Below are 42,297 nucleotides of genomic sequence, written 5' to 3'. Positions count from 1 at the left end.
CCAGCCGGTGGCCGCGGCGGCCCGCCCCCAGCCGGAGGCCGCAGCCGCCGCGGGCCGGCCCGCGGCTGAAGCGGCGCCCGTGCTCGCGGTCGCCGCCGAGGTCCAGGGCGCCGCGGCCTCGCCCGCGCGTTGCGGCCCGGTGCCCCAGGCCGGCCTGACCCGGTTCACGCCGCCCGGCGCGATCCGCCCGGCCAACTACGTGCACCTGGAAGCCGCCCGCGAGGTGCCGGTGTGCGTGGTCGACGCCACCGGCAAGCCCACCGCCGCGGTGGTGCAGCCGGGCGAAGGCCTGAGCGTCTACGGCGAGCCGCCCTTCGTGGTCCAGGCATCGCAGTGGAACGAGCTGCGCGTGTTCTTCCAGGGCATGCGCGTGCACCTGGACCCGGCCGCGCCGCCCGTGGCGCTGGCCCTCGACCCGCGCTGAGCCGGAACCGGGCCCGCGCGGACCGGGCAGGCAGTCGCCCGCGCATGACGCGCAGGCCCCGGCTTACCCGGGCAGGAACAGCGACTGCAGGTCGCTGAGGAAGTCGAAGCCCCGCTCCGTGGGCTGCACATGGTCCCCGGCCGGGCCCATGCGCCGCTCCACCAGGCCCTTGGCCTGGGCCTCCTCGAGCGCGCGGCCGATCGCGCTGGGCGGCAGGCCGGTGCGCTCGCTGAAATCGCGCAGCGAGAAACCCTCGCGCAGGCGCAGCGCGTTGAGCATGTACTCGAACGGCAGGTCGGCGCGGGCGACCTCCTCCTCCTGCGCCACGGCATTGCCGGCACGGGCGTTCTCCATGTACAGCTTCGGGTCGCGATAGCGCACCTGCCGCACCACCCGGTGCGCGAACGACAGCTTGCCGTGCGCGCCCGCCCCGATGCCCAGGTAGTCGCCGAACTGCCAGTAGTTCAGGTTGTGCCAGCAGCGGTGGCCGGGCCGCGCATAGGCCGAGACCTCGTACCGCTGCAGGCCGGCGGCCTGGGTCATCTCGGTGATGCGATCGAGCATGGCGTAGGCCGTGTCCTCGGGCGGCAGCGCGGGCGGGAACTTGGCGAAGTAGGTATTCGGCTCGAGCGTGAGGTGGTAGATCGACAGGTGCGGCGGCATCAGCGCCAGGGCCTGGCTCACGTCGGCCTCGAGCTGGGCCAGGGTCTGCCCGGGCAGGGCGTACATCAGGTCCAGGTTGAAGGTGTCGAAGGCGGCCTGGGCCTCCTCGCAGGCGGCGATGGCCTGGGCCCGGTCATGCACCCGGCCCACGGCCTTCAGGTGCGCGTCGTTGAAGCTCTGCACCCCCACCGACAGGCGCGTGACGCCGGCGGCGCGGAAGGCCCGGAAGCGGTCCTTCTCGAAGGTGCCGGGGTTGGCCTCCAGGGTGATCTCGCAGTCGGCCTCCAGCTTCACCCGGGCGCGGATGTCACTGAGCAGCCGGTCGATGCCCGCGGGCGAGAACAGGCTGGGCGTGCCGCCGCCAATGAAGATGCTGTGGACGCCGCGGCCCCACACCAGGGGCAGGGACTGCTCCAGGTCGGCCACCAGGGCGTCGAGGTATTGCTGCTCGGGGAGCTCGCCCGGCTTCATCTCGTGCGAGTTGAAGTCGCAGTAGGGGCACTTGCGCAGGCACCAGGGCAGGTGCACGTACAGCGACAGCGGGGGCAGCGCCCCCAGCTGCAGGGTACCGGGGCGCATGTAGTGCGGCAGGTCCTTCATGGCGTCCTCAGAACCAGCGCTCGCGCATCAGCGCCAGCATCTGGCGCGCGGCCTGGCCGCGGTGGCTGTGCGCGTTCTTCACCTCGGGCGGCAGCTGCGCGAAGGTTTTGCCGAAGGCGGGAATGAACATCACCGGGTCGAAGCCGAAGCCGTGCTCGCCCACCGGCTCGCGGGTGATCTCGCCGGGGGCGCGGCCCACCGCGATCAGGGGCTCGGGGTCGTCGGCGCTGCGCAGGGCCACCAGGGTGGAGACCAGGGCGGCGCGGCGGTCGGCCACGTCGGCCATCTGCTCGAGCAGGGCCGTCACGTTGTGGTCGTCGCCCTTGGGGTAGCCGAACCGGGTCGCGTAGAAGGCGGTGTCCACGCCGGGCAGGCCGCCGAAGGCCTCGACGCACAGGCCGGCGTCATCGGCCAGCGCCGGCAGGCCGCTCTCGCGGGCGGCGTGGCGGGCCTTGGACAGCGCGTTCTCCACGAAGGTGCGGTGCGGCTCCGGCGCCTCGCCGATGCCCAGGTCGGCCTGCAGGACCAGCTCCACGCCCAGGGGCGCGAACAGGGCCTGCAACTCGGCCAGCTTGCCGCGGTTGTTGGAGGCCAGCACCAATTTCCGGATCACGTCACGCCCCCAGGGGTTGGGCCAGGGCCTGCGCCTGCAGCTGCACCAGCTCGCCGATGCCCTTTTCCGCGAGCTGCAGCAGGCGGTCCATCTCGGCGCGGGTGAAGGCCGCGCCTTCGGCCGTGCCCTGCACCTCGACGAAGTGTCCGGCGCCGGTCATGACCACGTTCATGTCGGTGTCGCAGGCGACGTCCTCCACGTACTCCAGGTCCAGCACCGGCGTGCCCTCGACGATGCCCACCGAGATCGCGGCCACCGGGCCGGTGATGGGCGAGCGCTCGATACGGCCCTGCGCCAGCAGCTTGTTCACCGCGTCCTGCGCGGCGACGAAGGCGCCGGTGATGGCGGCGGTGCGGGTGCCGCCGTCGGCCTGCAGCACGTCGCAGTCGAGGGCGATGGTGCGCTCGCCCAGGGCCTTGAGGTCGAACACCGCGCGCAGCGAGCGGCCGATCAGGCGCTGGATCTCCTGGGTGCGGCCGCTCTGCTTGCCACGCGCCGCCTCACGGTCACCGCGGGTGTGGGTGGCGCGGGGCAGCATGCCGTATTCGGCGGTGACCCAGCCCTCGCCGGAGCCGCGCTTGTGCGGCGGCACCTTCTCCTCGACGGAGGCGGTGCACAGCACGCGGGTCTGGCCGAACTCGATCAGGACCGAGCCCTCGGCATGGATGGTGAAGCCGCGGGTGATGCGCACCGGACGCAGCTGGTCGGCGGCGCGGCCGCCGGGACGTTGGAAATTGCTCATGGGGCGGAATGCTAAGGCCTTGCGGCCACGCCCCGGCGCGCGTCAGGTCTTGCGCGCCGAGGAGCGCTTGATCGCCTCGTTGATCTCGGCGATGGAGCGCTCGATCGCGGCGTCGTCCAGGTCGGGCTCCTCCACCGGGCCGCCCCCCTGCAGGCCGGACTGGATGGTGGAGGCGAACACGCCCTCGCTGATGCCGTCGGTGGACACGCCATGGGTGGACTCGACCGCGTCGGGCGTCTCCCACTCGACGGCGATGACGGTGACGTTGTCCGACTGCGGGCCGTTGGCCCGCAGCGCGCACTCCACCAGGTCGGGCACGGCGTCGTGCACCGCCTTCCCGGACAGCTGCCGCACGATCTCGGCGTCCGGCAGGCTGCCCCACAGGCCGTCCGAGCACAGGAGGAGCTTGTCGCCCTGCTGCAGGGTCACCGGGCCGGTGACGTCATAGACCGGCTTGGTCGGCGAGCCCAGGCAGGTGAAGAGGATGTTGCGATTGACCAGGGCCTGCATGCGCACCACGCCGGCCTGGTGCTGCTCGAGGTAGGAGTGGTCCCGGGTGCGGGTGACGAGGTGGCCGCCGCGCGCCAGGTACAGGCGCGAGTCGCCGCAGTGGACCCAGGTGGCCGCGCCGCCCTGCACCAGGGCCGCGACCAGGGTGGTGCGCGGGGTGTCGAGCATGCCGCGCTCGCCGGCATACCGCACGATCTGGTGGTGCGCCGCCATCAGCGCCGACGCCAGGAACTCGCCGGGGTGGCGCACCTGCGGCCGCGCCTCCTTCTGGAAGAACGCGGAGACGGTCTGCAGCGCCAGCTGCGCGGCGACCTCGCCCTCGGGGTGGCCTCCCATGCCGTCGGCCAGCACGAACAGGCCGGACTGCCGGGTGTAGCAGTACCCCATGCGGTCCTCGTTCTTCTCGCGACCGCCCTTGCGACTGACCTGGAACACGGAGAATTTCATCGTCCCCTCACCGCAGGCGCGCGCCGAAATTGGTCGCGGCCTTCATTGTCTTCTTGGTATCGGACAGCATGGTGTCGAACTGCAGGCGCATCTTCTCGCCCACCGTAAGCCGGGTATAGCGCCGCTCGCCCTCGCGCCCCAGCTCCTTCTGCAGGGCGAAGACCGACTGCGGCCGCGACAGCGCGTCCAGCGACATGCACCACTCCACCACCTCGATCAGGTTGTCCGAGTAGACCCCGCGCAGGCGCGACAGCGCCAGCGAGAGGCGGTCCTTCTCGAGGCGCTGCGGCGCGTCGTTGGGCGGATAGCCCTGCATGCAGGCGTACATGCAGGCGCCGATGGCGTAGATGTCCGTCCACGGGCCCATCGACGAATCGCGCCGGTACATCTCGGGGGCGGCGAAGCCGGGGGTGTACATGGGGCGGATGAAGTTGCCCTCCTTGGAGAGCACCTCGCGCGCGGCGCCGAAGTCGATCATGACCGCACGGTTGTCGTCGGTGATGAAGATGTTGGCGGGCTTGATGTCCAGGTGCAGCATCTTGTGCTGGTGCACGATGCGCAGGCCGCGCAGGATCTCGTCGAACAGGCTGCGGATGGTGGACTCGCGGAAGACCTTCTGCCGGCGCTGCTCGCGCGCGGTGATGATGAAGTCCTGCAGGGTCGCGCCCTCCAGGTAGTTCATCACCATGTAGACGGTCTCGTTCTCGCGGAAGAAGTTGAGGACGCTGACCACCGAGGCGTGGGAGATCTGGGCCAGCGAGCGCCCCTCCTCGAAGAAGCTCTTGAGACCCAGCCGGTACAGCGAGAGCTTCTCGGGCGCCACCTGGGGCAGCAGCTCGCCGGGCAGGCGGGTGGCCAGGGAGGCCGGCATGTACTCCTTGATCGCGACCTGCTGGCCCTCGGCGTCCACCGCGAGGTAGACCATGCCGAAGCCGCCGGACGAGATCTTGCGCACCACGCGGTAGCCGCCGATCACGGTGTCGGGAGGCAGGGGCGCGGGTTTGACCTTTGACATAATTTCGAAGCGGCGGGCTCGCGTATGAGTCCATTATTCCTGCCTTCGGGCGCAACCCACAACCAAAGTCCTCCATGCCCGTCTACAGCATGACCGGTTACGCCAGCGCCCAATCCCACGGCGCAGCCCCCGCGGGCGAAGACCGGGCCAGCCCCGGCGCCCGCCTGGGCGTGGAGATCCGCAGCGTCAACAGCCGTTTCCTGGACCTGGGCTTCCGCCTTTCCGAGGACCTGCGCCAGCACGAACCGGCCCTGCGCGAACTGTTGCAATCTCGCCTCAAGCGGGGCAAGGTCGAAGTCCGCGCCGGCACCGACAGCGGCGCCGCCGGGGGCCTGCGCGAGCCCAGCCCGCGCCTGCTGCAGCGCCTGTCCGCGGTGCAGGACCAGGTCCGCGGCTGGCTGCCCGAGGCCCGCCCGCTGGCCGTGGCCGACGTGCTGCGCATCGCCGGGGCCGACGAATCCGGCGCCGGCGAGGCCGCCGCCGCCCTGCCCGAGCTGGCCCGCCAGGCCCTGGAGTCCCTGCTCGAGGCCCGCGCCCGCGAGGGCGAGCGCCTGGTGGCGATGCTGCGCGGCCACCTGGGGCAGCTGCGCGCCCTGGCCGACCAGGCCCGCCCGCTGGTGCCACAGCTGGTCGAACAGCAACGCACCCGCTTCCTGGAGCGCTGGCAGGAGGCCATGGGCCTGGGCGGCCAGGCCGGCGCCGCCGCTCCCTCCGAGGCCGCCAGCGACCGCGCCCTGGCCGAGGCCACCGCCTTCGCGATCCGCATCGACGTGGCCGAGGAGCTGACGCGCCTGTCCGCCCACCTCGAGGAGATCGAGCGCCTGCTCAAAAAGGGCGGCGAGGTCGGCAAGCGCCTGGACTTCCTGATCCAGGAGCTGCACCGCGAGGCCAACACCCTGGGCTCCAAGTCCGCGGCCCTGGAGCTCACGCGCATCTCGGTGGACATGAAGGTCCTGATCGAGCAGATGCGCGAGCAGGTGCAGAACATCGAGTGATCACGGTGCGTGCGGGGGCCGGAGCCCCCGCCTGGATCGACTAAAGTGTCGGGTTGCCGCGAACCTGCCTCGCGCGCCAGAACCCCAGACAGGAGATGACCCGATGTCCCGCCCCGTTCTCGCTGCGGCACTGCGCCGTACTGCGCTTGCCGCCGCCCTGACCGCCGCCGCCGGCGCCAGCCTCGCCGCCGACACCGTGAAGGTCGGCCTGCTGTCCACCCTCTCCGGCCCCGGCGCCGCCCTGGGCGTGGACATCCGCGACGCCTTCCAGCTGGCCGTGAAGCTCAATGGCGGCAAGCTCGGCGGCCTGCCGGCGGAAGTGATCGTGGCCGACGACCAGGCCAGCCCCGATGTCGGCCGCCAGACCGCCGACCGCCTGGTCAAGCGCGACAAGGTCGACTTCATGACCGGCATCGTCTTCTCCAACGTGATGCTGGCCGTGGGCGCGCCCACCTTCGCCTCCAAGACCTTCTACATCAGCGCCAACGCCGGCCCCTCGCAGCTCGCCGGCGAGCAGTGCAACCCGTACTTCTTCAGCGCCTCCTACCAGAACGACAACCAGCACGAGGCGGTGGGCAAGACGGTGGCCGACAAGGGCTTCAAGCGCGTGGCGCTGATCGCTCCCAACTACCCCGCCGGCAAGGACGCCCTCACCGGCTTCAAGCGCTACTACAAGGGCGGCGAGGTGGTGATGGAAAGCTACACCCCGCTGAACATGCTCGATTACGGCGCCGAGCTGTCCAAGCTGCGCGCCGCCAAGCCCGACGCCGTCTACATCTTCCTGCCCGGGGGCCTGGGCATCAACTTCATCAAGCAGTTCGTGGGCGCCGGCCTGTCCAAGGACATCACCCTGTTCGGCCCCGGCTTCTCCGGCGACGAGGACGTGATCCGCGCCGTGGGCGAGCCGATGCTGGGCATGTTCAACACCTCCCAGTGGGCCCACGACATGAACAACCCGGCGAACAAGCAGTTCGTCGCGGAGTTCGAGAAGGCCTACGGCCGCCTGCCCACCGTCTACGCCTCGCAGGCCTACGACGCCGCCCGCCTGATCGACGCCGCGGTGCGCGACGCCAAGGGCAAGCTCGAGGACAAGGCCGCCGTGCGCAAGGCCCTGGCCGATGCGAAGTTCGAGTCCGTGCGCGGCAGCTTCAAGTTCGGCCCCAACCAGTTCCCGGTGCAGGACTACCACCTGCGCGTGATCACCAAGGACGCCAAGGGCCGCGTGACCAACCGCACCCTGGGCACGGTGTTCAAGGCCCACGGCGACGCCTACGCCGCCCAGTGCAAGATGCCCGCGCTCTGACCTGAAGTGGACGGGATCCTGCTGCTCGAGCAGTCCCTCAACGGGCTGCAGTTCGGGCTGATGCTGTTCCTGCTGGCCGCCGGCCTGACGCTGGTGTTCGGCATCATGGACATGATCAACCTGGCCCACGGCTCGCTGTACATGGTGGGGGCCTACCTCGCCGCCAGCGCCGCCGCGGCCTCGGGCTCGTTCGCCCTGGGCCTGCTGGCGGGCGTGGCGGGCGCGGCCGCCTTCGGCGCGCTGCTGGAGGTGGCGGTCCTGCGCCGCCTCTACGCCCGCGACCACCTGTCGCAGGTGCTGGGCACCTTCGCCATCCTCCTCATGTGCAACGAGGCGGTGCGCTTCGTGTGGGGCTCGCAGCCGATCGCGCTGAGCCCGCCCGAGGCGCTGGCCGGCCCGGTCGAACTGCTCCCCGGTTTCAGCTACCCCGCCTACCGCCTCCTGATCATCGGCGTGGGCCTGGCGGTGGGCGTCGCCCTGTGGTTCCTGATCACCCGCACCCGCGTGGGCATGCAGGTGCGTGCCGGCGCCTCCAACCGCGAGATGGCCCTGGCCATGGGCACCAACGTGCCGCGCCTGTTCACCGCGCTGTTCGCCCTCGGCGCCGCCCTGTGCGGCGTGGCGGGCGGCCTGCTCGGGCCGCTGCTGGCGGTGCAGGTGGGCATGGGCGAGAGCATCCTGATCCTGGCCTTCGTGGTCATCGTGATCGGCGGCATCGGCTCGGTGCGCGGCGCCCTGCTCGGCGCGCTGCTGGTGGGCGTGGTCGACACCGCCGGCCGCACCCTGATCCCCATGGCCTTCCAGCGGCTGATGCCCGGCGACCTGGCCGACAACGCCGGCCCCGCGGTGGCCTCGATCCTGATCTACCTGCTGATGGCCGCGGTCCTGTTCTGGAAGCCGCGCGGCCTCTTCCCCTCGCATGGCTGATCCCGCTCCCGAGCCCTTCGACCGCGCCGCCTTCACCAGCGGCCTGGACCACCCGCTGCGCGCGGGCTGGGCCCTGGCCGTGCTCGCCGCGCTCGTGGCCCTGCCCCCGCTGGCGGCGGCCGCCGGCGGCGAGTTCTACATCGGCCTGGCCAGCCGCATCCTGGTGTTCGCGCTGGCGGCCACCAGCCTGAACCTGATCCTGGGTTTCGGCGGCATGGTCAGCTTCGGCCATGCGGCCTTCATCGGCGTGGGCGCGTACACCGTGGGCATCCTGATGCAGCACGGCGTGGCCTCGGCCTGGGTGGCCTGGCCGGCGGCGATGGCGACGGCGGCCTTCGCGGCGCTGCTGGTGGGCGCGGTGAGCCTGCGCACGCAGGGCGTGTACTTCATCATGATCACGCTGGCCTTCGCGCAGATGCTGTACTACCTGATGGTCTCGCTCAAGACCTACGGCGGCGACGACGGCCTGTCCCTGGCCGGCCGCTCGCGCGTGGCCGCGGGCTGGGACCTGGCCGACGACACCCGCTTCTACTACACGGTGCTGGCCTGCGCGGTGCTGGGCTTCCTCGCCATCTGGCGCCTGCTGAACGCGCGCTTCGGCCACACCCTGCAGGCGATCCGCGAGAACGAGACCCGCATGGCCGCCATCGGCTTCGCCACCACCCGCTTCAAGCTCGCGGCCTTCGTGATCGCCGGCGCGCTGGCCGGCCTGGCGGGCGCGCTGCTCGCCAACCAGGGCAGCTTCGTCAGCCCCTCGATGATGCAGTGGCACCAGTCGGGCGTGCTGATGATGATGGTCATCCTGGGTGGCGTCGGCCACCTGTGGGGCGGCGTGGTCGGCGCGGTGGCCTTCCTGCTGCTCGAGGAGTTCCTGAGCCACTACACCATCCACTGGCAGTTCGCGCTGGGCGCGGTCCTGCTGGCCGTGGTGCTGGCCGCGCCCAACGGGCTGACCAGCCTGGGAAGGAAGAAGGCGTGAGCGCGCTGCTGGAGGTGCGGGACCTGGTCAAGCGCTTCGGCGGCCTGGCCGCGACCGACCACGCCTCGCTCAGCGTGCGCGAGGGCGAGGTGCATGCCCTGATCGGCCCCAACGGCGCCGGCAAGACCACCCTGATCCACCAGCTCTCGGGCGCGCTGGCGCCGGATGCCGGGCACATCGTGTTCGGCGGCGAGGACATCACCCGCCTGCCGATCCACCGGCGCGTGCGCCGGGGGCTGGCCCGCTCCTACCAGATCACCAGCGTCTTCGGCCGGCTGGCCGTCCTCGACAACCTGGCCCTGGCGGTGCAGGCGCGCGAGGGCGCCAGCCTGCGCTTCTGGTCCCGCGCCAGCCGCGAGGCCGCCCGCTACGACGAGGCGGCCCGCGTCGGCGAGCGCGTCGGCCTCGGCGCCCTGCTCGATCGCCCCGCCCACGCGCTCTCGCACGGCGAGCAGCGCCAGCTGGAGGTGGGCCTGGCCCTGGCCACCCGCCCGCGCCTGCTGCTGCTGGACGAGCCCATGGCCGGCATGGGCCCCGAGGAGTCCGGCCGCATGGTGGACCTGCTGCTGTCCCTGCGCGGTGAGGCCACGATCCTGCTGGTGGAGCACGACATGGACGCCGTCTTCCGCCTCGCCGACACCATCTCCACCCTGGTCTCCGGCCAGGTGGTGGCCAGCGGCACGCCCGACTGGATCCGCGCCCACCCCGAGGTCCGCAAGGCCTACCTGGGCGACGAGCTGGAGGACCTGGCATGACCGCCCCGCTGCTCGAAGTGCGCGGCCTCGAGACCGCCTACGGCCCCAGCCAGGTGCTGTTCGGGATCGACCTGGACATCGCCGCCGGCCAGGCCGCGACCCTGCTGGGGCGCAACGGCATGGGCAAGACCACCACGGTGCGCTCCATCCTGGGCCTGACCCGGCCGGCCGCCGGCAGCGTGCGCTTCCTCGGCGAGCGGGTCGACGGCATGCCGGCCGACCGCATCGCCCGCATGGGCCTGGCCGTGGTGCCCGAGGGCCGCCAGGTCTTTCCCAACCTCTCGGTGGAGGAGAACCTGCGCGCCTTCGCCGCCCGCCGCAACGGCAGCCCCGAGCCCTGGACGCTGGAGGGCGTGTACCACCTGTTCCCGCGCCTGCGGGAGCGGCGCACGAACATGGGCCGGCAGCTCTCGGGCGGCGAGCAGCAGATGCTGGCCATCGGCCGTGCGCTCATGACGAACCCGCACCTGCTGGTGCTGGACGAGGCCACCGAGGGCCTGGCGCCCCTGGTGCGCGAGACCATCTGGGAGTGCCTGGCCACCCTGCGCGCGCGCGGCCAGGCGATCCTGGTGATCGACAAGTACGTGCGCCGCCTGGTGCGGCTGGCCGACCGCCACACCCTGATCGAGCGCGGGCGCGTGGTCTGGTCCGGCGACTCCGCCGCCCTCGCCGCGGACCCGGCGCTCTGGCACCGCTACATCGGCGTCTGACCCCGCGCGCGGGCGGGGGCGGGCCTCGCCGGTAAAATCGGTCGATGGATTACCCGGGCAATCTCTTCGTCGTCGCCGCCCCCAGCGGGGCGGGCAAGTCCAGCCTCGTGAAGGCGCTCATGGAACTGGACGCCCAGATCCAGCCCTCCGTCTCGCACACCACCCGGCCCCCACGCGGCCAGGAAAAGCACGGGCGCGAGTACTTCTTCGTCTCGGCGCAGGAGTTCGACGCCATGGTGCTGGCCGGCGCCTTCGTCGAGTGGGCCCACGTGCACGGCAACCGCTACGGCACCTCCAAGAAGGCGATCGAGGACCGCATGGCCACCGGCGCCGACGTGGTGCTGGAGATCGATTTCCAGGGCGCGCTGCAGATCAAGCGCACCTTCCCCAATGCCGTCCTGGTGTTCATCCTGCCCCCCAGCTGGGAGGAGCTGCGCTCGCGCCTGGAGCGCCGCGGCGAGGACGCGGCCGACGTCATCGAGCTGCGCCTGGCGAACGCGGCGGAGGAGATGGCCCAGGCCAAGGAATTCGACTTCGTTATAATCAACGAACTTTTCGAGCGTGCCTTGTTCGACCTCAAGGCCATCGTCCACGCGCAGCGCCTGAAGTACACGGCCCAGCGGCGCGCCCGGGCCGACACTTTCAAGGCCCTCAACATCACCTGATTCCCGGAGTCGATTCATGGCCCGCATTACCGTCGAAGACTGCCTGCAGAAGATCCCGAACCGCTTCCAGCTGGTGCTGGCCGCGACCTACCGCGCCCGCATGTTGAGCCAGGGCCATGCCGCCAAGATCGAGAGCAAGAACAAGCCGGGCGTCACCGCCCTGCGCGAGATCGCCGAAGGCAAGGTCGGCCTCGAGATGCTGAAGAAGGTCCCGGGCTGAAGCGCGCTTCACCGCCCCCGAACGAAGCACCGCGCCGCGGTGCTTTTTTCTTGGCCGTTCCAGGCCGCCAGCGGGCTCGCGGTACATTTGAGGGATGAGCGCGGTGCTTGAACCGACCCCCGGCAAGCGCGGACGCACGCCCTCCGCCCTGCCCAGCCCCGCCGAGGCCAACGCCGCGGCGGCGAGCTTTGCCGCCCTCACGGCCAAGCTCGACTACCTGGACGCCGCCGACATCGAGCAGGTGCGCCGGGCCTACCGCTTCGCCGACGAGGTCCACCTGGGCCAGCTGCGTGCCAGCGGCGAGCCCTACATCACCCACCCCATCGCCGTGGCCTCGCAGTGCGCCGAGTGGAAGCTCGACGCCCAGGCCCTGATGGCGGCCCTGCTCCATGACGCGATGGAGGACTGCGGCATCACCAAGCCGGACCTGATCGAGCGCTTCGGCGCCCCGGTGGCCGAACTGGTGGACGGCCTGACCAAGCTGGACAAGCTGCACTTCAACACCCGCGAGGAGAACCAGGCCGAGTCCTTCCGCAAGATGCTGCTGGCGATGGCGCGCGACGTGCGCGTGATCCTGGTCAAGCTGGCCGACCGCTCCCACAACATGCGCACCATGGGCGACATGCCGCGCGCCAAGTGGGGCCGCATCTCCTCGGAGACGCTGGAGATCTACGCGCCGATCGCGCACCGCCTGGGCCTGAACCAGACCTACCGCGAGCTGCAGGAGCTGGCCTTCCGCCACCTGCGGCCCTGGCGCCACGCGATCCTGGGCAAGGCCGTGGCCAAGGCCCGCGGCCGCCGCCGCGACCTGATCCAGAAGGTGCAGGCCGAGGTCGAACAGGCCTTCGCCAGCGCCGGCATCGAGGTGCGCATCGCCGGGCGCGAGAAGACCCTCTACTCCATCTACAAGAAGATGGACGAGAAGCACCTGAGCTTCGCCCAGGTGACCGACATCTACGGCTTCCGCCTGATCGTGCCCTCGGTGATCGACTGCTACACCGCGCTGGGCATCCTGCACCAGCTGTACAAGCCGGTGCCGGGCAAGTTCAAGGACCACATCGCCATTCCCAAGGTGAACGGCTACCAGTCGCTGCACACCACGCTGGTGGGCCCCTCGGGCGTGAACGTGGAGTTCCAGATGCGCACCGAGGCCATGCACCTGGTGGCCGAATCGGGCGTGGCGGCGCACTGGCTGTACAAGGCCAACCCCACCGACGCCGAGAACGCCGACCGCCTCGGCACGAAGTGGCTGCAGTCGCTGCTGGACATCCAGCACGAGACGCGCGACGCCGCGGAGTTCTGGGACCACGTCAAGATCGACCTGTTCCCCGACGCGGTCTACGTCTTCACCCCCAAGAGCCAGATCATGGCGCTGCCGCGCGGCGCCACGGTGGTGGACTTCGCCTACGCGATCCACAGCCGGGTGGGCGAGCATGCGGTGGCCGCGCGCATCAACGGCGCCCAGGTGCCGCTGCGCACCGAGCTGAAGAACGGCGACGTGGTGGAGGTCGAGACCGCGGAGGCCTCGATGCCGGACCCGGCGTGGCTGTCCTTCGCGCGCACGGGCCGGGCGCGCTCCAAGATTCGCCACCACCTCAAGACCCGGGCGCAGACCGAGTCGCGCGACCTGGGCGAGAAGCTGCTGCAGCAGGCGCTGCGCAGCGAGGGCATCGAGCACATCCCGCCGGAGGACGAGGCCCACCAGGCCGTATGGGAGCGGCTGCTGCGGTTCACCGCCAGCCGCCACCGCGAGGAGCTGCTGATGGACATCGGCCTGGGCAAGCGCATCGCCACCATCGTGGCCAAGCGCATGGCGGCCCTGCTCGCCGAGCAGGGCGAGAAGCCCGACGCGCTGCTGATCTCCCGCCAGATGTTCGCCTCGGGCGAGCAGGTGGCGCAGGGCGCGGTGGTGCTCGATGGCAGCGAGAACGCCTCGGTGCAGTACGCCACCTGCTGCCGCCCGGTGCCGGGCGACCCCATCGTCGGCTACCTGGGCCGCGGCGAGGGCCTGGTGGTGCACATGGAGGACTGCGGCGTGGCCCGCCGCCTGCAGCACAAGGACAGCGAGCGCTTCATCGGCGTGGAGTGGTCCGACGAGCCGGTGCGGCCCTTCGAGGCCCACCTGCTGGTGACGGTGGCCAACGGCAAGGGCGTGCTGGCGCGCGTGGCCTCGGCCCTGGCCAGCGCCGAGGCCGACATCGTTCACGTGGACATGGACGACGAGCGCGCCCAGGACGCGGCCGACCTGCGCTTCCTGATCTCGGTGCGCGACCGCCAGCACCTGGAAGCCGCCATGCGCATCCTCAAGCGCACGCCGGCGGTGCTGCGCGCGCAGCGGGTGCGCCCGCGCGCCGGGCGCACCGGGCACTGAGGCGTTCCGCCCCCCGCACTCCCTGCGCCGCCTCAGGCGGGTGCCGGGTAGCGCACCTCCACCACCTCGATCTCCTGCAGGCCCGCCGGCGTCTGCAGCTTGACCAGGTCGCCCTCGCGGGACTTCAGCAGGGCCCGGGCGATGGGCGAGATCCAGCTCACCTGGCCGTGCAGGCTGTCGGCTTCGTCGATGCCGACGATGGTGACCTCGCGCTCCTGCCCGTCCTCCTGCGCGTAGCGCACGGTGGCGCCGAAGAAGACCTGGTCGCGCCCGTGGTGCAGGCTGGGGTCGGCGACCTCGGCGATCTCCAGGCGCTTGGTGAGGAAGCGGATGCGCCGGTCGATCTCGCGCAGGCGCTTCTTGCCGTAGAGGTAGTCGCCGTTCTCGGAGCGGTCGCCGTTGCTGGCGGCCCAGTGCACGACCTCGACCACCTTCGGGCGCTCGTCGTCGATCAGGTGCAGCAGCTCGGCGCGCAGCCGCGCGTAGCCCTGCGGGGTGATGTAGTTGCGCGTGCCGGCGGGCAGGGGCGGCAGGCCGCCGCCTTCGTCGTCCTCGTCGCCGCCGTCGCTCTCGCGGGTGAAAGCCTTGCTCATGATCACGCGAGGATAGCGCCGCCTTCCGCCCGCCTACATCCGCCGCGGCCGGCGCCTGACAGCCCGCTGGGCCGGCCCCCCCGCAGAATCAGCCGATGGATGCCCTGGCCGACGACACCACCGCCGCCGAGGCTGCGCGCTACGCCCTGCTGCGCCGCCTCGGCCCCGCCCTCAAGCACGACCTGGTGGTCAACCTGCAGGCCGTGGCCATGATGACCGAGGTCCTGGGCGCGCGGCTGGAGCGCGCCGGCAGCGGCGGCCCGGCCGTCCTGGCCGAGCTGCAGCAGCAGGTCGCGCGCATCCACCGGGTGACCCGCGAGGCGGTGGCCAGTTCGCTCAAGGTGGCGGCCTGGCTGACCCCGGCCGACGAGGACGAGGGCATCGCCCTGCAGGACGGCATCGAGGACGGCCTGGCCCTGGTGCGCAGCCACTTCGGCTTCCGCGGGATCGCGCTGCACGCCCAGGCCGAGGGGGCGCGGCTGGAGGTGTCGCGGCCCCAGCTGCGGCTGCTGCTGCTGGCCGCCCTGGTCCTGCTCGGCGACGAGGCCGGCGGCCCCTGCGCCCTGAACGTGCGCGGCGCCGCCGAGGCCGGCGAGGGCCTGCTGGTGCTGGAGCGCGGCCCCGTGCCGGCGCCGGTGCCGGTCCCGGCGGACGACCCCGGCTACCGCGCCCTGTCGCCGGCCGACCTGCGCGCCCTGGCCGCCGAGGCCGGCGTGCCCCTGCAGGCCGCCCCCGGCCGCATCGCGCTGCGGCTGCCGCGCCTGGTGGCCACCTCGCCGCTGAAGATCGCGCCGATGTGAGCGGTGGCCTGAGGCGCCATGCCTGCGGCGGCCTCAGGCCGCCAGGCCGGCGTGGCGGGCGTCGATCCACGCCTCCAGCGGCCCGGGCGCCAGCGCCGGCGCGAACAGGAAGCCCTGGAAGGCGCCGCACCCCTGCTGCAGCAGGAAGTCGCGCTGCGCGGGCGTTTCCACGCCCTCGGCCAGCACGTCCAGGCCCAGGCTCTGCGCCAGCCCGATGATGGTGCGGGCGATGGCGGCATCGTGCGGGTCGGACAGCACATCGCGCACGAAGCTGCGGTCGATCTTCAGCTGGTCCAGCGGCAGGCGCTTGAGGTAGGCCAACGAGGAGTAGCCCATGCCGAAGTCGTCCAGCGACAGCGCCACGCCACGGGAGCGCAGCTCACCCATGCGGGCGACGGTGACCTCGAAGCCATCGGCCAGCAGGGTCTCGGTGAGCTCGAGCTTGAGGCGGTGCGGCGCGATGCCGGCGCGCGCGATCGCGTCCATCACCCCGTCGACGAACTCGGGGTGGCGGAACTGGCGCGCGCTGACGTTGACGGCCACCGTGAGGTGCTCGCGGTCCGGCCGCCGCGCCCAGCGCGCCAGCTGGGCGCAGGCGGCGTCGAGCACCTGGCGGCCGATGTCCAGGATCAGCGAGGTCTCCTCGGCCACCGGGATGAACCGTTCCGGCGGCACGCAGCCGCGCTGCGGGTGGTCCCACCGCAGCAGCGCCTCCACGCCACGCAGGTAGCCGCGGGCATCGACCTGGGGCTGGTAGTCCAGGTGGAACCGGCCCTCCCGGCAGGCCTGGCGCAGGTCGGCCGCGAGGGCGGCGTGGGCGCTGGCCACCGCCTGCATCTGCGGGTCGAAGAAGCAGGCGGTATTGCGGCCGGCGCGCTTGGCCTGGTACATGGCCAGGTCGGCCTGCTTCAGCAACTCGCTCACCGGCCCGGGCTGGGGGCCGAAGACGGTCACGCCGATGCTGCAGGTGCTGTGGTGCAGGTAGCCCGGCAAGGGATACGGCTCCCCCAGGGCCGCGAGGATGCGCTCCGCCAGTGCCCGCGCCGCCCCGGCGGCCACCGCGGCCGCCGCCTGCGGGTCGCCGGCGGGCGGCTGCAGCAGCACCACGAACTCGTCGCCGCCCAGGCGGGCCACCAGCCCGTCGTCGCCCACGCAGTCGCCCAGGCGGCGCGCCACCTCCTTGAGCAGCAGGTCGCCCTGCGCATGGCCCAGGGTGTCGTTGAGGACCTTGAAGTTGTCCAGGTCGATGAACATCAGCGCGCCGCCGCGCGCCCGCCCCGCCGGGCCGGCGGCATCCTGGAGCCGGTCCATCAGCTGCTGGCGGTTCGGCAGGCCGGTGAGGGGGTCGAAGAAGGCGAGGTAGCGGATCTTCTGCTCGGCGGCCTTGCGCTCGCTCACGTCGCGGCCCACCGCGACCCAGTGCGTGAGCTTGCGCGCCGCGTCCCACACCGGGGAGATGTCCAGGTCCACCCAGAACGGCTCGCCGTCCTTGCGGTAGTTGACCAGGTCCACCCGCACCGGCTGCCACTGCTCCAGCGCGCGGCGTACCTGGTCCAGCCGGTCTCGCTGCGTGCGCGGCCCCTGCAGGAAGCGCGGCGACCGGCCCAGCGCCTCCTCGCGGCTGTAGCCGGTGCGGCGCTCGAAGGCCTCGTTGACGAAGACGATGCGCGGGCCCGGCTCGTTGAACGGGCTGGCCTCGGTGATGACGACGATGTCGTTCAGGCGCGAGATGCTGCCCTCCAGCAGGCGCAGCTGCTCCTGCGAGCGCCGGCGCGTGGTGACATCGCGCAGATGCAGCGCCAGCCCCGCGCCGAAGGGCTGGCCGCGCAGCTCCAGCCAGCGGCTCTGGCGCTCGTCCGGCTCCTCGAGCTCCAGGGGCTTGCGCTGCGCCAGCGCGGCCTGCACCTGCGCCTCGATGCGCGGGCGGGCGGTGCGGGCGAACAGGCGCCACAGGCCGCGCCCGAGCAGCTCGCCGGCCTGCCGCCCCAGCACGCGCTCGGCCTCCTCGTTGAGGTAGCTGAAGCGGCCCTGCGCGTCGAGCGTGGCCAGGGCCCACAGGCCGGCGTCGCCGGCCCACCCGAGCAGCGCAGGTGCCGTGCCGCGCGTCCCGGCCGGCACGGCGGCGGGAAGCGGCGCATCAGGGGCGGGCTGGGGCGGCATGGGCGCGCGGCGTGGGGCGTGGGGCGGGGGACGGCGATCGTACGCGGGGCTGCCCAGGTCCCGGGGGCGGTCGGCCACGTCCTACGACAAGTGAGGGAGACGTCTTAAGAAGCGCACTGGCCCAGCCGATAGAGTCGGTAACCACTTGCTACCCTGTCCAGCGCCCTCCCTGCCATGCCCTCCGCCGCCTTGCGCGCCTTCGTCGTCGAAGACAACCCCACGATCTGCGAGAACCTGGTCGGCACGCTCGAGGAGCTGACCTGCGTGCAGGTGGTCGGCACCAGCGCCACCGAGGGCGACACGCGCGAATGGCTGGCCCGCCACCCCGGCGCCTGGGACCTGCTGATCGTGGACCTGTTCCTGCGCCAGGGCTCCGGCCTGAACCTCGTGCAGCAGCTGGCGCCGCGCACCGGGGCGCAGAAGGTCGTGATCTTCAGCAACTACGTGAACGCCAATGTGCGCAAGCGCTGCGCGCAGCTCGGCGTGGATGCGGTCTTCGACAAGTCCACCGAGATCGACGCGCTGGTGGACTACTGCTCCCACCTGTGCTTTCGCCAGGCCAGCGGCTTGCACGAGGCGCCCGCGGCCGCGCGCGGCGCGGCCTGAAGGCCAGGGCCTGGACACCGTGCAGCCCCTGCGGTTGCCGGTGCTAGCGCCTCGGCGACCTCAGCGACCTCAGCGACCGCCCTTGCGGCGGCGCGGCAGGGCCGCGATGCCGGCCAGCCCGAGGGCACCCGCCGCGAGCACGGCCAGCGTGCGCGTGCGCCGGCCGGCCTCGGCGGCCTCGGCCCGTGCCTGCAGCCGGTCCATCTGCGCCCGCTGCTGCTCGGCGTACCGCTGCAGGATGGCCAGTTCGGCCTGGAGCTCGTCGATCCGCCAGTCGAGCCGCTGCGCCAGCGGGGGCCGCGGCGCCGCCTGGGCCCACGCCGGCAGGGAACTGGCCGCGACGCCGGTCGCCAGCCCCCAGGCAAGCGCAGCCGCAGCCCGCGCCGCGCGCAGGCGCAGGCCCAGGCGCAGGCGCTGGCGGTGCGGGAACAGGCGAACGGGGGTCATGGGCCGGGCACTGTAGAGGCCTGTCGCGCGCGGCCTGTCGTCCAGGCCCGGCGCCGCGCGTAGGACGCTGGCGGGATGCGAGGCCCTAGCGCCCCGCCTCCGAGCTGTCGCCACCGGGCAGGTTCTGCCCGGGAGGCACGGGCCGCAGGACGGCGCGCCCGCCGACCGGCTGGTCCGGCGGGTTGGCGGTGGCCGGGCCGCCCATCCTGCCGGTGTCGGTCTGGGCACAGCCGCCCGCCACCAGCGCGACCACGGAGACTGCGGCCAGCAGGGCCGGCCGCGCGAGTCGGGAGAAAGTGCGCATGGAAATACCTCCTTGGGTTGTCGCGTCGACACACGGGACGACGCCCAGGAAGGCGGCAACCGGCGTGCCCGCGGCGCAGGAGGGGCCCGCCGGGCGGGGCCAGGGGGCCCGGGGGCCTGACCTCAGCCGGTCAATCGGTCCAGCGGGTGTGGAACCTGCCCGGCCGGTCGGTGCGCTCGTAGGTGTGCGCGCCGAAGTAATCGCGCTGGGCCTGCAGCAGGTTGGCCGGCAGGCGCGCGGAGCGGTAGGCGTCGTACCAGGCCAGCGCGCTCATGAAGGCGGGCACGGCGACGCCGTGCATCGCGGCGGTGGCGACGACCTCGCGCAGGTCCTGCTGGCAGCGGGCCATGACCTCGGCGAAGTGCGGGTCGAGCAGCAGGTTGGCCAGCTGCGGCTCGCGCGCGAAGGCGCGGCGGATGTCTTCCAGCAGCCGGGCGCGGATGATGCAGCCGGCGCGCCAGCCCGAGGCGATGCCGCCGAAGGACAGGCCCCAGCCGTGCTCCTGGTCGGCGGCGCGCAGCAGCGCGAAGCCCTGGGCATAGGCGCAGACCTTGGCGGCCAGCAGGGCGCGGCGGACCTGCTCGACGAAGGCGCCCTGCTCGCCCGCAAAGGCGCGCGGCGCGGCCCCGGCCAGCACCTGCGAGGCGGCGACGCGCTCGGACTTGACCGCGCTGATGGCGCGGGCGAACACGGCATCGGCGATGGTCGGCGCGGGCACGCCCAGGTCCAGCGCGACCTGGCTGGTCCACTTGCCGGTGCCCTTCTGCTGGGCGGTATCCAGGATCAGGTCCACGAGCGGCTGGCCGGTGTCCTCGTCCTGGCGCTTGAGGATGTCGGCGGTGATGCCGACCAGGTAGCTGGCCAGCTCGCCCTCGTTCCACTGCCCGAACACGCCGGCCATGTCACCGGCGGACAGGCCGGCCAGCTCGCGCATCAGCCAGTAGGCCTCGCACAGGGTCTGCATGTCGGCGTACTCGATGCCGTTGTGGACCATCTTGACGAAGTGGCCCGAGCCACCGGCGCCGATCCAGTCGCAGCAGGGCTCGCCGTCCTCGGCGCGCGCGGCAATGGCCTGCAGCAGCGGGCGCACCACCGGCCAGGCCCGGGCGTCGCCGCCGGGCATGAGGGCGGGACCGCGCAGCGCGCCCTCCTCGCCGCCGCTGACGCCGGCGCCCACGTAGAGGATGCCGCTGCCTTCGAGCTCGGCGAGGCGGCGGGCGGTGTCGGTGAAGCGGGTGTTGCCGCCGTCGATGACCACGTCGCCGGCGGACAGCAGCGGGCGCAGCTGCGCGAGGACTTCATCCACCGCGGCGCCGGCCGGCACCATCAGCAGCAGCTTGCGCGGCAGGGACAGTCCCGCGACGAGGTCGGCCAGGCTGCCGGCGGCGCGGCCGCGGCGGCCGGCCACGCGCTGCGCGAAGCTGGCGCGCCTGGCGTCGTCGAGGTCGAAGCCGCTGACGTGAAAGCCCTTGCTTTCGAGGTTGAGGGCGAGGTTTTCGCCCATGACGCCCAGGCCCACGAGGCCGATATCAGAGGGATGCATGAGGGAAGCAGGAAACGGACAGGCAAAAGAAAAGGGCCAGTCCCTTGTGGGGAACTGGCCCGTTCTTGTTTTGGCGCGGCTGGCAGGATTCGAACCCACGACCCCTTGGTTCGTAGCCAAGTACTCTATCCAACTGAGCTACAGCCGCCAAGCCTTGAAGTATAGCAGCCTTTTTCGGGTTTTCGCGAGTCATCAAAAGTTTTGCGGGGCAGGCGGGCGGCGACGGGGCCCCGAATCCACGACGAAGGAATTCACAGGAACATTCCGATCACCCCTTGGATTTATTGATCGAATCATCTTTTAGAACGTGCGTTTTCATATTTTTCTTTTCGCGCTCGAGTGGCGCCCTGCGCCTTGAACGAGGCGCTCGCGGCCTCTGGTTAATTGGCAGAAAATTGCACGAACCCACCCCCGGTGCAACGGTGTTTTCTCTGCCAGAATCCGCCGGTAGTCCCCGCCTGACATGACGCTCGACGAACCGCTGCCGCACTACATCGACCTCGCCACGCGCGACGCGTCGATCGTTCGCGCCTACGTCGTCCAGCCGGCCGAGGCGCCGCGCGGCGCCGTCGTGGTGCTGCAGCAGATGGACCAGCGCACGCCCAGCTGGAATGGCGCGTCCCGCCGCACCCCGGCGGTGGCCAATGCCCGGCCCGGCGTGGGCGCCCATGCCCGCCAGATGGCCGAGAAATTCGCGGCCGCGGGTTACCTGGCCGTGGCGCCGTCCACCTTCAGCCGCGGCCGCACCGGCCAGGACTATGGTTACCGCTTCGAGCAGAGCCGCTGGGACCTGCGCCTCGTGCGTCCCCTGCAGCCCCTGCCCTCCGACGGCGTGATGCTGGATATCGAGGCGGCCATCGCCCACGCGCGCCGGCTCGCGCCGTTCCTGCGGCTCGCGGTGGTGGGCTATTGCTGGGGCGGCCTGCTGGCCTGGCGCACGGCCTGCCAGATCGAGGGCATCGACGCGGCGGTGTGCCACTACGGCGGCGGCATGGACACGCCCGAGGAGATCGCGCGCGAGCCGCGCTGCCCGGTGCTGGCGCACTTCCCCACCGATGGCAAGTGGATGTCGCGCACCGGCATCCGCCGCTTCATCGAGCACCATGGCAAGGAGCACGACGGCGCCCGCGGCCCGGTGCCGCAGTTCCAGGTCTACGACGCCACCTACGGCTTCATGCACCCGGGCCGCAGCGCCTACGACGAGGCGGCCTCCGTGGCGGCGCACCAGCACACCCTGGATTTCCTCGCGCGCCACCTGCAGCAGCGCCAGGAAGTGCCGCTGGCAGCCTGAGGCCACCTCGGGCCCGGCGCGCTTACAGCGCCTCGACCGCCGCAGCCTCCAGCGGCGTCATCATCAGCATCACCTCGGACATCGGCAGGGCCGGCGCGAACAGCCAGCCCTGGCCGCGGTGGCAGCCCATGCCCAGGAGGGCCTCACGCTGCGCCGGCTCCTCCAGGCCCTCGGCCGTGACCTCGAGCGACAGCCCCTGGGCCATGTTGACGATCAGGCGCGCGATGCGGTCCTGGCGGGCCTGGTTCAGGCCGGCGACAAAGGAGCGGTCGATCTTCAGGCGGCTGATCGGCATCTGCGTCAGGCGCGCCAGCGAAGAGTAGCCGGTGCCGAAGTCGTCGATCACCAGGCGCACGCCCAGGGCGGTGAGCATCTGCAGCTGCGGCATGAGGCTGGCCTCGTCGCGCGCGACCTGGGTCTCGGTCAGCTCGATCTCCAGGCCGTCCAGGGCCTGCGGGTCCTCGTTGGCCTGGTCCGACAGGTACTTGAGCAGGTCGGCGTTGCGGAACACCTGGGGCGCGGCGTTGAAAGCCACTTTGACGCCCGGGAAGCGGGCCTGCAGTTCCTTCTTGTCACGCAGCACGCGGCTGGCCACCAGCATGGTGAGCTGGTCGGACAGGTGCGCGTCCTCGGAGATCGGGATGAACTCGGAGGGCTGGATCACGCCCAGCTCCGGGTCGGTCCAGCGCGCCAGCGCCTCGAAGCCGACGATGGAGCCATCCCGCAGGTCGACCTCGGGCTGGTAGTAGACCTGCAGCACGCCCTGCTCGATCGCCTGGGCCAGCTTGGTCTGGATCAGGCGGTGGCGGTAGCGCTTGGCGCCCAGCACCGCGTCGTACCACATGACCGAGCCGCGGCGGGTCTGCTTGGCCTCGTTCATGGCCACGTCGGCGCAGATCTGCAGCTCGTGCCAGCTGCGGCCGTCCTCGGGCAGGCGGGCGATGCCCACCGTGGCGGTGGCCGGGATCTGGTCATGGCCGAACTGCACCATCACCGGGTTGACGGCCTCCAGCGCGGCGCGCAGGGCGTGCAGCGCGCCGTCGGGCGTGAGGTCCACCACGGCCAGGAATTCGTCGCCCGAGCGGCGGCACAGCAGGTGGCCGGCCGGCAGCACCTCGGACAGGTGCGCGGCCATCGCCTTGATCATCGCGTCGCCCGCCTCGTGGCCGTGGTTGTCGTTGACGAACTTGAGCTTGTCCAGGTCGAAGAACAGCACCGCCAGCCGGCCGCCTTCCAGCGGCAGCGAGTTCAGCAGGTCGCGGGCCTGGCGCGTCAGCAGGCGGAAGTTCGGCAGGCCGGTGAGCGCGTCGCGGTAGGCGAGGTTGCGCAGCTGGTTCTCGGCCTCCTTGAGGCGGCTGACGTCGGTGATCACGGCCACGTGGCCGCTGGTGTTGCCGGTCTCGTCGCGGATGGCGGAGATCGCCACCGACGTCGGGATGACATTGCCGTGCCGGTCGACGAAGTTGGTCTCGCCGGTCCAGCGCCCGTGCTCCTTGAGCGCGCGGGTCATTTCGCGGCTCTGGTCGCCGCGCCCGACCTGGCGGTACAGGCTGCCCGAGCGCCGCCCCAGCAGCTCGCTGCGGCTGTAGGCCGTCATCCGGCAGAAGGCGGGGTTGGCGTCGAGGATGTGGCCCTGCGGGTCGGTCACCAGGATGCCTTCCGCCGCGGTCGAGAAGACCAGCGCGGTGGTGCGCATCTCGTCAGCCGCCTTGCGCTGGTTGCGCAGCATGGCGGCCAGGGCGCGGGTGACCTCGGAGAGTTCGTCCTGCACCGACTCGTCCAGGCTGTTCACCGGCTCGCCGGCGAGCAGCTTCTGGCAGTCGACCAGCAGCTGGTCGAGGCGGCGGGTGGTGCTGGCGGAGAAACGGTCCGACCAGGTGACGATGCGGCGGATGTTCCACAGCCCCAGCGCGAAGGCGACCAGCACCACGACAACGATGATCAGCACCGCGTTGTAGACCGGCACGAATACCCAGGCGCGCAGCGCCAGGTTGAAGTCGCCGGCGCGCACCTGCTCCACGCCGTCGGACGACAGCCGCAGGCCCTCCTGCAGCGGCGGCATCGGCGGCTGGTTCCCCAGGGCGAACGAAACCTCGGTACCGGCGGCCAGGTCCAGCTGGCGGGCCAGGCGGACGGTATCGATGCGCGCGACGATGAAACCGGCCGGCGCATCGCTCATGGGCGAGAGCACGCGCTGGACCAGCACCAGGTCGGGCGAGCCGGCGGCGTTGGGCAGCAGGCCGGCGCCGTTGTGGCCGCGGCGCACCGCGTCCACCACCGCCTGGCTCGAGGCCAACTCCTGGGCGGTCGCCGGGTCGGGCGAGAGGAACACGCGACCGCGGTAGTCCAGCACCGTGAACTGCCGCAGGCTGGCCCGGTTGAACTGGGCCAGCAGGGGCGCCAGGTAGGCCTCGCGGCCCATGCTGTCGGTCAGGCCCGTCCACAGCAGCGGCGAGGTGCCCAGCGACTCCAGCTCGTGGGCCACGTTGGTGACCTCGGTGCCGAGCTTGGTCAGCACCAGCTGACGGTAATGGGTGATTTCATTGCGCTCGTAGGCCACGCCGGCGAGGACGGTGACGACGGCCACGAGCACCGAGGCGAAGATCACGTAGCTGCGCACGATGCGCACCAGCTCCGTGCGGATGCGAAGGCGCAGGTTGCTGGAAGGCGTGGATGACATTCGGTCCTTACTTCACCGGCACCAGGGCGCCATCGGATTCGACCCGCACGAACAGCACGTCCTGCGGGCCCAGGGCATCGTGCCGCTCGGGGGTGAACGCCGGGGCGTAGCGGCGCACCGCGCCATCGAACGGCGGCAGGCTCTCCAGGGCGCGGCGCACGTCGTCGCCGCGGGTGGAGCCGGCCTTGTCGACGGCCATCGCCAGCAGGTGCGTGATGTCGTAGGCATGGGCCGAGCCCACCGGGCTGGGGATGTCGCGCACACCGGCGAGCTTGGCGTCCTTCTGGATCCAGGCCGCCAGGCGGCGCGCGGCCGGCCGGCTGTTGTTGATGAAGGTGAAGGTCTGGATCACCTGCATGTCCACCTTGTCCAGGGCATTCAGCGCCAGCTCGTGGATCACGCCCCCGGTCAGGCCCCAGTGGGCCACCACCGGCACGCGCCGGGCCGGCGGCAGCTGGGCAAGCTGGTTGAGGAAGGGCGCGCCCTCGCGCTCGTTGGCCACCAGCAGGATGGCCTGGGACCGGGCGGCGAGGCAGGCCTGCAGCGGGTCATGGAAGTTCTGCTCGCCCCAGTTGTACCAGCGGGTGGCGACCACCTGCAGGCCATTGGCCGCGGCCCGCGCCGCCATCACCTGGTGGCCCGAGCGGCCCCAGGAGGTGTTGGGCAGGATCGCGCACACGCGCTGCGCGCGGTAGGCCGAGCGGGCGCGCGCCATCATCGCCTCCACGCCCCAGCTGTCCTTGAGCGAGAGCCGGAACACGAACGAGGGCGAGGGCGCGTCATCGGTGATCGGGTCGGCCGAGCCCCACACGCTGATGAGGGGCACCTTGAGGCGGTTGGCCTCGGGCATGGTCTCGACGGTCACCGGGCTGTACTTGCCGCCCAGGACACCGACCACGTCGGGCCGCGAGGCCATCTCGATGAAGTTGTCGCGCCCGCGGGCCGAGACGCCCTGGTTGTCGGTGGTGAGCAGCTTGAGCGGCCGGCCGCCGAGCACGCCGCCCCGGGCATTGATCTCCTCCATGGCGGCGCGGACCCCGCGCTCGATCGCCTTGGGCGAGGTGCTGGTCTTGACCCCGAAAGCCTCGTCGATGCCGATGTACACCGGCTCGGCGGCGCGGGCCGGGCCGGCCAGCGCCAGCCAGGCGGCCAGGCCGAGCGCCAGGCCGAGCGCCAGGAGGGGGTGTCGGGCGGGGTGGGCGGGCTTCACGCAAGCATTCTCCCAAATTCCGGGGCCACTGAAGAGCTCGGCAGCCCGGACGTCCCGCCAGCCCCGGGATCAGGTCACCGGCGCCGGGTTGAAAAGCACGAGGGCGTTGTGCAGCTTCCACTGCTCGGCCCAGGTCTTCTTGCGGCCGCTGGCCACGTCGAGCAGGAAACGGAACATCTCCCAGCCCACCTCCTCGATGCTGGCCTCGCCGTCGGCGATGCGCCCGGCGTTGATGTCCATCAGGTCGTGCCAGCGGCGCGCCAGGTCGCTGCGGGTGGCCACCTTGACCACCGGGCAGGCGGCCAGGCCGTAGGGCGTGCCGCGGCCGGTGGTGAAGATGTGCATGTTCATGCCGGCGGCCAGCTGCAGGGTGCCGCAGATGAAGTCGCTGGCCGGGGTGGCGGCATAGACCAGGCCCCGCGTAGCGGGCTTCTCGCCGGGCGCGATCACGCCGGCGATCGGCGCGGTGCCGGACTTGATGATGGAGCCCATCGCCTTCTCGACGATGTTGGACAGCCCGCCCTTCTTGTTGCCCGGGCTGGTGTTGGCGCTGCGGTCCACGCTGCCGCGCTGCAGGTAGGCGTCGTACCAGGCCATCTCGCGCACCACGGCCTCGGCCACCTCGGGGGTGGCGGCGCGCGAGGTGAGCTGGGCCACGCCGTCGCGCACCTCGGTGGTTTCCGAGAACATGATGGTGGCGCCGGCGCGCACCAGCAGGTCGGCGCAGAAGCCGACCGCGGGGTTGGCGGTGACGCCGGAGAAGGCGTCGGAGCCGCCGCACTGCACGCCCACCACCAGCTCGCTGGCGGGCACGGTCTCGCGGCGGCGGGCGTCCAGGCGCTTCAGGTGCGTTTCGGCCTGGCGCATGATGGACGCCACCATGTCCATGAAGCCCACGTGCGCCTCGTCCTGCAGGCAGACCACGTCGAGCTTGTCCTCGCGCTGGTCGGCGATGGGGATGCTGCCCGGGGGCAGCAGGCGCTCGGGCTGCAGCTTCTCGCAGCCCAGGCTCACCACCATCACCTCGCCGCCGAAGTTCGGGTTCAGGCTCAGGTTGCGCAGCGTGCGGATCGGGATGATGGCGTCGGGCGCGTCGATCGCCACGCCGCAGCCGTAGCCGTGCTCCAGGGCCACCACGTCGTCGACGTTCGGGTACCTGGGCAGCAGCTCCTGCTTGATCCGCTGCACCGCGAACTCGGTGACGCCGGCGACGCACTGCACCGTCTGCGTGATCGCCAGGATGTTGCGGGTGCCCACGCTGCCGTCGGCATTGCGGAAGCCCTCGAAGGTGAAGCCTTCCAGCGGCGGCAGGGCGCGGCCGGCGCCGGTGGCCATGGGCAGGCCCTCGAGCTCGCGCGCCGGCGGCATCTCCAGCAGGCGCTCGTGCACCCAGCGGCCGGCGGCCACGTCCTGCGTGGTCCGGCCGATGGTCACGTCGTAGCGGCGCACCTCGGTGCCGGCGGGCAGGTCCACCAGGGCCACCTTGTGGCCCTGCGGCACCTTGTCCTTCAGCGTGAGGCCGTCGGCGAACGCGGTGCCCGCGGGCAGGCCGCCGTCGTTGGCCACGATGGCCACGTTGTCGGCCTCGTGCATCTTGATGTACAGGGGGGGACGGGGGTTCATGGGGTCCTGGGTCCTTCAGTGGGGGGCCGGCCCGCCGGTGGATTCGCGCTCGACGATGCGGAACCCGAGGTCGACGACCGGGTGGGGAACGTCCTTGCCCGCGCAGCGGTCAAGAATCATGCGGGCCGCGACGCGGCCGATCTCGGCGCCGTCGACCTGCACGGTCGTCAGCGAGGGCCACAGGTGCGCGGCGAAGTCGGCATCGCCGAAGCCGCAGAGGGCCAGGTCCTGCGGAATGCGCAGGCCGCGGGCCATGGCCTCGACCATCACGCCCTGGGCCAGGCCGTCGGAGCTGCAGTAGACCGCGCGGACCTTCGGGTCGCGTTCGAGCAGTTCGGCCAGGGCGCGGCGGCCGGCCGCCAGGTTGCTGGGGGCGGGCACGACGGCCGTGGGCACCTCGCGGCCCACCGTGGCCTCGAAGCCGGCCCGGCGCTGCGCGGCGCGCTCGTCATCCCCGGTGGCGATGGCCAGGCGGCGCCAGCCCTTGGCGAGGAAGTAGCCGGCGACCGCGCCGCCCACCTTCACGTGCGAGAAGCCCACCGCCATGTCCACCGGCCGCTCGCTCAGGTCCCAGGTCTCCACCACCGGAAGGCCCAGGGCGCGCAGCTGCTCGCGGGCCTGCGCGCTGTGCACCAGGCCGGTGACCACCAGCCCGTCGGGCCGGCGGCCCATCATGGTGGCGATCAGCTTGTCCTCGCGGGCGTGGTCGTAGCCGGCCTGGCCGATGATCAGCTGGTAGCCCTGTTCGTCCAGCGCCTCGGTGAGCGCGCGCACGGTGGGCAGGAACTGCGGCACCGAGATGATGGGGACCAGCGCCGCCACGGTCATGCTGCGGCGGGACTTCAGGCCGCCCGCCAGCAGGTTGGGGATGTAGCCGGTGGCGGCCACCGCCTGCTTGACCTTCTCGATGGTGGCGGGCGAGACCAGCCCCGGGTTGCCCAGGGCGCGCGAGGCCGTCATGAGCGAGACGCCAGCCTCGCGGGCGACATCGTGCAGGGTCACGGTCCGGGCGGCGGGGGGGCGGGGGGGCATGGGTTTATCCGGATGGCATCAAGATTTTTGTTAACGATAACATACCGGCCTGCGTGCTTCAAAGCCGCTTGTTTTTCGACCCAGATGTTAACGTTCACAAGACCGATCGACGCCATGACCGCCAGCTCCCGGATCGCCCGCCTGCATGTCTCCTCCTGCTACCTGCCCCTGGCCACCCCGATCAGCGACGCCAAGGTGCTGACCGGCCGCCAGAAGCCCATGACCGAGGTGGCGATGCTGTTCGTGGAGGTGGAGACCGAGGACGGCCAGAAGGGCCTGGGCCTGAGCTACTCCAAGCGCGCCGGCGGTCCGGGTCAATTTGCCCATGCCCGGGAAATCGCGCCGGCCCTGCTCGGCGAGGACGCCAGCGACACCGGCCGGCTGTGGGACAAGCTGTGCTGGGCCGGCGCCTCGGTGGGCCGCAGCGGCCTGTCGACCCAGGCCATCGGCGCCTTCGACGTGGCGCTGTGGGACCTCAAGGCCCGCCGCGCCGGCCTGCCCCTGGCCAAGCTGCTCGGCGCTTACCGCGATTCCGTGCCTTGCTACAACACCTCGGGCGGCTTCCTGCACACGCCGACCGAGCAGCTGCTGGTGAACGCGCAGGCCTCGATCGAGCGCGGCATCGGCGGCATCAAGCTCAAGGTGGGCCAGCCCGATCGCATGCTGGACGTGCGCCGGCTGGAAGCCGTGCGCAAGCACCTGGGCGATGGCGTGGCCATCATGGTCGATGCCAACCAGCAGTGGGACCGGCCGACGGCGCAGCGCATGTGCCGCATCTTCGAGCAATTCAACCTGGTGTGGATCGAGGAGCCGCTGGACGCCTACGACCACGAGGGCCACGCCGCCCTGGCCGCTGCCTTCGACACGCCGATCGCCACCGGCGAGATGCTCACGAGCGCGGCCGAGCACGGCGAGCTGATTCGCCACCGCGCCGCCGACTACCTGATGCCCGACGCGCCGCGCGTGGGCGGCATCACGCCCTACCTGAAGGTGGCCGCGCAGGCCGACCAGGCCGGCCTGCTGGTCGCCCCGCACTTCGCGATGGAGCTGCACATCCACCTGGCAGCGGCCTACCCGCGCGAGGGCTGGGTGGAGCACTTCGACTGGCTGGAGCCGCTGTTCAACGAGCGCATCGAGATCGCCGGCGGCCGGATGCGGGTGCCCACCCGCCCGGGCCTGGGGCTGAGCCTGAGCGAGCAGGCCCGCCAGTGGACCCGCGAGCAGGCCACGTTCGAGGCCAGGGCCTGAGCCGCGTTGCCGGCCTGTCCCAGTCCCGCCCTTCCCCCGCCCTTCCCCCGCCTATCGACAGACAGGAGACCTGCGATGAAAACCCTGAACACGCTGATCGCCGCCCTCGCCTTGGGTGGCGCCGCCCTCGCCGCCCAGGCCCAGGCCTGGCCGGCGGCCAAGCCGGTGACCCTGCTGGTGCCCTTCCCGCCCGGGGGCTCCACCGACCAGATCGCCCGCACCCTGGCCAACCGCCTGCCGGCGAAGCTGGGCGGCACCTGGGTCGTGCAGAACACCGCGGGCGCCGGCGGCACGCTGGGCGCGACGGCGGCGAGGCGCGCGGCGCCGGACGGCTACACCGTTTTCGTCTCCTCGCTCGGCCCCTTCGTGATCGGGCCGCACCTGATCAAGGGCGTGGCCTATGACCCGCTCAAGGACTTCGACTACGTCACCGTCGCCGTGCAGGCACCCAACGTGCTGGCCGTGCCTGCCGCCTCGCCGCACAAGTCGGTGCAGTCGGTGCTGGACTTCCACCGCGCCAGCCCCGGCAAGATGACCTTCGCCTCGGCCGGCAACGGCACCAGCGACCACCTCACGGCCGAACTGTTCTGGCAGGAGACCAAGACCACCGGCACGCACATTCCCTACAAGGGCGGCGCGCCGGCGATGCAGGACCTGCTCGGGGGCCAGGTGGACGCCACCTTCATGAACGTGAACACCGGCCTGCCGAACATCAAGGCCGGCAAGCTGCGCGCCCTGGCCATCACCAGCGCGAAGCGCTCGCCGCTGCTGCCCGAGGTGCCGACGATGGAGGAACTGGGCTTCAAGGACGTGACCGTCTACTCCTGGCAGGCGGTGGCCCTGCCCAAGGGCGTGCCCGAGGACATCAGACGCAAGCTGCACGAGGCCATCGTCGGCGTCCTCGCCGAGGGGCCGGTGCGCCAGCCGCTGCTGGACCTGGGCTTCGAGGTGGTCGGCAACACGCCCGAGCAGTTCACCGCCTTCCAGGCCCGCGAGTTCGCGCGCTGGAAGCAGGTCATCGAGACGGGAAAGATCACGGCGGACTGAGAGGGGGCGGGGTCAGGTCTTGCATCAACGCGACGGTCTATCTCGGCCTCCGCCGGCTCCCTCCGGCCAAGTGAGAGGGGGCGGGGTCAGGTCTTGCATCAACGCGACGGTCTATCTCGGCCTCCGCCGGCTCCCTCCGGCCAAGCGCACTGCGCGGGCGGGGGCAGCAGGCACCCGGGAGGAGCTCACCTGCCAGCCCCGCGACATGAACCTCGCCGGAGGAGAACGCGAAGCACCCCCGCGCGAACCGACCCGGAGCGGGAACAGTCGCGTTAATGCAAGACCTGACCCCATGCCCCCCTGCGAAGCACCCCCGCGCGAACCGACCCGGAGCGGGAACAGTCGCGTTAATGCAAGACCTGACCCCATGCCCCCTGACCCCATGCCCCCCGGAGAAGGCGGAGGTGATCTCGCCGGCGCGAAGCCTTCACCATGGCAGCGTGAGCGGCGCGGGGCTGGCGGGTGGGCGGAGGGACCCGTGGGCCCGTGCACGGGAGTGCACCAGGCCCCCGGGAGGAGCCCACCTGCCAGCCCCGCGACGTGAACTTCGCCGGAGGGAAAGGGGAAGCACCGCCGCGTGAACCTCACCGGAGGAAAAGAGGAAGCACCGCCACGTGAACCTCACCGGAGGAAAACGCGAAGCACCGCCGCGCGAACCGACCTACAGGGCAAACAGTCGCGTGAATGCAAGACCGGCCCCCATGCCGCCCTCCCCCTGCCCCCCGGCGCTCACTCGAACGGCCCGGTACACACGAACGCACCGCCCTGGTAGATGTTGGCGGGGTCGTTCAGGTCCAGCACCGGCTCGGCCGCCTCGACCCGGTGGCGGAACGGCTCCGAGCTGTCCTGCGGGCGGTAGCCGATGTGGCGGGCCTTGGCGTTGTCGTAGAACGCGGTGGCGTTGTCGGAGATGCCGTAGATCACGCTCCAGCCCACCACCGGCGCGGTGAGGCCGGCCACCACCAGGCGCTCCAGGTCGTCGTAGGACATCCAGGTGGCCAGCATGCGGCGGTTCTTCGGCTCGGGGAAGGAGGAGCCGATGCGCACCACCAGGGTCTCGATGCCGTAGCGGTCGAAGTACAGGCGGGCCACGTCCTCGCCGAAGGCCTTGGACAGGCCATAGAGGCCGTCGGGACGCGGGGGCGTGTCGGCATCGATCACCTGGTCCTGCCGCCAGAAGCCGGTGACATGGTTGGAGCTGGCGAAGATGATCCGCTTCACGCCCTGCTTGCGGGCCGCCTCGTAGAGGTTGTAGACGCCCACGATGTTGGCCGCCAGGATCGGCGCCCAGGGCTGCTCGGTGGAGACGCCGCCGAGGTGGACCACCGCGTCCACGCCCTCGAGCAGCTCCAGCACGCCGGGCGCGTCGGCCAGGTCCAGCGGAACGCACTCCTCGCCGGGGGCGGCGGCGCCCAGGTCGGCGATGTCGGACAGGCGCAGCGACTCGCAATACCGCGGCAGGCGCGCACGCAGCTCGCGGCCCAGCCCCCCCGCCGCCCCCGTGAGGAGCAGGCGCTTGAACTTCAGGGCGGAGGCGGGTTGGGCGAGCATGGGCAGGAAGGAACGAAAGGGCAAAGCGGGGAAGGCCATGTTGTCGGTTGTCGTACAACACGGGAGCGGTTCAATGTCGTCGCTCGAAGGGGCCCTGTCAATCCGATAAACCTCGGGTTTCCCCTGAGACTCGAGGCCGGCTGCGAGCGGCCCAGCCGGTACAGTCTCCCCCAGCTGATCGCCCCCGTCGTACGATGACCACAGACTCCCCAGCCCTGCTGGACCCCTCCCGTTTCGAAGGCGAGGTCGCGGGCCGCCGCGTCGGCCTGTTCCTGCTTCGCAGCCCCGGCGGCCTGCGGGCCGCCGTCTCCAACCACGGCGCGCGGCTGCTGCAGCTGGTGGTGCCGGGGCGCGGCGGGCGCTGGCATGACGTGGTCCTGGGCTACGACCACCTGCAGCAGATGCTCGAGGGCATGGCCTCCATGGGCGCGGTGATCGGCCGCTACGCCAACCGCATCGGCCACGCCCGCTTCACCCTCGACGGCGTCACCACCGCCCTGCCCGCCAACGACGGCCCGCACTGCCTGCATGGCGGCCCGGCCGGCTGCCGCTTCCAGCCATTCGAGCTGCTGGCGCACGAGGCCGACCGCCTCGCGCTGGCCTGGACCTTCCGAGAGGCGGACGACGGCTTCCCCGGCGAGGTGCGGCTGGAGGTGACCTACACCTTGCGCGATCCTGGCGTACTCGCCATCGACTGGCGCGCCACCGCCGCAGGCCGGCCGACCGTGGTCAACGTGACCGCCCACCCCTTCTTCAACCTCGAGGGCCAGGCCAGCGAGACCATCCACGGCCAGCGCCTCGTGGTGGATGCCGCGCATTACCTGCCGGTGGACGGCAAGCGCATTCCCACCGGCGAGGTGGCACCGGTCGCGGGCACGCCCTTCGACCTGCGCGCAGGCCGCAGCTTCAGCGAGGCGCTGGCGGCGCTGCCGGACCACGCCTTCGACCACTGCTACGTGGCCGCCGGGGCGCGGGAGGGCGTCCTGCGCCGGCTGGCCCGCGCCGAGGCGCCGGGCTCGGGCGTGGCGATGGAGGCCTGGTCGGATGCGCCTGGGCTGCAGGTGTTCTCCTCCAGCGGCTTCGACGGCAGCCTGCCGCGCCATGCCGGCAAGGGCGGGCGCACCTACCGGCGCGAGGCCGCCTTCTGCCTGGAGCCGCAAGGCCTGCCGGACGCGCCCAACCACCCGCACTTCCCGGACACGAGCCTGCGCCCGGGGCAGTCACGCACCGGGCGCATCGAGTACCGGTTCTCCGCGCTGGGCTGACGCCCAGGCCGCGGGCCGTCAGGCCTCGACGGGGGCCGCCGACAGCAGCGGCTTGCCGGCGAAGAAGCAGGCGAGGTTGTCCAGCACCCGCTGGCCCATGGCCTGGCGGGTCTGCGCCGTGGCGCTGGCGATGTGGGGGACCATCACCACGTTGTCCAGGGTGAACAGCTCGGAGGGCACCTCGGGCTCGAACTCGAACACGTCGAGCGCGGCGCCGGCGATGCGTTTGCCCTGCAGCGCCTTCACCAGGGCGGCCTCGTCGATCACCGTGCCGCGGGCCACGTTCACCAGGAAGCCCTTGGTGCCCAGCGCATCGAGCACCGAGGCGTCGACCAGGTGGCGCGTGCCCGCGCCGCCGGCGGTGATCACCACCAGGAAGTCGCTCCAGCGGGCGAGGTCGTGCAGGCTGGCCTCGTAGCCCCAGGGCACGCCCGCCACCGGGCGGCGCGAGTGGTAGCGGACCTCCATGTCGAAGCCCTGCGAGCGCTTGGCGATGGTCTGGCCGATGCGGCCCAGGCCCACGATGCCCAGCTTCGCGCCGCTGACGCGGCGGCCCAGGGGGAAGGCCACCGGCGGCTTGGCCACCCACTGGCCGGCGCGCACGTAGCGGTCGCCCTCGCTGAGGCGGCGGGCGATGTCCAGCAGCAGGCCGAAGGCGAGGTCGGCCACGCAGTCGTTCAGCACGTCGGGCGTGTAGCCCACCGGGATGCCGCGGCGCGCGGCATGGGCCGGGTCGATCTGGTCGAGGCCGACGCCGAAGCTGGAGACCACGCGCAGGTTGGGCAGCGCGTCGAGCAGCGCATGGCTGGCGCCGGCGGCGGCGGAGGTCACCAGGGCCTCGAACTCGCCGCCGCGCGCGGCCAGGAAGGCCTCGCGCTCGGGGCCGGCGGGCGGCAGGCGGGTGACGTCGTAGGCCTCGTTCAGTTGCTTCTCGAGCCAGGGCAGCAGGCCCAGGGCCTGGAGGATGCGGGGACGTTGGGTCGTCATGTCGTCGTGGGTGGGTTGGAAGAAGGGCCGGGCGTCATTCTGGCTGGATGCCGGCGTCCTTGGCGACCTTGGCCCACTTGGCCATTTCCTTCTCGATGAACTGGGCGAACTGGTCGGCCGAGCCCTGCGCGGGCTCGATGCCGGCGTCCAGCAGCTTCTGGCGGACATCGGGCATGGCGAGGATGCGGTTGACTTCGCTGTTCAACTTGGCGACGACCGCCTTGGGCGTTCCGGCCGGTGCGAGCAGGCCGCCCCAGGTGCTGGTCTCGTAGCCGGGCAGGCCGGCCTCGGCCATCGTCGGCAGCTGCGGCTCGGAGGCGATGCGCTTGCCGGTGGTCACCGCCAGCGCCCGCACCGTGCCGGCCTTCACCTGGGTCTTGATCGCGGCCACCGTGTCGAACATCAGCGAGACGCGGCCGGAGATCAGGTCCGGGTGGGCCAGGGTGCTGCCCTTGTACGGGATGTGGACGATGTCCAGGCCGGCCATGCTCTTGAACAGCTCGCCGCTGAAGTGCGGCGCGCCGCCCGAGCCGCTGGAGGCGAACGAGAGCTTGCCGGGGTTGGCCTTGCCATGCGCGACCAGCTCGCCCACGGTCTTCGCGGGCACGGCGTTGTTCACCACCAGCATCAGCGGCACCACGTGGGTGAGGGCCACCGGCTCGAAGCCCTTGACGGTGTCGAACGGCAGCTTCTTGACCATGCTGGGGTTGATCGCATGGCTGCTGGCCACCAGGGCCAGGGTGTGGCCATCGGGCGCGGCGCGGGCCACGAAGTCGGTGCCGATGATGCCGGTGGCGCCGGCCTTGTTGTCGATGGTGACCGGCTGGCCCCAGGCATCGGTGAGCTTCTGGCCGATCAGGCGCGCGGCCATGTCGATCGCACCACCCGGCGAGGCGGGCACGACGATGGTCAGGGGCTTGGTCGGGAAGTTCTGCGCGCTCGCCAGCGAGCTGCCCAGGGCGATCAGGGCCGCGACGGGCCAGGACTTGAATGGCATGGAGTCTCCTTCGAGGGGGCGCGGTCAGTCCAGCGCGATCTTGTTGTCGGTGATGATGCGGGCGTAGCGCTTGCGGTCGTTGGCGATCAGGCGCTCGAAGTCGGCCGGCGTGCCGCCCCTGGCGACCGCGCCCTGCGCCAGCAGCTGCTGCTGCACGTCGGGCATGGCCAGCACCTGCTGCAGGCCCTGCGAGACCTTGGCCACCACCTCCGGCGGCGTGCCGGCCGGGGCCAGCAGGCCGAGCCAGGAGCCGGACTCGGCGCCCTGCACGCCGGCTTCCTCCAGCGTGGGCACGTCGGGCAGCGCGGCCACCCGCTGCTTGCTGGTGATGGCCAGCGCCTTGAGCTTGCCGGACTTGATGAAGCCGGAGGTCTCCAGCACCGAGGCGAACAGCAGGTGCACGTTGCCCGAGACCAGGTCGGTCAGCGCGGCGCCGCCGCCCTTGTACGGCACGTGCAGCAGCTGCGTGCCGGTGGCGATGCTGAAGGTCTCGCCCGAGAGGTGGGGCGAACCGCCGTTGCCGGAGCTGGCGTAGGTGAACTTGCCCGGGGCGGCCTTGGCCTGGGCGACGAACTCCTTCACGGTGTTCGCGGGCAGCGACATCGTGGCCGCCATCACGAACGGCAGCTCGGCGAACTGCCCGATCGGCACGAAGGCGGTATCCGGGTTGTAGTTCAGTTTCTTGTACAGCGTGGGGTTGATCGACTGCGTGCCGACGTTGCCCGTGAGCAGGGTGTAGCCGTCGGGCCTGGCGCGCGAGACCACCTCGAGGCCGACGTTGCCACCGGCGCCGCCCTTGTTGTCCACCACCACCGACTGGCCCCACAGCTGCGAGAGCTTCTGGGCCACGATGCGGGTGCCGATGTCGGTGCCGCCGCCGGCCACGAAGGGCACGACGATGGTGACGGGCTTGGTGGGCCAGGCGGCGGCCTGGGCCAGGGCCTGCGGCGCGAAGGCGGCAGCCAGGGTGGCGGCGGTGGCGGCCAGCGCGAAGCGGCGGGTGGAGGGAGCTCGGGTCATGGGGGCGGATCCTCGTGCGTTCAATGCGTTCAATGCGTCCAGTGCGTCCGGGACGTTCAGTTGGCGGTGGCGCCGGACTTCTTCACCAGCGCGGCCCAGCGCGGGATCTCGCGGGCCATCAGCGAGGCCAGGTCGGCCGGCGAGCCGCCCACCACCTCCATGCCCAGGCCGGAGAGCTTGTCGCGCACGTCGGGCTGGCGCAGGGCCTTGGCGATCTCGGCGCTGAGGGTGTCGACGATGGCCCTGGGCGTGCCCTTGGGGGCGTAGACCGCCTGCCAGGAGAACATCTCGAAGTTGGGCACGCCCGCCTCCATCATGGTCGGCGTGTTCGGCGAGATCGGGATGCGCTTGGCGGTGGTCACGGCCAGCACCTTGAGCTTGCCGGCCTGGATCAGAGGCACGGCCGCCGTCATCTGGTCGAACATGAAGGTGACCTGGCCGGTGGAGACATCCAGCATCGCCGGCGGCGTGCCCTTGTACGGCACGTGCGTGAGCGGCACCTCGATGATGTCCGCGAGCAGCTCGCCGGCGAGGTGGGTGGAGGTGCCGGCGCCGGAGGAGGCGAAGGTGCGGCGGGTCGGGTCCTTCTTCAGCAGGGCCACCAGGTCGGCCACGCTGTTGATGCCCGACTGCGCGCCGACCAGCAGCACGTTGGGCAGGAAGGCCACCAGCGACACCGGCTCGAAGTCCTTCACCGGGTCGTAGGGCAGGTTCTTGTACAGGCCGGCGTTGATCGCGTGCGTGCTGATCGTGCCCCCCATCAGGGTGTAGCCGTCGGGCGCGGCCTTGGCCACGTAGGTGGCGCCGATGCCGCCGCCGGTGCCCGGCTTGTTCTCCACCACCACCGACTGCTTGAGGGCCGTGCCCAGCTTGTCGGCGAGGGTGCGGCCGATCACGTCGGTGGAGCCGCCGGGCGTGAAGGGCACGACATAGGTAATGGGCTTGGCCTGGGGCCAGGCGCCCTGCGCATGGCCCAGGGCGGGCAGCGCGGCGGCGACGGCGCTCAGGCCGAGGCGGCCCAGGGCGTTGCGGCGGGTGATGGACATGGGTGTCTCCTCGTGTCTCTGGGGGTGTCGGGGGGGTCGAAGGCGGTGGCGGTGCCGCCCGGGTCTCAGCGCCCGTTCGCCTGGCGCCAGGCCGCGAAGCGGGCCGGGGTCTCGGGATTCGTCGGGGGGTACAGGCCGATGATGGTGCGGCCGTCCATGACCTCGCTCTGGACGAAGTCCTCGAAGGCGGTCATCTCGGTGGCCTCGGCGGCGATCTCCTCGGCCAGGTGGGCCGGGATCACGACGACGCCCTCGCCGTCGCCCACGATCACGTCGCCGGGGAACACCGGGGCGTCGCCGCAGCCGATCGGCACGTTGATGTCGATGGCCTGGTGCAGGGTGAGGTTGGTCGGCGCGCTCGGCTTCGAGTGGTAGGCCGGAATGTCCATCTTCGCGATGTCTGGCGAGTCGCGGAAGCCGCCGTCGGTGACCACGCCTGCCACGCCGCGCTTCATCAGGCGCGAGACCAGGATGCCGCCGGCCGAGGCGGCGCGGGCGTCCTTGCGGCTGTCGATCACCATCACCGCGCCCGGCGGGCACTGCTCCACGGCGGCGCGCTGCGGGTGCTTGGGGTCGAGGAAGACGCTGATCGGGTTCAGGTCCTCGCGGGCCGGGATGTAGCGCAGCGTGAAGGCCTCGCCCACCATGTTCGGTCCGTGGGGGTTCAGGGGCCGCACGTCCTGGATGTACTGGTGGTGCAGGCCGCGCTTGAACAGGGCGGTGCACAGGGTGGCGGTGCTGACGCGGCGCAGCTGCTCGCGGGCGGTGTCGGAAAGGGCCATCGGGGTGTCCGGGAGATCGTGGGAGGTCAGTAGATGTCCGGCTCGCCGATGGGCGCGCCGAAGGAGGTCTCGAGGTAATCGAAGTCGCAGCCCTGGTCGGCCTGCAGGATGTGGCGGCTGAACATCCAGCCATAGCCGCGCTCGAAGCGCGGGGGCGGCGGCGTCCAGGCGGCGCGGCGGGCGGCGAGCTCCTCGTCGCTCACGTTCAGGTGGATGGTGCGGGCCGGCACGTCCACCGTGATCAGGTCGCCGGTCTTCACCAGGGCCAGCGGGCCGCCGATGTAGGCCTCGGGCGAGGCGTGCAGGATGCAGGCGCCGTAGCTGGTGCCGCTCATTCGCGCGTCGGACAGGCGCAGCATGTCGCGCACGCCCTGCTTCACCAGCTTGGTGGGGATCGGCAGCATGCCCCACTCGGGCATGCCGGGGCCGCCCTTGGGGCCGGCGTTGCGCAGCACCAGGATGTGGTCGGCGGTGACGTCGAGGTCCTCGTCCTCCACCGCGGCCTTCATCTCGGGGTAGCTGTCGAACACCAGCGCGGGGCCGGTATGCCGCAGGTACTGCGGGGCGCAGGCGCTGGGCTTCATCACCGCGCCGCCGGGCGCGATGTTGCCCCGCAGCACCGCCAGCGCGCCCTCGGCGTAGAGGGGGTTGTCCAGCGGGCGGATCACGTCGTCGTCGAAGACCTTCGCGCCCTCGATGTTCCGGCCGATCGTGGCGCCAGTGACCGTCATCGCGTCCAGCTGCAGGTGCGAGGCCATGCGGGCCATGAGCCCGCGCATGCCGCCGGCGTAGTAGAAGTCCTCCATCAGGTACTTGTCGCCGCTGGGCCGGATGTTGGCGATCACGGGCACCTTGCGGCTGGCGGCGTCGAAGTCGTCCAGCGTGACGGTGCAGTGGGCGCCGGCGCGGCGCGACATGGCCACCAGGTGGATGATGGCGTTGGTGCTGCAGCCCATGGCCATGGCCACGGCGATCGCGTTCTCGAAGCTGGCGCGGGTGAGGATGCGGTCGGGCGTGAGGTCCTCCCACACCATGTCCACGATGCGGCGGCCGCAGGCCGCGGCCATGCGCGGGTGGTTGGCGTCGGGCGCCGGGATGCTGGAGGCCCCGGGCAGGGTCAGGCCCAGGGCCTCGGCGATCCCCATCATGGTGGCGGCCGTGCCCATGGTCATGCAGGTGCCGTGGCTGCGGGCGATGCCGGCCTCCACCTCCAGCCACTGCGGCTGCGAGAGCTTGCCGGCGCGGCGCTCGTCCCAGAACTTCCAGGCGTCGGCGCCGGAGCCCAGGGTCTTGCCTTCCCAGTTGCCGCGAAGCATGGGGCCGGCGGGCAGGTAGACGAAGGGCACGCCAGCGGACAGCGCGCCCATCACCAAGCCGGGCGTGGTCTTGTCGCAGCCGCCCATGAGGACCGCGCCGTCGATGGGGTGGGAGCGGATCAATTCCTCCGTCTCCATCGCCAGCATGTTGCGATAGAGCATGGTGGTGGGCCGCACGAAGGCCTCGGCCAGCGAGATCGCGGGCAGCTCCAGCGGGAAGCCGCCGGCCTGCAGGATGCCGCGCTTGACGTCATCGACCCGCTGCTTGAAGTGGGTGTGGCAGGGGTTGATGTCCGACCAGGTGTTGATCAGGGCGATGACGGGCTTGCCGGTCCAGTCCTCGGGGCCGTACCCCATCTGCAGGGTGCGGGAGCGGTGGCCGAAGCTGCGCAGGTCATCGGGGGCAAACCAGCGCGCGCTGCGCAGGGTCTCGGGGGTCTTGCGGCGGGGCGCTGCGCCCGGGCCGTCGGGGGTGTCGGAAGCCATGGGCCCGGATTGGAGCACTGATATATTAGAGCATCAATGCTCCGAAACCCGGGGCTGGCCGCCCCCCTTCCCTGCCTAGAATCGCGCCCCATGACCGAACTCGCGCAACTGCCTCCGCTGCGTCTGGACCGCTCCCGCCAGGTGGCGCCCCAGGTGTTCGAGGCCCTGCGCGACCTGATCATCTCGGTGACCCTGGAGCCCGGCACGGTGCTGGCGCGGGCCGAGCTGGCCGAGCACTACGGCGTGAGCCAGACGCCGATCCGCGACGCGCTGATGCGACTGGGCGACGAAGGCCTGGTGGACATCTTCCCGCAGCACGCCACGGTGGTGAGCCGCATCGACGTGGACGCGGCGCTGCAGGCGCACTTCCTGCGCCGCGCGATCGAGCTGGAGATCCTGGTCGCCGTGTGCGGCCTGCCCGGGGCCACGCACGAGGCGCTGATGGACCGCCTGCGCAGCCACCTGGCCACGCAGAAGGCGGCCCTGCGCCGCACCGACTACGACGGCTTCGCCGCCGCCGACCTCGCCTTCCACCAGGCCCTCTACCAGGCGGCGGCCGTGCCCTCGCTGTGGGACCTGGTGCGCCAGCGCAGCGGCCATGTGGACCGCCTGCGCCGCCTGAACCTGCCGGCCCGCGGCAAGGCCCAGGCCGTGGTGGCCGACCACGAGGGCATCCTCGAGGCGCTGGCCGCCCGCGACCTGAAAGGCGCCACCGAGGCGCTGCGCAAGCACCTCGCGGGCACGCTGTCCTTCATCGACAAGGTGCGCGAGACCTACCCCGACTGGCTGGACTGACCCGCCCCGGGCTCAGTCCTTCGGCGAGCGCCGGTCCGGCGTGAGGAACAGGCCGGCGCAGACCCCGCGCAGCCAGCGGTTCGCCGCGTCGTGGTGGAAGCGCGCATGCCAGTGCTGCTTGACCAGGAAGCGCGGGATCGGCAGCGGGCAGGCCAGCACCTGCAGCGCCCCGCCGGCGCCGCCGGCCGACCGCACCAGCGTCTCGCCAATGTGCCGCGGCAGCGTGGCCACCAGCTCGGTGGTGGACAGGATCGCGGGCAGGCCCAGGAAGGCGGGCAGCCGCAGCACCACCTCGCGCCGCAGGCCCAGGCGCAGCAGCGTCTCCTCCAGCAGCTGCTGGCCGGTGCCCGAGACGATGCCCACATGCGCCTCGCGCGCATAGGCGGCCCGGGTGAAGGGCTTGCCCGGCTTCAGGCGCGGGTGGCGGCGGTTCGCCAGGCAGATCCAGTCCTGCTCGAACAGGGTCTGCTGGTAGAAGCCCACCTCCAGCTTGGGGATCAGCCCCAGGGCGAGGTCGGCCTCGCCGTCGCGCAATTCCTCGGCCATGCCGTCATGCAGGCCGCCCGCCTCCAGCCGCACGCCCGGCGCCAGCGCGTGCACATGCGAGAACAGCCGCGGCAGCAGGGTGACGTGGCTGGCGTCCGTCATGAGGATGCGGAAAGACCGGGTCGAGGTGGCGGGATCGAATTCCAGCGCCGAATCGGCCAGCCGGCGCACCGCGTCCAGCACCTCGCGCACGGTGCCGATCATGGCCTCGGCGCGGGGCGTGGGCTGCATGCCCTGGGCGGTGCGCACGAACAGCGGGTCGCCGAAGCGCTCGCGCAGGCGCTTGAGCCACAGGCTCACCGTGGGCTGGCTCTGGCCCAGGGCTTCGGCGCTGCGGGTGACGTTGCCGGTGCGATAGAGTGAGTCGAGCAGCCGCAGCAGCTTCAGGTCCAGGGAGTCGAGGTCGGCGTCCATGCGGTCCATCATGTCGAAATCTGATGGTAATTATGTTTGACATCACCTTAACAAAGTACCGACCCCTGCCCAGAATCACCCCGATTCATCGAGGAGACAGGTCGTGAGGATTGCGGTTCTAGGCGCCGGGGCATTGGGTTGCGCCATCGGCGCGACGCTGGCCGAGGCCGGGCACGAGGTGGCCCTGATCAACCGCAACCGCCCGCATGTGGACGCCATCAACGCCGGCGGCCTGCAGGTGCGCAGCGCGGACGGCGAGCGCACGGTGCGCGCGCGCGCCGCCACCAGCGCCGCCGGGCTGGGCCCGCAGGACCTGGTGATCGTGCTGGTCAAGTCCTTCCACACGCGCGAGGCCATGGCGGCGGCGCGCGAGCTGGTCGGCGCGGACACGGTGGTGATGTCGCTGCAGAACGGCCTGGGCCACGAGGACATCCTGTCCGAGGTGGTGGGCCGCGACCACGTGGTGGCCGGCAAGACCTATGTGGGCGGCGTGATGCGCGGCCCCGGCTCCATCATCGCCGGCGTCCAGGGCAAGAGAACCCTGATCGGCGAGCTCGACGGCCGCCTCA

At 71.6% G+C, this 42,297-nt stretch carries 39 protein-coding genes, 1 tRNA gene and 1 pseudogene (1 of these 41 running past the window's edge); 18 read left to right on the top strand and 23 right to left on the bottom strand.

Going from position 1 to position 42,297, the window contains the following annotated elements:
• Nucleotides 1-424, top strand: a pseudogene (locus ACT80S_RS16600) (hypothetical protein); the annotation flags it as partial.
• A gap of 63 nt (nt 425-487) precedes the next feature.
• Here ACT80S_RS16600 and hemW read toward each other — a convergent pair.
• The 5 genes from hemW to ACT80S_RS16575 are packed head-to-tail and all read right to left on the bottom strand — an operon-like array spanning nt 488 to nt 5,014.
• A complete protein-coding gene (hemW, locus tag ACT80S_RS16595; RefSeq protein WP_377417850.1) occupies nt 488-1,687 on the bottom strand; it encodes a radical SAM family heme chaperone HemW in 1,200 nt (399 codons plus the stop codon).
• Between the two features lie 7 nt (nt 1,688-1,694).
• Nucleotides 1,695-2,300 carry an RdgB/HAM1 family non-canonical purine NTP pyrophosphatase gene (rdgB, locus tag ACT80S_RS16590; protein WP_377417848.1) on the bottom strand — a complete coding sequence of 202 codons (606 nt, stop codon included), beginning with the start codon at nt 2,298-2,300 and terminating at the stop codon, nt 1,695-1,697.
• Between the two features lies 1 nt (nt 2,301).
• A complete protein-coding gene (gene rph / locus ACT80S_RS16585) occupies nt 2,302-3,042 on the bottom strand; it encodes a ribonuclease PH (RefSeq protein ID WP_377417846.1) in 741 nt (246 codons plus the stop codon).
• Nucleotides 3,043-3,084: 42 nt separating this feature from the next.
• On the bottom strand, nt 3,085-3,999 hold the full coding sequence (locus ACT80S_RS16580; RefSeq protein WP_377417844.1) for a PP2C family protein-serine/threonine phosphatase: 915 nt from the start codon (nt 3,997-3,999) through the stop codon (nt 3,085-3,087).
• A 7-nt stretch (nt 4,000-4,006) separates the two neighbouring features.
• Nucleotides 4,007-5,014: a serine/threonine protein kinase gene (locus ACT80S_RS16575; protein ID WP_377417842.1), complete on the bottom strand. Its 1,008-nt coding sequence runs from the start codon at nt 5,012-5,014 to the stop codon at nt 4,007-4,009.
• Nucleotides 5,015-5,088: 74 nt separating this feature from the next.
• Here ACT80S_RS16575 and ACT80S_RS16570 point away from each other — a divergent pair, with 74 nt between their 5' ends.
• From ACT80S_RS16570 to ACT80S_RS16530, 9 genes are all read left to right on the top strand, one after another.
• On the top strand, nt 5,089-6,009 hold the full coding sequence (locus ACT80S_RS16570; protein WP_377417840.1) for a YicC/YloC family endoribonuclease: 921 nt from the start codon (nt 5,089-5,091) through the stop codon (nt 6,007-6,009).
• 103 nt (nt 6,010-6,112) lie between these two features.
• Nucleotides 6,113-7,312 carry an ABC transporter substrate-binding protein gene (locus ACT80S_RS16565; RefSeq protein WP_377417838.1) on the top strand — a complete coding sequence of 400 codons (1,200 nt, stop codon included), beginning with the start codon at nt 6,113-6,115 and terminating at the stop codon, nt 7,310-7,312.
• 6 nt (nt 7,313-7,318) lie between these two features.
• Entirely contained in the window at nt 7,319-8,239 is a 921-nt protein-coding gene (locus ACT80S_RS16560; RefSeq protein WP_377417836.1) for a branched-chain amino acid ABC transporter permease, read from the top strand.
• Nucleotides 8,232-9,218: a branched-chain amino acid ABC transporter permease gene (locus tag ACT80S_RS16555; RefSeq protein WP_377417834.1), complete on the top strand. Its 987-nt coding sequence runs from the start codon at nt 8,232-8,234 to the stop codon at nt 9,216-9,218. Before ACT80S_RS16560 ends, ACT80S_RS16555 begins: the two co-directional genes overlap by 8 nt.
• Nucleotides 9,215-9,973 (top strand): ABC transporter ATP-binding protein, encoded by a 759-nt coding sequence (locus ACT80S_RS16550; RefSeq protein ID WP_377417832.1) that lies wholly within the window; start codon nt 9,215-9,217, stop codon nt 9,971-9,973. Before ACT80S_RS16555 ends, ACT80S_RS16550 begins: the two co-directional genes overlap by 4 nt.
• The gene (locus tag ACT80S_RS16545; protein WP_377417830.1) at nt 9,970-10,683 is read left to right on the top strand and encodes an ABC transporter ATP-binding protein; all 714 of its coding nucleotides are present in this window, start codon (nt 9,970-9,972) and stop codon (nt 10,681-10,683) included. Before ACT80S_RS16550 ends, ACT80S_RS16545 begins: the two co-directional genes overlap by 4 nt.
• A gap of 44 nt (nt 10,684-10,727) precedes the next feature.
• Entirely contained in the window at nt 10,728-11,348 is a 621-nt protein-coding gene (gene gmk, locus ACT80S_RS16540) for a guanylate kinase (protein WP_377417828.1), read from the top strand.
• Between the two features lie 16 nt (nt 11,349-11,364).
• On the top strand, nt 11,365-11,568 hold the full coding sequence (rpoZ, locus tag ACT80S_RS16535; RefSeq protein WP_377417826.1) for a DNA-directed RNA polymerase subunit omega: 204 nt from the start codon (nt 11,365-11,367) through the stop codon (nt 11,566-11,568).
• Between the two features lie 94 nt (nt 11,569-11,662).
• Nucleotides 11,663-13,939, top strand: a complete 2,277-nt coding sequence (locus ACT80S_RS16530; RefSeq protein ID WP_377417824.1) for a RelA/SpoT family protein — start codon at nt 11,663-11,665, stop codon at nt 13,937-13,939.
• A 32-nt stretch (nt 13,940-13,971) separates the two neighbouring features.
• Here the strand turns inward: ACT80S_RS16530 and greB are convergent, their stop codons facing one another.
• Entirely contained in the window at nt 13,972-14,532 is a 561-nt protein-coding gene (gene greB / locus ACT80S_RS16525) for a transcription elongation factor GreB (protein ID WP_377417821.1), read from the bottom strand.
• A gap of 95 nt (nt 14,533-14,627) precedes the next feature.
• Between greB and ACT80S_RS16520 the strand changes: the two genes are divergently transcribed.
• A complete protein-coding gene (locus ACT80S_RS16520) occupies nt 14,628-15,332 on the top strand; it encodes a hypothetical protein (protein WP_377417819.1) in 705 nt (234 codons plus the stop codon).
• Between the two features lie 33 nt (nt 15,333-15,365).
• On the opposite strand, the gene ACT80S_RS16515 is transcribed toward ACT80S_RS16520, so the two are convergent.
• Nucleotides 15,366-17,492: a putative bifunctional diguanylate cyclase/phosphodiesterase gene (locus ACT80S_RS16515; protein WP_377417817.1), complete on the bottom strand. Its 2,127-nt coding sequence runs from the start codon at nt 17,490-17,492 to the stop codon at nt 15,366-15,368.
• 174 nt (nt 17,493-17,666) lie between these two features.
• Between ACT80S_RS16515 and ACT80S_RS16510 the strand changes: the two genes are divergently transcribed.
• Nucleotides 17,667-18,098, top strand: coding sequence for a response regulator (locus tag ACT80S_RS16510; RefSeq protein ID WP_377417815.1), 432 nt, complete (start codon nt 17,667-17,669; stop codon nt 18,096-18,098).
• A 69-nt stretch (nt 18,099-18,167) separates the two neighbouring features.
• On the opposite strand, the gene ACT80S_RS16505 is transcribed toward ACT80S_RS16510, so the two are convergent.
• The 4 genes from ACT80S_RS16505 to ACT80S_RS16490 form a co-directional block, all read right to left on the bottom strand.
• Nucleotides 18,168-18,545: a hypothetical protein gene (locus tag ACT80S_RS16505; protein WP_377417813.1), complete on the bottom strand. Its 378-nt coding sequence runs from the start codon at nt 18,543-18,545 to the stop codon at nt 18,168-18,170.
• 85 nt (nt 18,546-18,630) lie between these two features.
• A complete protein-coding gene (locus ACT80S_RS16500) occupies nt 18,631-18,849 on the bottom strand; it encodes a hypothetical protein (RefSeq protein ID WP_377417811.1) in 219 nt (72 codons plus the stop codon).
• A 130-nt stretch (nt 18,850-18,979) separates the two neighbouring features.
• The gene (gene gndA, locus ACT80S_RS16495) at nt 18,980-20,392 is read right to left on the bottom strand and encodes an NADP-dependent phosphogluconate dehydrogenase (protein ID WP_377417809.1); all 1,413 of its coding nucleotides are present in this window, start codon (nt 20,390-20,392) and stop codon (nt 18,980-18,982) included.
• A 71-nt stretch (nt 20,393-20,463) separates the two neighbouring features.
• Nucleotides 20,464-20,540, bottom strand: a tRNA-Arg gene (locus ACT80S_RS16490).
• Nucleotides 20,541-20,855: 315 nt separating this feature from the next.
• Between ACT80S_RS16490 and ACT80S_RS16485 the strand changes: the two genes are divergently transcribed.
• On the top strand, nt 20,856-21,683 hold the full coding sequence (locus ACT80S_RS16485; protein ID WP_377417807.1) for a dienelactone hydrolase family protein: 828 nt from the start codon (nt 20,856-20,858) through the stop codon (nt 21,681-21,683).
• 22 nt (nt 21,684-21,705) lie between these two features.
• Here the strand turns inward: ACT80S_RS16485 and ACT80S_RS16480 are convergent, their stop codons facing one another.
• From ACT80S_RS16480 to ACT80S_RS16465, 4 genes are all read right to left on the bottom strand, one after another.
• The gene (locus ACT80S_RS16480) at nt 21,706-24,363 is read right to left on the bottom strand and encodes a putative bifunctional diguanylate cyclase/phosphodiesterase (RefSeq protein WP_377417805.1); all 2,658 of its coding nucleotides are present in this window, start codon (nt 24,361-24,363) and stop codon (nt 21,706-21,708) included.
• A gap of 7 nt (nt 24,364-24,370) precedes the next feature.
• Nucleotides 24,371-25,573: an ABC transporter substrate-binding protein gene (locus ACT80S_RS16475; protein ID WP_377417803.1), complete on the bottom strand. Its 1,203-nt coding sequence runs from the start codon at nt 25,571-25,573 to the stop codon at nt 24,371-24,373.
• A gap of 69 nt (nt 25,574-25,642) precedes the next feature.
• The gene (garD, locus tag ACT80S_RS16470; RefSeq protein ID WP_377417801.1) at nt 25,643-27,196 is read right to left on the bottom strand and encodes a galactarate dehydratase; all 1,554 of its coding nucleotides are present in this window, start codon (nt 27,194-27,196) and stop codon (nt 25,643-25,645) included.
• A 15-nt stretch (nt 27,197-27,211) separates the two neighbouring features.
• Entirely contained in the window at nt 27,212-28,228 is a 1,017-nt protein-coding gene (locus tag ACT80S_RS16465; RefSeq protein ID WP_377417799.1) for a LacI family DNA-binding transcriptional regulator, read from the bottom strand.
• Nucleotides 28,229-28,342: 114 nt separating this feature from the next.
• On the opposite strand from ACT80S_RS16465, the gene ACT80S_RS16460 reads away from it, so the two are divergent.
• Together ACT80S_RS16460 and ACT80S_RS16455 are read left to right on the top strand one after the other, a co-directional pair.
• Nucleotides 28,343-29,476 (top strand): L-talarate/galactarate dehydratase, encoded by a 1,134-nt coding sequence (locus ACT80S_RS16460; RefSeq protein WP_377417797.1) that lies wholly within the window; start codon nt 28,343-28,345, stop codon nt 29,474-29,476.
• Between the two features lie 75 nt (nt 29,477-29,551).
• Nucleotides 29,552-30,523 carry a Bug family tripartite tricarboxylate transporter substrate binding protein gene (locus ACT80S_RS16455; RefSeq protein WP_377417795.1) on the top strand — a complete coding sequence of 324 codons (972 nt, stop codon included), beginning with the start codon at nt 29,552-29,554 and terminating at the stop codon, nt 30,521-30,523.
• A gap of 729 nt (nt 30,524-31,252) precedes the next feature.
• Here the strand turns inward: ACT80S_RS16455 and ACT80S_RS16450 are convergent.
• Complete coding sequence (locus tag ACT80S_RS16450) at nt 31,253-32,074, bottom strand: NAD-dependent epimerase/dehydratase family protein (RefSeq protein ID WP_377417793.1); 822 nt, start codon at nt 32,072-32,074, stop codon at nt 31,253-31,255.
• A gap of 194 nt (nt 32,075-32,268) precedes the next feature.
• Between ACT80S_RS16450 and ACT80S_RS16445 the strand changes: the two genes are divergently transcribed.
• Nucleotides 32,269-33,339, top strand: coding sequence for an aldose epimerase family protein (locus ACT80S_RS16445; protein WP_377417791.1), 1,071 nt, complete (start codon nt 32,269-32,271; stop codon nt 33,337-33,339).
• An 18-nt stretch (nt 33,340-33,357) separates the two neighbouring features.
• Here the strand turns inward: ACT80S_RS16445 and ACT80S_RS16440 are convergent, their stop codons facing one another.
• The 6 genes from ACT80S_RS16440 to araD all read right to left on the bottom strand — a co-directional run bounded on the left by ACT80S_RS16440 (nt 33,358) and on the right by araD (nt 39,973).
• Nucleotides 33,358-34,326 carry a 2-hydroxyacid dehydrogenase gene (locus ACT80S_RS16440; RefSeq protein ID WP_377417789.1) on the bottom strand — a complete coding sequence of 323 codons (969 nt, stop codon included), beginning with the start codon at nt 34,324-34,326 and terminating at the stop codon, nt 33,358-33,360.
• A gap of 34 nt (nt 34,327-34,360) precedes the next feature.
• On the bottom strand, nt 34,361-35,323 hold the full coding sequence (locus ACT80S_RS16435) for a tripartite tricarboxylate transporter substrate binding protein (RefSeq protein WP_377417787.1): 963 nt from the start codon (nt 35,321-35,323) through the stop codon (nt 34,361-34,363).
• A 24-nt stretch (nt 35,324-35,347) separates the two neighbouring features.
• Entirely contained in the window at nt 35,348-36,343 is a 996-nt protein-coding gene (locus tag ACT80S_RS16430; RefSeq protein WP_377417785.1) for a Bug family tripartite tricarboxylate transporter substrate binding protein, read from the bottom strand.
• 56 nt (nt 36,344-36,399) lie between these two features.
• Nucleotides 36,400-37,389: a Bug family tripartite tricarboxylate transporter substrate binding protein gene (locus tag ACT80S_RS16425; RefSeq protein WP_377417783.1), complete on the bottom strand. Its 990-nt coding sequence runs from the start codon at nt 37,387-37,389 to the stop codon at nt 36,400-36,402.
• A gap of 65 nt (nt 37,390-37,454) precedes the next feature.
• Nucleotides 37,455-38,171, bottom strand: a complete 717-nt coding sequence (locus ACT80S_RS16420; protein ID WP_377417781.1) for a ribonuclease activity regulator RraA — start codon at nt 38,169-38,171, stop codon at nt 37,455-37,457.
• Nucleotides 38,172-38,197: 26 nt separating this feature from the next.
• On the bottom strand, nt 38,198-39,973 hold the full coding sequence (gene araD, locus ACT80S_RS16415) for an L-arabinonate dehydratase (RefSeq protein WP_377417779.1): 1,776 nt from the start codon (nt 39,971-39,973) through the stop codon (nt 38,198-38,200).
• A gap of 90 nt (nt 39,974-40,063) precedes the next feature.
• Here araD and ACT80S_RS16410 point away from each other — a divergent pair, with 90 nt between their 5' ends.
• The gene (locus ACT80S_RS16410; protein ID WP_377417777.1) at nt 40,064-40,768 is read left to right on the top strand and encodes a GntR family transcriptional regulator; all 705 of its coding nucleotides are present in this window, start codon (nt 40,064-40,066) and stop codon (nt 40,766-40,768) included.
• Nucleotides 40,769-40,780: 12 nt separating this feature from the next.
• Here the strand turns inward: ACT80S_RS16410 and ACT80S_RS16405 are convergent, their stop codons facing one another.
• Entirely contained in the window at nt 40,781-41,728 is a 948-nt protein-coding gene (locus tag ACT80S_RS16405) for a LysR family transcriptional regulator (RefSeq protein ID WP_377417775.1), read from the bottom strand.
• Between the two features lie 103 nt (nt 41,729-41,831).
• Between ACT80S_RS16405 and ACT80S_RS16400 the strand changes: the two genes are divergently transcribed.
• Nucleotides 41,832-42,297: the 5' end (the start) of a ketopantoate reductase family protein gene (locus ACT80S_RS16400; protein ID WP_377417773.1), read on the top strand. It continues 479 nt past the right edge of the window; 466 of the gene's 945 nt are visible here — the first part of the coding sequence; its start codon is at nt 41,832-41,834; its stop codon lies off the right edge, out of view.

Source organism: Ramlibacter sp. MAHUQ-53 (genome assembly GCF_052600055.1).
This window is presented reverse-complemented; position numbering and strand designations above follow the sequence as displayed.

Bases quoted from the DNA above. Each gene is read 5' to 3' on its own strand.
- rpoZ (WP_377417826.1), top strand. From the start codon at position 11,365: ATGGCCCGCATTACCGTCGAAGACTGCCTGCAGAAGATCCCGAACCGC.
- ACT80S_RS16510 (WP_377417815.1), top strand. From the start codon at position 17,667: ATGCCCTCCGCCGCCTTGCGCGCCTTCGTCGTCGAAGACAACCCCACG.
- ACT80S_RS16565 (WP_377417838.1), top strand. From the start codon at position 6,113: ATGTCCCGCCCCGTTCTCGCTGCGGCACTGCGCCGTACTGCGCTTGCC.
- ACT80S_RS16440 (WP_377417789.1), bottom strand. From the start codon at position 34,326: ATGACGACCCAACGTCCCCGCATCCTCCAGGCCCTGGGCCTGCTGCCC.
- ACT80S_RS16515 (WP_377417817.1), bottom strand. From the start codon at position 17,492: ATGCCGCCCCAGCCCGCCCCTGATGCGCCGCTTCCCGCCGCCGTGCCG.
- ACT80S_RS16500 (WP_377417811.1), bottom strand. From the start codon at position 18,849: ATGCGCACTTTCTCCCGACTCGCGCGGCCGGCCCTGCTGGCCGCAGTC.
- ACT80S_RS16505 (WP_377417813.1), bottom strand. From the start codon at position 18,545: ATGACCCCCGTTCGCCTGTTCCCGCACCGCCAGCGCCTGCGCCTGGGC.
- ACT80S_RS16520 (WP_377417819.1), top strand. From the start codon at position 14,628: ATGGATGCCCTGGCCGACGACACCACCGCCGCCGAGGCTGCGCGCTAC.
- ACT80S_RS16465 (WP_377417799.1), bottom strand. From the start codon at position 28,228: ATGCCCCCCCGCCCCCCCGCCGCCCGGACCGTGACCCTGCACGATGTC.
- ACT80S_RS16425 (WP_377417783.1), bottom strand. From the start codon at position 37,389: ATGTCCATCACCCGCCGCAACGCCCTGGGCCGCCTCGGCCTGAGCGCC.
- ACT80S_RS16420 (WP_377417781.1), bottom strand. From the start codon at position 38,171: ATGGCCCTTTCCGACACCGCCCGCGAGCAGCTGCGCCGCGTCAGCACC.
- greB (WP_377417821.1), bottom strand. From the start codon at position 14,532: ATGAGCAAGGCTTTCACCCGCGAGAGCGACGGCGGCGACGAGGACGAC.
- ACT80S_RS16575 (WP_377417842.1), bottom strand. From the start codon at position 5,014: ATGTCAAAGGTCAAACCCGCGCCCCTGCCTCCCGACACCGTGATCGGC.
- ACT80S_RS16410 (WP_377417777.1), top strand. From the start codon at position 40,064: ATGACCGAACTCGCGCAACTGCCTCCGCTGCGTCTGGACCGCTCCCGC.
- gmk (WP_377417828.1), top strand. From the start codon at position 10,728: ATGGATTACCCGGGCAATCTCTTCGTCGTCGCCGCCCCCAGCGGGGCG.
- araD (WP_377417779.1), bottom strand. From the start codon at position 39,973: ATGGCTTCCGACACCCCCGACGGCCCGGGCGCAGCGCCCCGCCGCAAG.
- ACT80S_RS16405 (WP_377417775.1), bottom strand. From the start codon at position 41,728: ATGGACGCCGACCTCGACTCCCTGGACCTGAAGCTGCTGCGGCTGCTC.
- garD (WP_377417801.1), bottom strand. From the start codon at position 27,196: ATGAACCCCCGTCCCCCCCTGTACATCAAGATGCACGAGGCCGACAAC.
- ACT80S_RS16480 (WP_377417805.1), bottom strand. From the start codon at position 24,363: ATGTCATCCACGCCTTCCAGCAACCTGCGCCTTCGCATCCGCACGGAG.
- rph (WP_377417846.1), bottom strand. From the start codon at position 3,042: ATGAGCAATTTCCAACGTCCCGGCGGCCGCGCCGCCGACCAGCTGCGT.
- ACT80S_RS16545 (WP_377417830.1), top strand. From the start codon at position 9,970: ATGACCGCCCCGCTGCTCGAAGTGCGCGGCCTCGAGACCGCCTACGGC.
- ACT80S_RS16580 (WP_377417844.1), bottom strand. From the start codon at position 3,999: ATGAAATTCTCCGTGTTCCAGGTCAGTCGCAAGGGCGGTCGCGAGAAG.
- ACT80S_RS16430 (WP_377417785.1), bottom strand. From the start codon at position 36,343: ATGACCCGAGCTCCCTCCACCCGCCGCTTCGCGCTGGCCGCCACCGCC.
- ACT80S_RS16455 (WP_377417795.1), top strand. From the start codon at position 29,552: ATGAAAACCCTGAACACGCTGATCGCCGCCCTCGCCTTGGGTGGCGCC.
- ACT80S_RS16530 (WP_377417824.1), top strand. From the start codon at position 11,663: ATGAGCGCGGTGCTTGAACCGACCCCCGGCAAGCGCGGACGCACGCCC.
- ACT80S_RS16485 (WP_377417807.1), top strand. From the start codon at position 20,856: ATGACGCTCGACGAACCGCTGCCGCACTACATCGACCTCGCCACGCGC.
- hemW (WP_377417850.1), bottom strand. From the start codon at position 1,687: ATGAAGGACCTGCCGCACTACATGCGCCCCGGTACCCTGCAGCTGGGG.
- ACT80S_RS16460 (WP_377417797.1), top strand. From the start codon at position 28,343: ATGACCGCCAGCTCCCGGATCGCCCGCCTGCATGTCTCCTCCTGCTAC.
- ACT80S_RS16450 (WP_377417793.1), bottom strand. From the start codon at position 32,074: ATGCTCGCCCAACCCGCCTCCGCCCTGAAGTTCAAGCGCCTGCTCCTC.
- ACT80S_RS16570 (WP_377417840.1), top strand. From the start codon at position 5,089: ATGCCCGTCTACAGCATGACCGGTTACGCCAGCGCCCAATCCCACGGC.
- ACT80S_RS16435 (WP_377417787.1), bottom strand. From the start codon at position 35,323: ATGCCATTCAAGTCCTGGCCCGTCGCGGCCCTGATCGCCCTGGGCAGC.
- ACT80S_RS16555 (WP_377417834.1), top strand. From the start codon at position 8,232: ATGGCTGATCCCGCTCCCGAGCCCTTCGACCGCGCCGCCTTCACCAGC.
- ACT80S_RS16445 (WP_377417791.1), top strand. From the start codon at position 32,269: ATGACCACAGACTCCCCAGCCCTGCTGGACCCCTCCCGTTTCGAAGGC.
- gndA (WP_377417809.1), bottom strand. From the start codon at position 20,392: ATGCATCCCTCTGATATCGGCCTCGTGGGCCTGGGCGTCATGGGCGAA.